Genomic DNA, 57,048 nt, shown 5'->3' on the forward strand with positions numbered 1-57,048 from the left:
ACAGCCGTTACCGCTCAGTGGTGCTCACGGCCATCATCATGGGCAACATTCCGCTGGCGCTGGTCGGCAGCGTGATCGCCCTGTGGATTTCCGGTCAGCCACTGTCGGTGGCGGCGCTGGTGGGCTTTATCACGCTGACCGGCATTGCCACGCGCAACGGCATTCTCAAAATCAGCCACTACATCAATCTGTGTGCCTTCGAGGGGGAGAAATTTGGCCGCAAGATGATCGTGCGCGGCTCGCTGGAACGCCTGACGCCGGTGCTGATGACCGCCCTGGTGGCGGCCTTTGCCTTGGTGCCCTTGCTGGTATCGGCGGACGCGCCCGGCAAGGAAGTGCTGCACCCGGTGGCGGTGGTGATTTTTGGCGGCTTGATCAGCTCCACGTTGCTCGACAGCCTGCTCACGCCCCTGATGTTCTGGTTGTGGGGCGAGAAGCCGCTGGCGCAATTGCTGGAAGCACACGATACCGAGAACTATTGATTCAGATCAATCCGTCCCATTGGGGCAATGACATAAAAGGAAACTACCATGACATCTATGACACGAATCTCCGCCATCCTGGCGACCGCTCTGATTTTGGCAACTGGCGCCACGACCGCTTTGGCGCACAGCGACGCGCCCCATCCCGACACACTAAAGGCCGCGCACGGTGGTCAGTTGGGTGTGGCCGGATCCTATAGCTACGAGCTGGTGGTGGTGAAGGACGCCAAAGACGTGAAAGAAAGCCAGGTCGTGGTGTATGTGACCGACCATGCTGGCCAGAAAATCCCCACGGCCGGGGCTAGTGGCACGGCAACGATCCTGGCCGGAAAACTGAAGGCCAGCGCCGCGCTCCAGCCCGATGGTGACAACCGCATGAAGGGCATCGCCAAATACACCGCGACGCCGGACATGAAAGTGGTGGTCTCCGTCACGCTGCCGGGCAAACCGCCCGAGCAGACGCGCTTCACACCGATGGCGGTTGCGAAGGATGGGCATACCGACCACACCCATTGAAGGTCACGGATAAATCCTGTTTCGAGAATGGCCCATCCATTTCGTTGCCCCGGGGCCGGCAACACGCTGATTGAAGGAATACCACAATGAAGAACCTAGTCATCACAGCCCTTGCCAGCGCTGTATTGGCCGGTATTGAGTTGATGCACATGATCCGCAAAGGTCAGCACGCGCCTCGTAAATTCGTTCCTAATTTGGCTCGCCGCAGCTAAGGCGATAGAACTAATATTAGTAGTTGATTTACATCAATACCTGCGTCTTCGGGGCACCTAGAATTTGTCCTATGCTTAAGGAATAGCTTGCGCCTTTGTCTCCAAATAATCATGAAGTCATTTTTTAACTCTCGACACACACGGTATACCGCTATCGTGATGCTGTTCGTTTGGTTAATGACTTTGGGAAGTGGTGTGGCGAATGCCTGCTTGCTCACTCAAGATCATGGGCGATATGGTCTTTCAGTCCCGGCTTCTTTAGAGGTCTATCAAAACGCAGATGAGCACGCGCTGTCGCCAGACACCGTCGCATGTCTGAGCTTTTGCGCAGCAGAGCAGACCACCTTGGTCAAGGTCCAGCCTCAGTTTGACGGCTCCGCAGGTTTGTATTTTGTTCCCGTGCTTTTCTTCACGGGCTTGCTGGTTCCGGCGATTGACCGGGTTTCCCCGCTGGAGGCATTGGGTAGTCCGACTTGGTCGGAACCGCCCGTCTCCATCCGCTTCTCGCGGCTCACTATTTGACCTTTTCTTGTCAGGACTGTTGCCAAGCGCACTGACGGCTTGGGAATAGTCTTGTGTCTTTCTTCAGACACCCCGTTGGGGACATCTGGAGCGCGCCCCTTTTCATCTTTTATTTTCTTGCATGGCGTTCACTGTGGCACACCTTCGTCGCATCGTATTGCCCCTTGCCATCGCAGCCGCTTTCTTTGGAGCATGGGTGGCGAGGACAAAGACGACATGAAAGGCGTGAAGGGAAAGGTGACGATGGACATGGCGAGCATAGACATAGTCGAAAAATTGCATTCTAAAAAGGGAATTTTCATGTTGAAAAGAAGAAAGTTGTTTGAGTTTATGGGTGCGGCAGCCTTGATGTATTCTGGCGCGGGTCATTCCAAGGAGCTCAGCACCAAGCCATTTCGCCACTATCCTTTCGATCCCGTTACGGCGGAAAACTTTCAGCAAAAATTGTTCATCCCGGGTACCAGCGGACCGTTCGGGGTGCTGGATGTCACAGGGCCACTGAAAATCCGTGCCACTGCGGCGAGTTTCTCAATTCTGCCCGGCCGCGAATCCCCGTTCTTGTTGTATCAGACCGAGCAAGCTGGCAAGTCTTACCAGAATCCCATATTGCGCATTGAGAGTGGCGCACGTTTTACGGCCAGCCTCGACAACGAGCTGCTTGAGCCGACTATCATTCACTGGCATGGCCTGCATACGCCGGCAGCCATGGATGGTCACCCTGCCAGTACCATTGCCCCTGGAGCTCGTTTCGATTACGACTTCAAAGTCCGCAATCGCGGTGGGACCTACTGGTACCACACCCACGCGCACGGATTGACTGCCCGGCAAGCTTACCAAGGTCTGGCGAGCTTCTTCCTGGTGGACGACGAAGACCAGTGCAGCCTCGCCAAAGCAATGGATCTGCGGCTCGGTGAAACCGATCTGCCTCTGGTCATACAAGACAAGCAGTTCGACGCGCAAGGAAAGCTGCTGTACCAGCCTAACGCTCAAGAGTCCATGATGGGCTGGCTGGGTGACATCGTTCTCGCCAATCTGACCCCCAACGCCGTTCAGACCGTCACCCAACGCACTTATCGCTTGCGCATTCTCAACGGATCCAACTCCCGCATTTACCGGCTCGCCTTCGTCAAGGGAAACACACCGTTGAGTTTCACGGTTATTGGCACCGATGGTGGCCTGATTGAGCGGCCTGAAAAGGTGGTCGGGGCTTTTGTCGCCCCAGGAGAACGCCTCGATGTGCTGTTTGACGCTGGGCAGGGACAGCCGGGCACGGACATACTCCTCAAGAGCCTAGCGTTCGATGCCATGGAAAACGAAGGGCCCGCCAGCAGCATGCCAGGCATGCCTGACATGGGCCAGAGCACGTCGCGGCTGGCAATGGGCGCGGAATTCAACATTCTGAAACTCTCGGTCATAGCCGGAGTACGCCTCGTCGCCAAGTTGCCGACAAGGCTGTCCCAAGTTAAACCAATCCGACTCGAAGGCGCCACGCCGCGCAATATCAAACTGTCCCTGAAGAACATGAACTTCCTCATCAACGGGCGCACTTTCAGCATGGACGAAATTGCGTTCGATGTGAAGCAGGGCGCAGTCGAAATTTGGAGCATCAGCAACCCGAAGGTGGGTATGCCACACCCGATGCACCTGCACGGATTTTCGTTCCAAGTGATTGAGCGCCTCAACAGCCCGCCCCAAGTGTCAGCCTTGGCGCGTTTCGGAAAGGGTCGAACAGTGAGCGATCTTGGCTGGAAGGACACCGTGCTGGTGTGGCCTGGCGAAACGGTGCGGATTGCGATTGACTTTGCTCACGACTTCCCCGGCAGCCAGACCTACCTCTTCCATTGCCATAACCTTGAACACGAGGACGCCGGAATGATGATCAATTTTCGGGTGCAAGCGTGAGAACCAGCCAATACGTCAGTTGTAAACACCTCAACCTCTGGCAATTCAAATGAACCATATCCACGATCCCGACCACCCCACCGGACAGACAACTGAAGCCCCGTTCTGGCGCTCCAGATATGGAATCGGTCTGTTGGTTTTCGGCGCTGTCGCCGCGTACTTTCTGCTGACCGAGCACCGTGCCCACTTTTTTGGTGCATTGCCGTTTTTACTGCTGCTGGCCTGCCCGCTGATGCATGTCTTCATGCATCACGGTCACGGTGGACATGGCCATCACCATGGCGATAGCGAGTCCAAAGCGGGGCCCGAAAAGTCAGACCAACCCAGGCCAGGAGGTCCATCATGAACCACGATACACCGGCCTACGGGCTATGGCTGCTGGTTCTTTTCAACTCGGCGATTTTCATCATGTTCGCCTACAGCTTTTTCAAGCCGGCAACGGCGCGAGATTGGCGAACCTTTGGCGCATTCGCTGCCTTCATCGTCGCGCTGTTTGTCGAGATGTACGGATTCCCGTTAACCATCTACGTGCTGTCGGGATGGTTGCAGACCAAGTATCCGGGTTTGGACATTTTGTCCCATGACTCCGGACACCTGTGGTCAACCTTGCTGGGCGAGAAAGGGGATCCGCATTTTGGTGCCTTGCATATTGCCAGCTACATCTTCCTGGCCGTCGGCTTCTATCTGCTGTCCAACGCGTGGCGTGTGCTGTACCACGCGCAACGGCAGCACACGCTGGCCACCACCGGGCCTTATGCCGTGATTCGGCATCCACAGTACGTGGCCTTTGTGCTGATCTTGCTGGGTTTCTTGTTGCAGTGGCCGACGCTGCTGACCCTGATCATGTTCCCGATTCTGCTGCTCATGTATGCGCGGCTCGCGATCACGGAAGAGGCCGAGATGCGCAAGCGATTCGGCGCCGAGTTCGAAACATACGCCGCGCGTACGCCGCGCTTCCTGCCGTCATGGCGAAAGCAAACGACAGCCAAGAGTCCTGTGGACGACAAGGTCCAGCCGTGAGCAAGAAGAACTCCAAGGAAAAACACAAGAAGGGGAGCCACATCGCAGTTTCCGGTGGCGCCTCGCCGGATGCGTCTGCCGTCACCGAAGAGCCCGCGCAGGCATCAATCTCGCGCGAGGACTACGATGCACAGCTTCACATTCTTCAGGTCGAGCTGGTCAAGCTGCAGCGGCATTTCATAGGTTGTGGCGACAGGATCCTCGTTCTCCTCGAAGGCCGCGACGCGGCTGGCAAGGACGGCAGCATCAAGCGCATCGTCGAGTACCTGAGTCCCCGCGAAACTCGCGTAGTTGCGCTCGGCAAACCCTCCGACCGGGAACGCAGTGGGTGGTATTTTCAGCGCTACGTCGCCCACTTGCCCCTTGCTGAGGAATTCGTTTTGTTCAATCGCAGTTGGTACAACCGCGCGGGCGTCGAGCATGTGATGGGCTTCTGCTCCAAGGATGAACACGAGGAGTTCATGCAGTCGGTGCCAAAGTTCGAGGAGATGCTGGTCAACTCGGGCATCAAGCTGCTGAAATATTATCTGGATATCGGCAAGTCTGAACAGACACGGCGCCTGGCCGAACGGGCGCGCGATCCACTCAAGCAGTGGAAGATCAGCCCGATAGACGCAGTTGCCGTAAAGCACTGGAAGGCATACTCCACCGCGCGTGATGAGATGCTGCTGCGATCGCATACCGCCATCGCACCGTGGCACATCGTGCGCGCCGACGACAAGCGCCTCGCGCGCCTGAATTTGATGCGCGACATCTTGTCGCGGCTGCACTACGCCGGCAAGAAGATGAGGCTCGTCCAGCCCGACCCGGATATCGCGTTTGAGTTCACCCCGGACTGCGTCGACGCCAGGTTGTTGGCACGCTGAATCCCCTCCATCAAGGAAGCACATGAAATCAAGCACCATCGAGGTCGGCGAGCTGGTCTCCACACTGAGCGCGGCGGGGGTCGAGAAGCAACTCTTGACGCTCCCGGGCGTGCATCACGTCGACGTGAACTACGTCGCCGGAAGCGCGACCGTGCACTATGATGAATCGCGAATCGACCTTGAAACTATTCGGCAACGCGTGATCGACTGCGGTTACCACTGCAGCGGTGAACTGGTACCTGCGAATGTCTGCGATTCCGGGCATGCCCACGCGGGCCACGCCGGTCATGCAATGGATGGCGGCGCAGGTGGCCAAAGCACCGGGGTCGATTCGGGGGCAAAGGCGCGAGCTCCCGTGAAAGATGCTCTGGCAGGTCATGGCGACCACGTCTCGCACCGTGGACACGGCGATTCGTCGGCCGACGGGAAGGCCGACATGATGCACGACATGGGACATGCACCCGGCATGTCGATGGAAGACATGGCCACCGACATGCGCAACCGTTTTTTCATGGCCCTGCTGTTCGCAATTCCCGTATTCCTGTACTCACCAATGGGTCAAATGTTTGGTGATTTCGCGACCCCGTTCGGCATTGAGCGCAAGCTGTTCCTGTTCATCGTGGCGACCGGTGCCATCGCCTATCCGGGCTGGCCCTTCTTCATCGCTGCCTGGCGCGCTGCGCGCAACAAGGTCGCCAACATGGCGACTTTGGTCGTGCTCTCGGTCGGTACGGGCTACGTCTTCAGCGTTGGGGCCACTTTCCTTTATGAGGGCGAGGTGTTTTATGAAGCTGCGGCGGTGCTGCTGGTCTTCATCTTGCTCGGGCATTGGCTGGAGATGCGGGCGCGCGCCGGTGCCTCGGACGCGATCCGCTCCTTGATGGACCTGGCCCCGCCCATGGCTACGGTGCTACGCGGCGGCGTCGAAACCAAGGTGCCGACCGCCGAGGTCTTGGCTGGTGAGACGGTCGTTATCAAGCCGGGTGACAAGATTCCGGTTGACGGCGAGATTCTTGAGGGCGGCTCGCAGGTCGATGAGTCCATGCTGACCGGCGAATCCATGCCGGTCAAGAAGGTCGTTGGCGATGCCGTCATCGGTGCCACGATCAACAAGAGCGGCAGCTTCCGCTACAAGGCCACCAAGGTCGGTGCCGATACGGCGCTGGCGCAGATCGTCAAACTGGTTCAGGAAGCGCAGAACTCCAAGGCACCGGGCCAGTTGCTGGCCGACCAAGCCTCGCAGTGGCTGGTGCTGGCCGCCATTGCCATTGGCCTGCTCACTTTCGGCGTGTGGTTCTGGCTCATGGGCCAGCCGCTGCTGTTTGCGCTGACGCTGACGATCACGGTGTTTGTGATCGCCTGCCCCGACGCGCTCGGCCTGGCCACGCCGATGGCCATCATGGTCGGCACCGGACTCGGGGCGATGAACGGCATCCTGTTCAAGAACGCCGCAGCACTGGAGAACGCCACCAAGCTGACCGTCATCGTCTTTGACAAGACGGGGACGCTCACGCTCGGGCAGCCCGACGTCGTGGAGATGGTCACCGCGCCCGGTGTCAGCGAAGCGCAGTTGCTGGCCACGGCAGCGGCGGTGGAGAAGTTCTCCGAGCATCCGCTGGCGCTGGCGGTGCTCAAGCGGGCGGGCACCACGCCGACCGAGGTCGCGACGGGGTTTACCAACATTGATGGCCAGGGTGCTCGAGCAGCGATCAACGGCGAAATGGTGCTGCTTGGTAACCGCAAGCTGATGGAGTCCGAGGATGTCGCCTGGGAGGCGCTGGCCTCCGAAGCCACCCGGCTCCAGGGCGGCGGCCGCACCGTCGTGTATGTCGCCCGCGCGGGCAAGCTCATCGGCCTGATCGCCATCGCCGACGCGGTGCGCCCCACGTCGAAGGCGACGATCGCCAAACTGCAAGAACGCGGCGTCAAGGTGGCGATGATTACCGGAGATAACCAGGCCACGGCGGAGCGCATCGGCAAGGAACTCGGCATCGACATCGTGCTGGCCGATGTGCTGCCTGGCCAGAAGGCCTCCAAGATCAAGGAGTTGCAGGCCCAGGGCCATAAGGTCGGCATGGTCGGCGACGGCATCAACGATGCCCCGGCCCTGACCCAGGCCGACGTGGGATTTGCCATCGGTGCGGGCACCGACGTGGCGATGGAAAGCGCCCAGGTCGTGCTGATGAAGAGCGACCCGTACGACGTGGTCGGAGCCATCGAGCTGTCGCGCGCCACGCTGCGCAAGATGCACCAGAACCTGTGGTGGGCGGTGGGCTACAACGTCATCGCCTTCCCGCTGGCGGCAGGCGTGTTCTATCCGTTCACGTTGTCTCCGGAGATCGCGGCGCTGTCGATGTCGGGCAGTTCGGCCGTCGTGGCGATTAACGCGCTGATGCTCAAGCGCACCAAGCTCGCCGGCATCAAGAGTGCGCGCTTACACAGTGCACCGGCAACTGATGCGCCGGTTTCATCGGGAGTATGGCGTGAACGATAGGATGCACACTGCAGCAGCGGTATCGGCGAGCGCGTCGGCGCCGTCGTTGATCGAGCAGGCATATCGTTACCAGACAGATCGCTGGCAGCGCAGCGTGCTGTTCCTCGATATGCTGCGTGAACGGGCCAACAACATGCTGGCGCACGAGGAAGCAGGCATGCCTGCGCCGCTCGACTTCGAATATGAAACGATTCTCGACGCGAGGCACTTCGAGCGCCCGGCCAATTACGCGCTGCTGCGTATCACGCGCTGTCATGAAGACCACGTCGAAGATTGCGTCGATGACAGAAAGCCCCCCGTCATCATTGTCGATCCGCGTGCCGGACATGGCCCGGGACTCGGCGGATTCAAGCGCGACTCCGAAGTGGGCATGGCGCTGCACGAAGGGCATGCGACCTACTTCGTCATTTTCTTTCCATTGCCAAGTCCGAACCAGACGCTGGCCGATGTGTTGCACGCACTGCGCCGCTTTGTCGAGGAAGTGAGCCGTCGGCACAATGGACAGGCGCCGGTACTCTATGGCAACTGCCAGGCGGGCTGGGCCGTGACCCTGCTGGCGGCCGGTTGCGAAGGCTTGAGCGGAGCGACGGTGCTCAACGGTTCCCCGCTCTCGTATTGGGCGGGCGCGTCGGATGTCAATCCGATGCGGCTTGCCGGTGGTTTGATGGGTGGCAGCTGGCTTGTGCACGGGCTGGCGGACCTCGGTAACGGCCGGCTCGACGGCGCCTGGCTGGTGCAAAACTTTGAAAACCTGAATCCGGCCAACACGTTGTGGGACAAAAACTATGATGTTTTCGCGCACATCGATACCGGGCGCGAGCGCTTCCTGGAATTCGAGCGCTGGTGGACTGGCTATCACTTCCTGAGTCGCGAAGAGATTCTGTCGATCGTCGAAAACCTGTTCATCGGCAACAAGCTGGAGCGCGGGACGATGAAGATTTGCGACTGCTGCTACGTCGACCTGAAGCGCATTCGCAACCCGCTGGTGATCTTTGCGTCCAGCGGCGACAACATTACGCCGCCGCAGCAGGCGCTCAACTGGATTCCGACGGTCTACCCGAGCACCGACGATCTAAAGAAGGCGGGGCAACGCATTGTTTATCTCCTCAACACGCATGTCGGTCACCTGGGCATATTTGTGTCGGCCAGTGTGGCGAAGCTTGAGCACCGCGCGATTCTGGAAAGCCTCGGCGAACTCGACGCGCTCAAACCCGGTTTGTACGAGATGAAAATCAGCAACCCGACCGGCGATCCCGATTGCCGCAAGCCGCAGTACACCGTGCGTTTCGAAGAACGCCAGGTCGAACAGATTCACTCTGCGTACCCGGAGCAATCGTTTGAAAAAGTGCAGGTCGTGTCGGAATGGAACGAACTGCTCTACAAAAATACGATCAGCCCATGGATTACCGCGTTCGCCAATCCCTTGAGTGCGGAAATGCTGAAATGGCTGCACCCGATGCGCATCAGCCAGACGATGTTCTCCGAAAAGCTCAATCCCTGGATGCTGCCGCTGAAAATGCTGGCCCCTTTCGTCGCGAAGACGCGCATGCCGGCTGATGAAGCCAACCCGTTTGTTGCCATGGAAGGTGAAGTCAGCGTCTCGATTTCAAAAACGCTCGACAGCTACCGGAACATTCGGGACAGCGCCAGCGAGCAGCTTTTTTCCATGCTGTACGGCACGGCGCGAACAGGGACTGTATAGCTTTCTTTATGAAGTCAAACTGCGAGGAACCTACGATGTTATGGCTCTTTAAAAACCGGCTCTGGCCTGTTTTCGGAATCGCGATGCAGGCTGTTAAACAAATCTCATGCAGGAGGTGAATATGGACTGGTTGGTGCAAAACTGGGTGTGGATACTGGTACTCGGGGCATTCATCGGGATGCATCTGTTTGGACATGGTGGTCATGGTGGCCATGGTGGCCATGGTGGCCATGGTGGTCGCCACGGTGATGAAAACAAGTCCCCGACAGACGCAGAACAAGCTGGCAAGAATCGGCCGCAAGGTCATCAACCCTGAGAAGGGGGCGGTCATGCTGAATATCAAAGTTGTTTCCTGGTCGTTGGGCTTGTGGAGCGCGCTCACGTTTGTCGTATGCGTGTTCTACGGTCTGGCCACGCCACAGGCACTGCACATGCATGCGCTTCTTGAGCAGTTGCTGCCGGCGTTCAAGTGGCTCACCTGGTGGGGATTCCTGCTGGGGCTGGTCGAAAGCTTCCTGTATGGCGCGTATGCCGGGCTGGTGTATGTGCCGATTTACAACTTTCTCCAGCGGCGCTGGGATAACGGCCAGCCATAGCCGCCAAAGCAGAACATGGCGGACGGGTGTACTACTTCTGCTTGGATATCTGCCATAAATCGTTTGTCGCTGAACCGCAAAAGTACACGAGCGGTGCTGCGCCAGCCGACCACTCGTGCTGCGACGGGCATATGTAACTGATGGACAGTGATAGACGGGGAGGGGAACAGAAAATGAGTGACGAATGCTGACTGATCTCATCCAGATCGGGGGCGCGGGTCCTGCGGGACTCGCGGCCGCCATCACCCTGGCCAGGGCAGGCCGCCGCGTGCTGGTTCACGAGTTGCAGGGCGAAGTCGGCCACCGTTTCGGTGGCGACTTCCAGGGTCTGGAAAACTGGAGCACGCAGCACGACGTGCTTGATCAGTTGCGCGAGGCGGGCATTGGCACGGCGTTCACCGCCAAAGCCTGCAGTCGTGCTGAGGTCTTCGATGCCTGGGGTAATCGCTACGAAATCGAGAGCAACAAAACGTTTTTTTATCTGGTGGAGCGCGGGCCGGGACCCGGAACGCTGGACACCGCCTTGCTGGAGCAGGCGCGTGGGCTGGGGGTCGAGGTGCGTTTCAACAGCCGGCTTGATCGTCTGGAGGGCGCCGGGATTCTTGCGGCCGGCCCCAAGGCGGCGGACGCCATCGCCGTGGGCTACCACTTCGAGACCCCCATGGACGACGGCGTCTGGGTGATTCTTGATGATGAACTTGCGCCTCAAGGGTATGCTTATTTGCTGATCATGAACGGGCGGGGCACCGTTAAAAGCTGCATGTTCTCCGGCTTCAAACAGGAGCACCTGTATGTCCAGCGCACTGTGGCTGCTTTCCAGCGGTTGGTGGGGTTGGAAATGTTGAATCCACGTCTCCATGGCGGTGTGGGCAACTTTCATATGCCGGCGCGCGCGGTCACAGGCGGGCATCCGGTCGTGGGGGAGGCAGCCGGTTTCCAGGATTTTCTATGGGGTTTCGGCATGCGCTATGCCATCCACTCCGGGGTGCTGGCGGCGCGCAGCCTGCTGGAAGGCAAATACTACGACATGTTTTGGCGGCTGGAGCTGGAGCCGCCAATGTGGAATTCAATGGTCAATCGGGCGCTCTTCGGCTTATTGGGCAACCGCGGCTACCGCTGGATTTTGCGGAGAAACCAGGCGCAACGCTGGGATGCGCATCGTGTCCTCCAAAGACTCTATCAACCATGGCCGATCAAGCGCCTGCTCCTGCCATGGGCGCGCACCCGCTACAGCTCCCGGCGCCAGGATGAGAGCTGCGACCACATCAATTGCACCTGCGTCTGGTGTCGTCACGGTAACCATCACCTTGCCGACGCTCAGAAGGGTTGTGGTGGCTGACCTGATGTATTGTGAAAAAGGGAAAAATATGAGCGGATCTGTTCCTGTCGTTCGGGCATTTACCAAATGCTCGCGTCCAAGCGCCAGACGGAAGCGCGATTTGTCCCACTGCCACGGGGCGACCTCGACGTCGGCCAAAACGTCCACGTGGAAGGAATAAACTGAATGTGCTTCTCCGCCACAGTCAGCTTCTCGGCAGGTGCCTTCTTGCTCGGGCTCGGCACGTTGACGCTAAAGTCGTCGCGTCGGCCGCGCGAACTGCCGTTCGCCGCGATCCCGCTGCTGTTCGCAATCCAGCAACTAAGCGAAGGCGTGATCTGGCTGACCTTTAGCTATGAAGCGCCACTGCTCAATGCGGTGATGACGCATGTGTACTCCTTCTTCTCCCATGTGCTGTGGCCGGTCTATGTGCCCGTGGCGGTGCTGCTGATCGAGCCGCCAGCGCGGCGTCGCCCAGCGTTGCTCGTGTTCGTCGCGACGGGTCTCGCAGTGGGCGTGTACCTGCTGTACTTTCTGGTGGCCTTCCCGGTCGTCTCGCGGCCAATCGGCCAGCACATCGAATACGTCTCGCCGCACTTCTTTGCCGCGACCACGATGACGCTGTATCTGATGTCGACCACCGTCAGCCCGATTCTGTCGACGCACCGAATGGTGAAGGTTTTTGGTGTGCTGGCGCTGTTGTCCTTTGCCGCGGCTTACTTCTTCTATGCGACCTGGTTCATTTCGGTGTGGTGTTTCTTCGCCGCGCTGTTGAGCGCAGTCGTCTACCTTCACATTGCGTCGCGCCCGGCCGAACGCAGCGGGCCGCGCCACAGACTTGGAATCAGCATGTTGGAACGGTCAACCAAGAGCAGTTTGCCTGATCATCATTCATAGGAGGAATCAACAATGGACACACGAGACACGGCAAGGTCATTCATCTTCGGCGCGCGCATCGCATCGCTGTCAGCGGTCGTCTTGATTGCCGCAGGGTCAGCCTTTGCCGCCGCGGGGAAGGTCTACGTCGCCGATGAAGAGGCGAGCACCATCAGCGTCATCGACGCGACGACCTTCAAGAAGATCGGCAGCATCCCGGTTGGTCAGGGCCCGCACAACGTCCAGGTCGCGCCGGATGGCAAGTTGGTATGGGTCACCAACAACGGCGATCCTGCCCAGGCGGCCGAGAAGACGCCGCACGAGGGTATGCCGAAGTCCGCGCACGGAGCGATGGCTGGCGCCGGGGCAGCGTGGGCCATCGATACCGCCTCCGACGCCGTGGTCGCCAAAGTGCCGGTCGGCATGCATCCCGCCCACGTCGTCGTGGCGCCGGACGGCCGCTACGCCTACGTCACCAACGGCGGCGAGAACACCGTCAGCGTGGTGGACACCTCGGCGCTACGGGTCGTCGAAACGATCCCGGTCGGTGCCTCCCCCCACGGCATACGGATCAGTCCGGACGGAAAGCAGGCGTGGGTCGCCAACCTCAAAGGGGGTACGGTCTCGGTGATCGACACCCAGACAAGAAAGCAGATCGCCAAGATCGCAGTCGGCAAGGGTCCGGCGCAGGTCGGCTTCACGCCCGATGGTCGGCTGGGCTTCGTGTCGCTGTCAGACGAGAACCAGGTCGCGGTGATCGATGCGGCGAGCCGCAAGGTGATGCGCAAGGTGTCCGTCGGCACGGTGCCGATCCAGCTGTACGCCACGCCCGACAGCCGGTTGCTTCTGGTCGCCAACCAGGGGACGCGGAAGAAGCCCGGCAACACCGTCAGCATCATTGACCTCGGGACCTTCAAGGCGGTGGCGACGATCGAGACCGGGCGAGGGGCTCACGGTGTGGTGATCGATCGTGAAGGACGCCATGCCTTCGTGACCAATACCTACGCGAATACTGTCTCCGTTCTCGATGTGGTCGAGCGCAAGGTCATCGCCACGGTGCCGGTCGGCCGCGGACCCAATGGCGTCAGCGTAACGCCATGATGCTTTACAACTTGCGGCGGATGGGCGCCCCCGCGCATGGCGTCACGCTTCATGAACACAATGACTGCCCACACATCCTCCGTCACGCTGCCGGCTGAGCCTGCCAGACTGCGGCCTGTGCAATTGGCTTGGCTGGCGGGGGCCATCTTTGTTGTCTCTGCCGGTTATGGCGCACTGCTGCCTCTGCTGCCCGCCTGGTTGACCTCGATGATGCCCGGCGCAACGGCCTCCGAAGTCGCTCGTCACATCGGCTTCCTCAGCGGCGTGTATTCTGCCGGTGTGCTGGTAGGGGCGCCCTTGTGGGGCGTCGTCGCGGATCGTACCGGACCTGGACGAGTCCTGATCATCGGGTTGGTCGGCTACGTCGCCAGCCTGCTGCTTATGCTCGTTCCGGCATTGGCCGGTTTGTGGGGAATCTATGCGCTACGCGGGACGACCGGCTTCTTCGTGGCGGCAGTCGTCCCTGTGGTTTCAGCGCTGGTCGCCGATTACACCCCCGACGAGCAGCGCGCGCGGCGCTTCGCCTGGCTGAGCGCCATGTCGCTGCTCGGATTCCTGTTCGGCCCTGGGCTGGGCGCTGTGGCAGATTGGGTCGGGCTATGGGCCGGCGAAGGCACCGCTTCCTCCGCGCGCTCGGCACAGCTTGTGATTGTTCTGTCTGCGCTGCTCGGCGCGGTGATGATGCTGGGACTGGCAGCGACACTGCCAGCGTCACGCGTCCCTGAGGCAGCCGCCCAGAACCATCCGGTGACCTCCACCGAAGGTCGCACCACTGCGCTGTGGTGCCTCAGCGGCGCCGTAATGTTTGTCCTGGCGGGCTTCGAGTTGGGCATCGTGCTGCAGGGGCAGCAACACGCCAGCCTGTCCTCGCGCGAGATCGCACTCATGTTCGCCGAGTGCAGCCTCGTGATGCTGGGCGTCAACGCGCTTCTCTTTTTCACGTCGCTGCTGGAAAAGACTTCAACGCGCAAGCTCCTGGGCGCAGGGCTGATTCTGGCGATGGTCGGGCTGGCTGTGCTGGTCCAGCATCGCTCCGATGCCTGGATGTACCTGGGCGTCAGTCTTACTTCTGCCGGCACGGGCCTGGTGCTGCCGGTCATTGCCTACCTGGCCGCCGGCGCCACGCGCCAGACGCTCGGCGTCACGATGGGTGGGCTGGCCGCAGCAGCCGGCCTCGGCCAGACGCTCGGATCGTCCGTCGGCGGGTGGCTTTTCGGTGCCCTTGCACAGCGCAGCTTTGGCTGGCTGACACTTCCTCTGGTGGCGATGTTGATTCTGTTGCTGGCCCGACCGGGCTGGTGGCCGGTCATCCCCGCTGAATCCATCCGCCGACCAGCCGGAGGTTCACGCTTTTAGCACGGAAGTGCGTGAATTGCGATAGCGAAATAGGGTCAACAACATAACGGTCGAACTTAACTTTTTTGGAGAAATGAAATTGCGCAAATTATTGACAGTCCTGACAGCGGCGTTGGTGTTAAGCCTCAGCGGCTGCGGCTACAACACATTCCAAACCACGGACGAGCAAATCAAGGCGAGTTGGTCGGAGGTCGTCAACCAGTACCAGCGGCGTGCTGACCTGGTCCCCAATCTCGTCAATACGGTCAAGGGCGAGGCTAAGTTCGAGCAGGACACGCTCACCAAGGTGATCGAAGCGCGCTCAAAGGCCACCTCCATCCAGGCCACACCGGAATTGATCAACGACCCTGCGGCATTTCAAAGATTCCAGCAAGCGCAGGGCGAATTGACCGGGGCGTTGTCGAGGCTGATGGCTGTTTCAGAGAACTATCCGAACCTTCGTGCCAACCAGGGTTTTCGGGACCTGCAGGCGCAACTGGAGGGGACGGAGAACCGCATTACGGTTGCGCGCAACCGCTACATCAAGTCGGTGCAGGACTACAACGTGACGGTGCGGTCCTTTCCTTCCAATTTGACGGCGATGGCTCTCGGCTACCAGCAAAAGCCCAACTTCGCAGTCGAGAACGAAAAGGAAATCTCCAGGCCACCGAGTGTCAGTTTTGACACCGCACCGGTCCAGTCCAAAGGCGCTGCTTCAGGAGCGGCCAAGTGATCACCCTGAGTACCGCAAGAGGGGCGACCAGAGCGTTACTGCTGGCAGTCACGCTTTGCTGGACTCTCGTTGCCGCAGCGCAGGTTCCGGTGCCGCCCGTGACGGGGCACGTCACCGACCAGACCAACACCCTCACCACAGAGCAGAAGGCATCCCTGGAGCAAACCTTGACAGCCTTTGAAGCCAGGAAAGGCAGTCAGCTGGCTGTCCTGGTGCTGGCTTCGACAGCCCCGGAAGCAATAGAGCAATACGCCTTGCGTGTTGCCGAGCAATGGAAGCTCGGACGAAAGAAGGTTGATGACGGGGCCATCCTGGTCGTCGCCAAGGATGACCGTACGATGCGAATTGAAGTGGGTTATGGCCTCGAAGGGGCGCTCAACGATCTCACCAGCAAACGCATCATCAGCGAGATCATCCTGCCGCGATTCAAGAGCCAAGACTTCTATGGTGGTATCACGGCCGGGGTTGGGCAAATCATTCGCGTCATTGATGGTGAACCCTTGCCGGAGCCTAGCAAGCAGCCTGCGGGAAGTCTCGGGGACATTCAGCAATACGCGCCCATTGTCTTCATTCTTGCCCTCGTGGTGGGAGGTGTTCTGCGTGCCGCCTTAGGCCGAGTGCCTGGCGCGCTGGTTACGGGCGGAGGCGTCGCGGTGCTTGCCTGGTTTGTGGCTGGCGCCGTATCTGTGGCCTTGCTTGCTGGCGTGATGGCGTTATTTGTCACCTTGCTGGGTGGCGGAATGGGCAGGCATGGACTCGGCGGTCACTACGGCGGAGGTGGCCGAGGGGGTTCTGGCGGGGGTGGATTCAGGGGTGGCGGTGGCGGCTTCGGTGGCGGCGGTGCGTCGGGAAGGTGGTAAATATGAATATCAAACGCATAGTGACGCATTTGCTGGCGACCCGCAGACAAGTTAGACGGGCCTTTCCCCGCAGCACATTGATCACGATCGAGAAAGCAATCAAAGCCAGCGAGACCGCCCATGTCGGGGAAATCCGTTTCGCGGTAGAGGGCGCCTTGGACGGCGTGCCGCTGTTCGAGGGGCAGTCGGCCAGAGAACGCGCAATCGAAGTCTTTTCGAAACTGCGCGTATGGGACACCCAATACAACAATGGTTTGCTGATTTACGTGCTGCTCGCTGATCGGGCAGTGGAGATCGTTGCCGATCGCGGGATTGATGCCAAGGTGAGCTCTCAGGAATGGAACAAGATTTGCCAACAAATGGAAACGGCCTTCAGGCAATCAAACTATGAAGGCGGCGTGCTCAGCGGGGTGCAGGCTGTGACGCAACATCTGGTTGCGCATTTCCCCGCTTATGGCCACAACGGGAATGAACTGCCCGACAAGCCGGTGCTGCTCTGAGGCAAGCAACGATGAAACAACTGTACGCAACTGCTCAAGAAAGCACTCGGCGACCTCTGGGTCGGGCTCGCTGCAGCCGATCGGTATTACGTGTGACGCCGCACAGACATCGGCAGAAGAGTTGTCTAGATTGGTTTCATTTTTTACTGGAGAAAATTTATGAAAAACTTGCTTGCTGTGGCTGTGGGTACGACCTCCCTTTTGACCACCGGCGTCTCATTCGCGCAGAACGGAAACATGATGAATGATGGCCTGTGGGGCTCAGGTTGGATGGGTGGCTATGGCGGAATATGGATGCCAATCTTGCTTGTCGTCGTGCTTGTTGTCCTCGTGGCCTGGATCGTCAAGCGGGGCGGTAAATGATCAAAATCAAAAAATTTGACACGCCAGGCGCGTCCGCCCTTAAGCGTGCTTGCCTGTGCAAGCGCGACACCCAACAAGCGCCGCTTGTACATCGAGTCCCCCTCGCTGTTTTCAATGTTACTTAAACCACCAAGGAGTTTCTCATGACCTATTTTCGATTCATTCCACTTGCCGCTGCTCTCACCGCCGCCAGCGCCCTGGTCGCCTGCAACACTGCCCCGGCGATGCCCATGGGCTCTGCAGCTGCGAACAGCATGGCCACACCCGACTCCATGGGCAGGATGGACGCGCAAATGAAGACCATGCGCGACATGCACGAAAAAATGATGAGCGCCAAGACCCCGGAAGAGCGCAGCAAGCTAATGGCCGAACACATGAAAACCATGCAGGACGGCATGGCAATGATGGGCGGAATGTCCAGCGGTGGCATGGGCGACATGAAAGGCATGCAGGGTATGCAAGGCATGACTGGTGACATGGGCGCGCGCCAGCAGATGATGGAAAAACGCATGGAGATGATGCAGATGATGATGAAAATGATGATGGACCAAATGCCGGCTGCCCCAGCCAAATGACGCGTCGCCCGGCCTGACGCTGAGACCGACCATGTGAGCTGCCCTGCGCGAGGCAGCTCGGACACTTAACAATTCTGGAAGGAAATGACCATGACCCCTAGCGACCAAACATCAACGCCGCCTGAAAGCGGCGTAACGCCGGCATCCCGGCGATACGGATTTCACGCCCATCTCGGCAAGACCGACTTCGCCGCCGCTGTCGAGCGCGCGAGTACCGCACTGAAGGCGGAGGGTTTCGGCATCTTGACCGAGATCGATGTGCAGGCAACGATGAAGAACAAGTTGGGCATCGACGTTCCAGCGCACCGCATTCTAGGCGCCTGCAACCCCCCGCTGGCGCACCGCGCGCTGACCGCCGAGCCCGACATTGGCCTGCTGCTGCCCTGCAATGTTGCGGTACGCCAGGACGCCGACGGGCAGGTGACGGTTGGTTTCATCGACCCGATGGCGATGCTGCAAATGACCGATAACCCCGAGGTGGCGCAGGTGGCGCGGGAGGCGCGCGAGCGGCTGCAGCGTGTGTGCGCCGTTGTGGCCGCGGACTGATTCGCAGCAGAAGTTCCTATTTCACAGGAGAGCACCATGGTTTACAGAAGAGGCTGCATGATGGGTAAGCGCTGGTTGTTCGCGGGCTGGGTTGCTGTCGCCGGGCTCGTGCGGGCGACAGCGTCATTGGTGGCAATGGTCCAGTCCTGAAGCGACCACCACGCCTGTGAGAGCTACGTCCAGCGCATGCCCAGGTTCTTCCCCCGCATGGGTCACGGTGCAACCGCAGGCTGAGCCTGTGGCAATACAAAGGAGCCTCTATGTTCTACGGTGACATGATGGGCATGCACGCCCTGTGGTGGATATTCTGGATTGTCCTGGTGATCGCGTTGGTCTCCTTTCGGGGGTGGGGGACCTATCGAGGACGCCGGGGCCAACCGCGCGAGACGCCCCACCAGGTGCTGCGCCGTCGCCTGGCCAACGGCGAAATCAGCACGGAAGAGTACGCGCAACGCAAGGCAGTGCTGGACCGAGATACCCCATGACGGAGGATCGAGTTTATGAACCTCACATTCCTCGGTGCTGCCGGCACCGTCACTGGCTTAAAGACTCTCGCTACGAACGAGGGCAAGCAAATGCTCGTCGATTGCGGGTTGTTTCAGGGCTACAAGAACCTGCGGCTGATGAACTGGGCGCCTTTTCCCTTAGATCCCAAGCGGCTCGACGCCGTCGTGCTGACGCACGGCCACCTCGATCACTCGGGCGCCTTGCCGCTATACACCGAGGACGACGCCAAGCGCGCGCTGCGGCAACGCATCGAGCGCGAGCGCGGCTGGATCGCAACCGTCCCCCGCCTGGGTCAAACCGAGGAGATCCGGCCATGAATACGCACGGACTGCGCCTGCGGCCGCTGGGCATCGACACACAGCAGGAGTATGTGATTTATATGCGTCGCGACTGCCACGTCTGCCGCGCCGAAGGTTTCGAGGCCCGGACACGCGTGGAGGTGGGTCTGCGTGAACAGCGCATCATCGCGACGCTCAACGTGGTGCACTCCGAATTGCTGGCATCCGGCGAGGCCAGTCTGTCGACCAGCGCGTGGCGGGCCCTGGACGCTGTGTCAGGCGACACCATCAGCGTGGCGCACGCGCCGACGCTCGACTCGCTGAGCGCGATGCGCTCCAAGATTTATGGCCATCGGCTCGATGCGCCGGCGTTCGACTCCATCGTCGGCGACGTGGCTGCGGGCCGCTACTCTGACCTGCACATCGCGGCCTTCCTGAGCGCCTGCGCCGGCGGCCGCATAGACCTGCAGGAGACGATCGATCTAACGCGGGCGATGGTCGACGTGGGCGAGCGCATCGACTGGGGACGCACGCCGATCGCAGACAAGCATTGCGTCGGCGGCTTGCCGGGCAACCGCACGAGCCCAATCGTGGTCGCGATCGCGGCGGCGGCTGGACTGACGATGCCCAAGACCTCGTCGCGCGCCATCACCTCGCCCGCGGGAACGGCCGACGTGATGGAGACGCTGACCCGCGTTGATCTCGACCTGCCGGCGATGCGGCGCGTCGTCGAGCGCGAGGGCGGCTGCCTGGTCTGGGGCGGAGCGCTGGCTTTGAGTCCGGCCGACGACGTGCTGATCCGCGTCGAGCGCCCGCTCAACCTCGACAGCGATGCCCAGCTCGTCGCCTCCGTGCTGTCGAAGAAGATCGCCGCCGGAGCAACCCATGCCTTGATCGATATGCCGGTCGGTCCGACCGCCAAGGTGCGCAGCGAGGAAGCCGCCCAGCGCCTGCAGGCCTTGCTGGAACAGGTGGCGGCTGCGCATGGGCTGCAATTGCGGGTGCTGCGCACGCACGGCTCCCAGCCGGTGGGACGCGGCGTCGGCCCGGCGCTGGAAGCGCACGACGTGCTGGCGGTATTGCGCGGCGCGGCGGCGGCGCCGGTGGATCTGCGCATGCGTGCGCTGGTGCTGGCCGGCGAACTGCTGGAATTCTGTAGTCACAGCATTCCTGGCACTGGCAGGTCGGAGGCCTGGCGACTGCTCGACAGCGGTGCGGCATGGGTCAAGTTTCAGGCCATCTGCGAGGCGCAGGGGGGACTGCGCGAGCCCGGCGTCGCCCCTTTGCGTGAACCAGTGACAGCCGAGCGCGCTGGCTACGTCTGTGGCATCGACAGCCGCCGGCTCGCGCAGCTTGCCAAACTCGCCGGGGCGCCTGTTGCTCTGACGGCTGGCCTCGAACTGCACGTGCAGCTGGGTGATGACGTCCAGCGTGGCATGCCCTTGTTCACGTTGCACGCCGAGGCGCCCGGGGAACTCGCCTATGCAAAGCACTACCTCGCCACACACCCGGTCATCACGTTGGCCGACAAGGTGACGCCATGAAACCGGACCCAACATTGAGGACGCCGCTGGTTGGCCCAGCTGGCCGGCTGAAGTCGCTCGTGCGGTTGATATATGTCAACCAGAACCAGAAAGCAGTTCGGACAATTTTCCGCATGGGGTGTATGGTCGTTTTTCGGACATATCCGGTGCGCAGGCGGGGCACGCTAACAGGTTGTTCTCCGCACTCGCAGCTGTCCCGAGCGCGTGCGCTGCGGGCTGAGTCGTGGCAGAAGTTTTTTCACAGGAGAAGACCATGGTTTACAGAAAAAAATACATGATGAGTAGGCGCTGGTTGTTCGCAGGCTGGGTTGCTTTCGCCGGGCTCGTGCTGGCGACAGCGCCATTGGTGGCGATGGCCCAGGCCAGCCCTGAAGCGACCGCCACCCAGTCGTCGAGTGATCAGGGGGTGACTATCAAGGTGACACCGAAGGCGATCGGGGCACCCGACAGTCGGTGGGAATTCGCCGTCGTGCTTGACACGCACAGTGCCGACCTGAGCGACGACCTGACTCAAAGCGCTACCTTGACGACCGACGACGCTCGCACGCTAAAACCGGTGAGCTGGGTCGGCGCGGCCCCCGGTGGACACCATCGTGAAGGTGTGCTGGCATTCGATGTCCCGGCGCCGCGGCCAAGTGCGATCGAACTCAGGATCGAACGGCCGGGCGAATCCGCTCCCCGGACTTTTCGCTGGCAACTCTGATTCACACGAGGAGAAACACGTGGAATGGCTGCAACAAAACTGGATTAACCTGCTCGTACTCGTGGGCGTCATCCTGTTCCTGCGCTTCAGCGGCATGGGCTGTGGTTTCGGTTCCCGACGCATTCGTCCGCAGCATAGCCTTGACCGTCAACCAGACTCGGACACGGCCGTCGAGTCCGCGTCGACTACTGATCCGGTCAGCCGACGCCCGGTCGATCCGACTTCTGCGGTGGCGACGGTTTACCAGGGCCGCGCCTACTATTTCGAATCGCGTGAGAACCGTGACCGGTTCGAGGCCGCGCCGGACCAATACGCTACTGTGCCGAAAGACGAAGACCAAGCCGCACGGCATCGGCATCACGGCGGGTGCTGTTGAGGCACTGCACCGGCAGCCGTGCCACCAACTCGACCAACCCCAGAACTGAAAAGTACAAGACCATGAACACTGTGAGCAACACCAGCACCAGCTTTGCTACCCCCACGTCGGCGGTCGATCCGGTTTGCGGGATGACCGTCCAGGCCGATAAAGCAGCGGCCCGCATGGAGTACGACGGCAAGCTGTACCTGTTTTGTTCCACCCATTGCCAACACCAGTTCGAGACCGATCCCAAGAAGTACATTGGCGCGGCGGGTGCGCAGCCCCCGGCCCCGGCGGCGCCGGATCACGGCATGCCGATGCAGACCGCGCTACGCCGCGGCGAGCAGGGCCAGGCCAAAGACCCGATCTGCGGCATGGTGGTCGACAAGGCGACCGCCCTGCGCGCCGACCGCGGTGGGCGCAGCTTCTACTTCTGCAGCGTCGGCTGCCAGCGCACCTTCGAATCGCCGGAGCAGGAACTGAAGTCGATGCGCATGCGTGTCACCATTGCGCTGACCGGAGTGCTGGCGCTGGCGATCATGCGCGCCGGTGCGTTCATTGCGCTGGCCACGGGTGCCACCATCATCACCTGGGTGCCGATCCCGGCCCTGCCATGGTTCACCTGGGGCATGTGGCTGTTTCTGCTGGTCACGCCGGTGCAGTTCATCGGCGGCTGGAGCTTCTATGTCGGAAGCTGGAACGCTATTCGCAACCGCGCGATCAACATGGACTTGCTGATTGCCCTGGGCACCACCGTGGCCTATTTGTACAGCGTCGCGGTGCTGTTCTTTCCGTCGGTGCTGCCGGTGAAGATCGACGAGCGCGACGTGTACTTTGAGGTCTCGGCGGTCATCATTGCCTTCGTGCTGCTGGGCAAGTACATGGAGGAGATCATCAAGAAGCATTCCTCGGCGGCGGTGCGCAAACTGCTTGACTTGAAGCCCGCCACCGCCCAGGTGGTGCGCGACGGAATCGAGATGGAGGTCCCCGCCGAGAGCGTGATGGTCGGCGAGACGGTCGTGGTGCGCCCCGGCCAGCGTATCGCCACCGACGGCATGGTGCTGGAGGGAGCCTCGGCAGTCGATGAATCGATGCTCACCGGCGAGTCGATGCCCGTGGAAAAGCAAGTGGGCGCCAAGGTTATCGGTGGCACCTTGAACCGCACCGGCGCGTTTCGCTTCCAGGCCACGCGCGTGGGCGCTGACACCGCGCTGGCGCAGATCATCAAGATGGTGGAGGATGCCCAGGCCAGCAGTGCGCCGATCCAGCGCATCGCCGACGAGGTGACGCGCTACTTCGTCCCGGCCATCATCGGCACGGCCATCCTCGCGTTTGCCGGCTGGTGGTTGACCGGAAATTTCCCGCAAGGGTTGCTGGCCTTCATCGCAGTGCTGATCATCGCCTGCCCCTGTGCACTCGGCATCGCAACGCCCGCTGCGCTCATGGTCGGCGTCGGGCGTGGTGCGCAGGCGGGCATCCTGATCCGGGGTGGCGACATCCTGGAGAAGGCGCAGAAGCTCGACACTGTGGTGTTCGACAAGACCGGCACGCTCACGCGCGGTGAGCCCAACATCACCGATGTGCTGGTGCAGGAGGGGTGGACGAAGCAGCAGGCCTTGCGACTGGCCGCGAGTTTGGAGACCGGATCGGAACACCCCTTGGCCGAAGCCATCGTGCGCGGTGCGCGCGAGGAGGGTGTGGCGATCACCCCGGTCGAGGGTTTTGATTCGGTGCCGGGTCATGGGGTGCAAGGCCGCGTCGATGGCGAGCCGGTGCTGCTGGGCAACCGCCGATTGATGCAGCGCGAAGGAGTGGACATCGCTCAAGTGCAGCCCGAAATGGAACGCCTGGAGGCCGATGGCAAGACCGCCATGCTGCTGGCCAGCGGTGCGCGTTTGGTGGCCGTGATCGCCGTCGCCGACACGGTCAAGCCGGAGGCGAAAGAGGCCGTTGCAGCGCTGCGGGCCGAGAAGATACAGGTGGTGATGCTGACCGGCGACAACCAGCGCACCGCCGCCGCCATTGGCCGCCTGCTGGGCATCGACCGCGTCATTGCCGATGTGCTGCCTTCCGACAAGGCCAAAACCATCAAAGACCTGCAGGCGCAAGGCCGGGTTGTGGCGATGGTTGGCGATGGTGTCAACGACGCGCCGGCCCTGGCTACCGCCGACATCGGTATCGCCATCGGCTCCGGTTCCGACGTGGCCAAGGAAACCGGGGGCATCATCCTGGTGCGCAGTGATGTGCGCGACGTCGTGGCCGGCATCCGGCTATCGCGTGCCACCATGCGCACCATCAAGCAAAACCTGTTCTGGGCTTTCATTTACAACGGCGTCGGCGTGCCGATTGCCGCGCTGGGGTTTCTCAACCCGATCATTGCCGCAGCGGCGATGGCACTGTCGTCCTTGTCGGTCATCGTTAACTCGGCCCTGCTCAAGCGCGTCAAGCTCGATCAGAGGTAACACTGCAGGGCAGCACCATGCACGGCTTTCTCAAAACACGTTTCGTCGATCGCTGGCTCTGGTTGTGTCCGATCCTGAGCATCCTGCTGGCGGCGGTCGTGCTGATGATTTTCGGCTTCACCTTCTGGGGCGGGCTGCTGGCAGGGCTTCTGCTGGTTTGCCCTGCCACGCTCGTTTGGGGAGCCATTGAACTTTGGCTCGACGAACGCAGCAATCGCGCGGCCAGGAAAAAAAATACAAACAATTGATTACAAAATGGACAAGAAGCAGATTTTTTCGCTGTGGTACGTGGTGCTGGTCGTCATCGTGCTGGTGAGCCTGCAGGAGTTCATCGGCGTCAGCCACACGCAGAACCTGAGCTACAGCGAGTTCAAGCAGGCGCTGGCGGCGGGCCAGATCGACGACGTTGTCCTCAAGGAAGGTGTGGCCACCGGGCGGCTGAAGGCGGATGGGCTGGAGGCAATCCTCCCGGTGGCAGTCGTCGAAAGTCTCAAAAAACAAGGCGGTGAGCACCGCTTTGTGACCGTTCTGCTCAACGACCCGGGTCTGATTGCCCAGCTGGATGCGTCCAAGGTCCGCTACGCCGGTGTCCTCGAAAGCAAGTGGCTGGGACTGCTCATCTCTTGGGTCGCCCCGACCCTGATCTTCGTCGGCATCTGGTTCTTCGTGATGAAGCGCATGGGCGGTGGCATGCAGGGCGGCATGCTCGAAATCGGCAAGAGCAAGGCGCGTGTCTTCATGCAGCAGGAAACTGGCGTGACCTTCAAGGATGTGGCCGGCATTGACGAGGCCAAGGAAGAGTTGATGGAGGTGGTGGAGTTCCTCCAGCATCCGGAGCGCTACAAGCGTCTGGGCGGCAAGATTCCGAAAGGTGTGCTGATCGTCGGCGCCCCCGGCACCGGCAAGACCCTGCTCGCCAAGGCGGTGGCCGGCGAAGCCGGTGTGCCCTTCCTGTCCCTCAGCGGGTCCGAGTTCGTCGAGATGTTCGTCGGGGTCGGTGCGGCCCGCGTGCGCGACCTGTTCGAGCAGGCGGCGGCGAAGGCACCTTGCATCGTCTTCATCGACGAGCTCGATGCCCTGGGCAAGGCGCGCGGCATCAGCGCGCTGGGTGGTGGCAACGACGAGCGCGAGCAGACGCTCAACCAGCTACTGGTTCAGATGGACGGCTTTGACACCAACCGGGGCGTCATCATCATGGCGGCCACCAACCGGCCGGAAATCCTCGATCCGGCCCTGCTGCGGGCCGGACGCTTCGACCGCCACGTCACCATCGACAAGCCCGACCTCAAGGGCCGCCGGCAGATCCTCGACGTGCACGCCAAGAACGTCACGCTGGCGCCCGAAGTGGACCTGAATTCGGTTGCGGCGCGAACCCCCGGCTTCGCCGGCGCAGACCTGGCGAACCTGGTGAACGAAGCCACACTGCGCGCCGCCAAGCGCGGCAAGAACGCGGTGGACATGCAGGACTTCGAGGAAGCGCTCGACCGCATCGTTGCCGGCCTGGAGAAGAAGAACCGGGTGATGAATCCGATGGAGCGTCGCTTTGTCGCCTTCCACGAGGCCGGGCACGCGTTGGTGGCCGAATTTCGCGAGCACGCCGACAAGGTGTCGAAGATCTCGATCATCCCGCGTGGCATTGCCGCGCTCGGCTATACCCAGCAACTGCCCACCGAGGACCGCTATCTGCTGCGCAAGAGCGAGTTGCTCGATCGCCTGGACGTGTTGCTCGCCGGCCGCGTGGCCGAGCAACTGGTGTTCGATGATGTGTCGACCGGCGCCGAAAACGATTTGCAGCGCGCCACCGATATGGCGCGCCACATGGTCACGCACTACGGCATGAGTGAGACGCTCGGACTGGCGACCTACGACACCCAGCGCACCCCGTTGTATCTGGACGGCCCGGCCCTGCCCGAGCAGCGCAATTGCAGCGAACGTACTGCCGAGGTGATCGACACCGAAGTTCGCCGCCTGCTCGATGAATCGCGCGCCCGCGTCAGCGCAACCCTGACGGCGCGTCGCGCGACGCTGGATGTGCTGGCCGGCGTGCTGCTGGAGAATGAGGTGGTGGATCGCCGCATGCTGGACGAACTGCTGCGTGCCGCTGCCCCAGGTCCGGCCACCGACGCAAGCGCCCCGACGGTGGCCGCATGAAGCGCCGCACGATGCTGACGATCTGCGGCCGATCGCTGGCTCGGGCCGGCATCGCGGCCGGGCTCCTGGAGGGCGCATCGGCGGCCCGTGCGCAGGAACCCGGCGGCCGCGAGATTCTTGAGCGGGTGGAGCGCCTGCTCTGGGGCAGCACCGTCCAGGGCGAGTACGAGATGAGCATCACCACGCCACGCTGGCAACGCACGCTGGCGCTGCGGGTCTGGATGGAGCGGCCCCGGCGTTCCTTCGTGCGCATCCTGTCGCCGGCCAAGGAAGCCGGCATCGGATCGCTGCGCATCGGCAGCGAGATGTGGAATTACCTGCCCAGCGTGGAGCGCGTGATCAAGATCCCGCCCTCGATGATGCTGCAGCCGTGGATGGGTTCGGACTTCACCAATGACGACCTGGTCAAGGAGAGCAGCATCCTGGACGACTACACGCACAAGGTCGTCGGCGCGACGGCGGTCGACGGCCAGGACACGTACCAGGTCGAAGCCGCGCCGAAGCCGGACGCCGCCGTCGTCTGGGGCCGCGTGCTTTACCTCGTGCGCAAGCACGATTTCATGCCGATCAAGCAGGAGTACTTCAGTGAGCGGGGCGAACTGGTGCGGGTGATGAGTTTCTTCGACGTGCGCAGCCTCGGCGGACGCGTGCTGCCCACACGCTGGGAGATGCTGCCGGTGGCCAAGCCGGGCAATGTAACGACGATCGTGCTCAAGGACGCCATTTTCGACCGCCCGGTCGATGAGGCGATCTTCACCCAGCGGAATCTGCAGAAGCCATGAGCCCCGCCCGGCCGCCCGTAAGGGCTCGCACCGCAGTGCGAAGCACGGAAGTTACCCAGTGAGCGACGCCGCTGAGATTGTCGTCAGGCTTGAGCAGGTCACCCGCGTGTACCAGCAGGACAGTCAGGCCGTGCGCGCGCTGGACGGCATCGATCTCGAGATTCACCGCGGCGACTTCGCCGTCCTCGTCGGCCCGTCGGGCTCCGGCAAGACGACGCTGCTGAACCTGATCGGCGGCCTCGATTCACCGACCACGGGCCGCATCTGGATTGCCGGCACCGAGACCGGCCGGATGAGCAAGGGCGAGTTGTCCGAGATGCGCCTACGCAAGATCGGCTTCGTGTTCCAGGAGTTCAACCTGATCCCGGTGCTGTCGGCGCTGGAAAACGTCGAGTTCGTGATGCTGCTGCAAGGCAAGCCGGAGGCCGAGCGGCACGCACGCTCGATGGATCTGCTGAAGGAACTGGGCCTGCAGGGCCTGGAGCACCGACGCCCGGCCGAGCTGTCGGGCGGCCAGCAGCAACGCGTCGCGGTGGCGCGCGCGATCGCGGCCGAGCCGGTCATCGTGCTGCCGGACGAACCGACCGCGAACCTGGACTCGAAGGCCGGCGCGGCGCTGATGGACCTGATGCGGCGGCTGAACGAGGACAAGGGCGTGACCTTCGTCTTCTCGACCCACGACCCGATGGTGGTCGAACGCGCCCGCCGCGTCATTCGCCTTCGCGACGGGCGCATCGAGTCGGACGAACGGAAGCCCGCGTGATGCTTGCCAAGCTTGCCTGGCGTAACGTGCTGCGCAACCGCAGGCGCTCGGCCATCACGGTCCTGTCGATCGCCGTTGGCCTGGCCGCCCTGACCTTCATCTGGGCCTTCATCGACGGCCAGAACCGCCAGATGATCCAAAACAGCACGCGCTTCCTGGCCGGCGACGTGCAGGTGCACCTGAAGGGTTACCACGACGACCCGACGCTCGACCTGACGATGGCCGAAGTCCAGCCCGTGCTCACTGCGGCGCGCGCCGATCAGAACGTCGAAGCCGCAGCGGTGCGTCTGGAGGGCAAGGCCCTGGCCAGCCGCGACGACAAGTCGCGCGGCATCATGCTGGTGGGTGTTGACCCGGGCAACGAGGCTCGCGTGAGTGCGCTGTTCAGCGCGGTGGTCAGCGGCCAGGCCTTGATCGACAGCAAGCCCGGCGCCCTGATCGGCGAGCAGCTTGCGCAGGCCCTGGGCTTGGCGGTGGGCGATGAGCTGCTGCTGGTGGGCCAGGCCTACGACGGCTCCATCGCCAGTGGGCGATTTCCCGTGCTCGGCATCTTCCGCACCCGCATTGATGAGCTCGATGGCCGCATCGCGGTGCTGCCGCTGGCCGTTGTGCGCGAATTCTTCGTCGCCCCCGAGGGCGCGAGCGCGGTCGCGCTGCGCTTACGAGACCGCGACCAGCTCAATGCGACGCAAGTCCGCCTGTCGCAAGGCCTCGGGCCACGCTACGAAGCACTCGGCTGGCCGAGACTGCTGCCGCTGGTCGCCGTGAGCACCCGGTTTCACGAGGTGATGGCCTGGGTCGTGCTCGCGGTGTTCTTCGGCATCGTGACCGCGGCGGTCGCCAACCCCATCCTGATGGCGGTGATCGAACGCACCCGCGAGTTCGGCATCATGCTGGCGCTGGGCACGGGCCGCGCGCGGCTGCTCGGCCTGGTGCTGATCGAAGCGATGATGCTCGGCGGGCTCGGCCTCGTGGCCGGCAACCTGCTCGGACTGGCCATCGCAGGATTCTTCGCGCAGCGCGGCATCGATCTCAGCATGTTCGGCGCCGCCGTTCGAACGATGCCCGGGCTCGAGGACGTGGTCTACCCTGTGATCCGGTTCGAGCGCAGCGCGATGGTCTCGTTGCTCGTCTTCGCCATCGCGTGCGTGACGGGGCTCTATCCCGCCGCCAAGGCGGCGCTGCTCGAGCCGGTGGTCGCCATCCGCGGCCTGGCCGACTCACCACGGGCGCGCAGCCATGGCACGCGTTCGGGTGGGCGGCGCTGGCCGGTGTTCATGCTGATCGCTGGGCGCAACATCCTGCGCAACCGGCGCCGTACGGCCATCACCGCCGGAGGAACGGCGTTCGGGATCATTGCCTTCGTTTTCCTGTTCGGCTACTTCGACGGTTTCAGCGAAGACCTGATCGAAAACTCGACGCGCTACGTCACCGGCCATGTGCAACTGGAGCGGGCCGGGTTCCGGCAGGATTACGCCCCCGAGCTGGCCTTCGAGAGCACCGAGGCCCAGTTGCTGCAGTTGCGCTCGGTCCCCGAAGTCGCGGCCGCCGCGCCGCGCGTGCAGGTGCAGGCGCTGGCCAGCAGCGCGGCGAAATCCGAAGGCATCCTGTTAATCGGCATCGTTCCCGAGGCCGAGCGCGAGGTCACCTTCATCCATCGCACCCTCGTCGAAGGCAAGCCGCTGGCCGGCGGGGCCGATCGCGACATCCTGATCGGCCGCAAACTGGCCGAGCGCCTGGGCGTGCGCCTGGGCGAGAAGGTGGTCGTCATGGCACAGGCCGCCAACGGCGAACTCGGCACCGCGGCCTACCGCATCGGCGGCATCTTCGCCACCGAGAGCGGCTCCTTCGACGGCAGTATGGCCTTCGTCACGCTGCCGGCCGCGCAGTCGCTCCTCGCCCTCGGTTCGCGCATCTCGACGATCAACCTGCGCCTGCGCGACCGCGCCACGCTGGCCGATGGCCTTCCCGAACTGCGCCGCCGCGTTGCGCTGTCGGGCTTGTCCTTCGAGCCCTGGCAAACGCTGCTGCCGCAGGTCGAGGATATGGTCCGGCTGGTCCGTGTCTTCAGCAACATCATGCTGGTCGTCGCCTTCATCGTCATCGCGATGGCGATCATGAACACCGTGTTCATGGCGGTGACCGAGCGCACGCGCGAGTTCGGCGTGATGATGGCGCTGGGCACCCCGCCGGCCGCGATCCAGCGCATGGTGGTATACGAGACGCTGGTGCTGATGCTGCTCGCATCGTTCATCGGTTACGGCGTCGGCGTCGCGCTGGTCGCGTACTTCGGGCGTCAGGGCATCGACCTGTCGGGATTCTTCCGCGGCTATTCCGCCATTCCCGGCCTCACCGGGATCGTGCACCCGAAAGTGGTCGTCGGTCACATCGGCGTGCCGGCGCTGGTGCTGTTCGTCGCCAGTGTCCTGGTCTCGCTGTATCCCGCCACACGTGCGGCTCGCCTCGACCCGGTGCGCGCGATCCGCCATGTCTAGGCTGCCACGTCTTACGGACGTTTTCATCCTGGCGCTGGCGGGATGTGCTGCTTCGGCCTTGGCGCAGGACGATCCGGCCCTGCGTGTGTCGGGCTACTACAAGAACCTGTTGCTGCGCTCCGAGACCTGGACCGGCGAGCGCTACGAGCTCGATCTCAACCGCTTGCGCCTGGAGCTGAAGGGCAAACTCAGCCCCGCCATGAGCTTCAATGTCCAGTATGACAATGAGGCACTGATTGGCAGTTACCTGCGAACCGCGCAGTTCCAGCAGCAAAAGGACTTGCCGTCCTCTCAGTACTGGTCCGCTCAGGGCAGCTATGTTGATCGACCCGCGCTGTATGGTGTGCACCGCCTGTACCGTGCCCAGTTTCAGCTTGCATTCGGCGATACCGATCTGCGCCTGGGCCGACAGCGCATTGCCTGGGGTACGGGCCGCTTCTGGAGTCCGCTCGACTTGCTCAATCCTGTGAGTCCAACGACGTTGGAGCGCGAGGAGCGGCCCGGCGTGGACGCCGTCCTGCTTGAGCACAGATTCGGGCCGGTCGCGCGCGTGGCGGCCGTATACGCTCCGAGCCGACTGGCGGGTGAGGATAGCCATGCGTTGCAGTGGCATGACCACGCCCGCGGCATCGATTTTTCCGTGACAGCCGGCCGATTTCATGGTGACCGGGTCATTGGGCTCGACCTCGCCGGGCAAATCGGTCTTGCGGGCGTGCGCGCCGAAATGACCCGGGTTCGGCCACGTAACGGCGAAGCATTCAACCGCACCTTGTTTGGCATCGACTATGCCTTTGCCAACACGTTGACCCTGAGCGCTGAGTTCTACCGAGATGGCAGCGGTGCGGGCAGTCCTGTCGCCTATAACTTCTCCGCCTTGGCAAGCGGCAGCCGGCAAACGCTGGCGCAGCGCTATCTCGGCGTCCGCGCGGGCTATGCGCTCACGCCATTGGTCAAGCTGAGCACCGATGTCGTTCTCAACCTGGCCGACCACAGCCGTTACGTTGCCCCAGGCATTAGCTACTCGATCCAGACCAATCTGGACCTCTCGTTTGGACTGCAATGGTTCAGCGGCGCGACCGGCAGCGAGTATGCGCGCCTGCCGAGCGTGGCCTATGTGACTCTGCAGCAATTTTTTTGACGTCGCGGGTGCTCCTGCGCGACACGGCACAAGGTCGGCAAGCTGAAAATGACAAAAATGTAATTTGCAGGTCAGTTATTCGTCGGGAGCAGGCGTGCAAACTGCGGTCATTCCATCCGGTTTGCCGTCTTGCGCGTCCAGATGAACGATAGCCCTTTTCTTTTTGCCCGACACTAAACCTCAGGAAAGAATCCATGAAAATATTCCAGAGCCCCTGGGGCCGCTTGTTCGCGGCCATTGCCAGCATATGGTGCTTCATGGCGCAAGCCCAGGAAACACTACCGGGCGCGGATGTGCAAACGTTGCTGGCTATCGCCAAGGAGAGAAATCCCGAATACGCCAGCATGCGCTACGAGGCGCAGGCTGCGGCCGAGCGTGTGACGCCAGCCGGCGCTTTGCCCGATCCAAAATTCCGCACCGAATTGCGCGACATCACCAAAACGGGGGCGCAGGACCCGACCCTTTCGCCCAGCGAGGTCGGCAGCACCCGCTATTTGCTGATGCAGGACATTCCCTGGTTCGGCAAGCGCGACTTGAGGCGGGACATCGCGGCGTTCGAAGCCGAAGGCACCCAAGGCAAGGCCATGGGAACCTGGTCTGAACTGGCCGCGAAGATCAAGACCGCCCACGCCCAACGCTATTACCTCCACCGCAATGAAAAATTGACGCAGGAAATTCTCGATCTGGTCATTCGCCTGGAGAAAGTCGCACAGGGGCGCTACGCTGGCGGTCTGGCCGCCCAGCAGGACGTCATCCGGGCGCAGATTGAACAGACCAACATGAATAACGAGCTGTTGGTTTTGGCAAGCGAAAGTCGGCAGGTCAATGCGCGTCTGAATGCCTTGTTGGCGCGACCCGCGTCTGCGCCACTGGCGGAACCGGAAAGACTGCGCACCGTGCCGGCGCCAGCCCAACTCGACTACGCGACGCTGGAAGAACGGGTGCGGTCGCGCAACCCTGTGCTCTTTGCGGAAGAATCCCGCATCAAGGCCGCCGAGAAAAGCCGGGACCTGACCTACAAGAATCGTTATCCTGATTTCACCGTCGGCCTATCTCCCATTCAGTACCAAAGCGCTGTCAAGGAATGGGAGCTAATGGTCGAACTCAATATCCCCTTGCAGCAATCCTCACGACGCGCGCAGGAACGTGAAGCTGAGGCCATGCTGTCGGCCGCCCGGTCGCGCAAGGAGGCCGCTGCCAACCAGGTCCTCGCCGAACTGTCGGAGAATCTGGCCGGTATCGAGGCGGCCAGAGGGACCGGGATACTGGCAACGAGCAGCCTGCTGCCTCAGGGCGAACTGACGTTCAGTTCCGCCCTGGCCGGTTATGAGGCCGGCAAGGTGGATTTCGCCACCCTGCTCGACGCCCAGCGGCAAATCCGCCAGGCGAAACAAAATCAGATCAAGGCCCAGTTTGAGGCGCAAATTCGCCTCGCCGAAATCGAAAAGCTATTGGGAGAAGATTTATGAAACAGGCAACTGGAATTGCCATTGGCGTCATCGCGCTGGCGGTGCTCGCCGCTGGGGGTGGCTACTGGGTAGGCAACAGGGGCGCCGCATCGCAGCCTCAAGGCGCTGCAGCGCTTGTGGCCGGTGCCACCGAAAAAAAGGAGAGAAAACTTCTTTATTACCGCAACCCGATGGGCCTGCCCGACACCTCGCCTGTTCCGAAAAAAGACCCGATGGGCATGGACTATATTGCGGTCTACACCGGGGAGGAGGATAACGATCCCACCGCTGCCAACCAGATCAGGATCAGCACCGACAAGGTTCAGAAACTCGGGGTCCGCACCGAGTCCGCCCAGTTGCGCACGCTGGACCGAACAGTGCGCGCTGCCGGTCGGATCGAGCCCGATGAGCGCCGTCTTTTCTCCATCACCCCCAAGTTCGAGGGTTATGTCGAACGCCTGCATGTGAATGTCACCGGCCAGCCCGTCGGCCGGGGCCAGCCCCTGTTCGAGGTCTACAGCCCGGAACTGTTGTCCGCCCAGCGCGAATACGCGATTGCGGCGCAAGGCGTCGAAGCGCTCCAGGAGGCGGGTGGTCAGGCCCAGGCGGGCATGAAGCAGTTGGCCGAGTCCAGCCTGCAACGCCTCAAGAACTGGGATGTTTCAGAAGAACAGGTCAAGGCGCTGGTGAAATCCGGTGAGGCAAAGCGGACCCTGACCTTTCGCTCCCCGGTGGCCGGCATTGTGATTGAGAAAAAGGCCGTGCAGGGCATGCGTTTCATGCCCGGCGAGGCGCTCTACCAAATCGCGGATTTGTCCGCCGTGTGGGTCGTGGCCGAGGTCTTCGAGCAGGACATTGGCCTGGTCAAATCCGGTGCCAAGGCCAAGGTCAAAATCAACGCCTACCCGGACAAGGTGTTCGAGGGCCCGGTGACCTACATCTATCCGACCCTCAAAGCCGAGACGCGAACCGTTGCGGTGCGCGTGGAGCTCGCCAACCCCGGCCTGCTACTTAAACCGGCCATGTTCGCTCAGGTAGAACTGTCGACGTCCACCAAGGGCAAAGTGGTCACCGTGCCGGTGTCCGCGGTCATCGATAGCGGCACGCGCCAGATTGTCCTGATCCAACAAGGGGAAGGCCGTTTTGAGCCGCGCGAAGTCAAGATCGGGGCCAGGAGCGACGACTATGTGGAGGTCCTTGAAGGGGTGAAGGATGGCGAGCAGGTGGTGGTAGCCGCCAACTTCCTGATCGATGCCGAAAGCAATCTCAAGGCGGCGGTCGGCAGTTTCGGCCACTCGGCCCACGGTGCGGCACCCAAAGCGGGGGACAAGGCAGAGCAGAGCCCGCCAGCCGTCAAAGGATCAGGTCATCAGGCCGAAGGAACGGTGGGCAGCATTGACGTGCAAGCCGGCACCCTCCGTCTCAATCACGGCCCGGTCGCCAGCCTCAAGTGGCCGGCCATGACCATGGAGTTCAAGGCCGCCAATGAGTCGCTGCTGAAGGACTTGAAGCCGGGCGCCAAAGTTGCCATCGAGTTCGTCGAACGTCAGCCGGACGAGTGGGTCATCACCCGTGTCAAACCGCTGGCGGCAAGCCCTCACGCCACCGGTCACTGACCGGCAGAACCGATGCTGTCCAAAATAATTGAATGGTCGGGAAGAAACCGCTTCCTCGTCCTGCTCGCTACCCTGTTCATCGTTGTCTGGGGCGTCTTCGCCGTTCTGCGCACGCCAATCGATGCCTTGCCCGACCTCTCGGATGTGCAGGTCATCGTCTACACCGAGTACCCCGGCCAGGCGCCACAGGTGGTGGAGGATCAGGTCACCTACCCGCTGACAACTGCCATGCTGTCAGTGCCGAAATCCAAGGTGGTGCGCGGGTTCTCATTCTTCGGCGCGTCCTTCGTCTACATCATCTTTGAGGATGGCACCGACATCTACTGGGCCCGTTCGCGGGTGCTGGAGTACCTCAACTTTGCGTCAGGGCGCATGCCCAAGGGCGTGACGCCGCAGATCGGCCCGGACGCAACCGGTGTCGGCTGGGTCTACCAGTACGCGCTGCTGGCCAAGGACAAAACGCTGGCCGAACTACGTTCCATTCAGGACTGGTATGTGCGCTATCAACTGACCAAGGCGCATGGTGTGGCCGAAGTGGCCTCCATCGGCGGCTTCGTGCAGACCTACCAGGTGACAGTCGATCCGGTCAAGTTGCGCGCCTACAGCATTCCGCTGATGAAGGTGGCCCAGGTGATTCGCGATTCCAACCGCGATGTCGGGGGCCGCGTCGTCGAGATGGCTGAGACCGAGTACATGGTGCGCGGCAAGGGCTACCTGCGCGGCAAGAGCGACATCGAAATGCTGGTCGTCAAGAGCGACAAGGGCACCCCGGTGCTGATCCGCGACATCGCGCGGGTGGAGCTCACGCCAGATGAACGCCGCGGCCTGACCGAACTCAATGGCGAAGGCGAAGTAGTGTCGGGCATCGCCATGGCCCGCTATGGTCAGAACGCCCTGGAAGTGATCCATAACGTGAAGGCCAAGATCGCTGAAATCGGCCCCGGCCTGCCCGAGGGGGTGACGGTGCAAACGGTCTACGACCGGTCCGAGTTGATTCACCGCGCCATTGACACCCTCAAGCGCACCTTGCTGGAGGAAGCGATCATCGTCGCGCTGGTCTGCATCGTCTTCCTGATGCACGTACGTAGCGCGCTGGTCGCTATCCTGATGCTGCCGGTGGGTGTACTCATCTCCTTTATCGCTATGCGAACGCTGGGCATGAACTCCAATCTGATGAGCCTGGGCGGTATTGCCATCGCCATCGGCGCCATGATCGATGCGGCTATCGTCATGATCGAAAACGCGCACAAGCATCTGGAGCGTTTGCCCGAGGGGCATTCGAACAGTGATCGCTTTGATGCCATGCTGGCCGCGTGCAAGGAAGTCGGACCGGCGCTGTTCTTCTCGCTGCTCATCATCACGGTTTCTTTCCTGCCGGTCTTTAGCCTGGAAGGCCAGGAAGGGCGGCTGTTCTCGCCACTGGCCTACACCAAGACCTTCTCCATGGCCGGCGCTGCGCTGCTGTCGATCACCTTGGTGCCGGTGCTGATGATGCTGTTTATCCGCGGCAAGATCATGCCGGAGGCCAAAAATCCGGTGAACCGCTTCCTGATCTGGGTCTACCGACCGATCATCACCGGGGTGATGCGCTGGAAAAAGATGACCATACTTCTCGCCTTGGTGGCCTTGGGTGTCTCGGTCTACCCGGCCTCCCAGCTCGGCTCCGAGTTCATGCCGACGCTCAACGAGGGCTCACTGCTCTACATGCCAGCTTCCCTGCCTGGTATGTCGATCACCAAGGCGGCTGAGTTGCTGCAGACGCAGGACAAGATCATCAAGAGCTTTCCTGAAGTGGCCTCGGTCTACGGCAAGGCCGGGCGCGCCAACACCGCGACCGATCCGGCGCCAACCGAGATGTTCGAGACCGTGATCAACCTCAAACCCGAGTCCGAATGGCGCGCCGGCCTGACCATCGACAAGCTGATTGCTGAACTGGACAAGGCGCTGCAATTCCCCGGCGTCGCCAACGCCTGGACGATGCCGATCAAGGCCCGCATCGACATGCTGTCCACCGGTATTCGCACGCCGATCGGCATCAAGGTCTTCGGCAAGGACCTGGGCGAGATGGAAAAGTTGGCCAAACAAATCGAGGCCGTGGTCAAAGCCGTTCCCGGCACCACCAGCGCTTTCGCCGAGCGCATTACCGGCGGCTTCTACCTCAACATCGAACCGGACCGCGAGCAGCTGGCACGCTACGGGCTCAATGTAGGCGACCTGTTGGATGTGATCGGTACGGCGCTGGGCGGCGAAATGGTCACCACCACCGTCGAGGGCCGGGAGCGTTATGGTGTCACCGTGCGCTACCCGCGCGAGCTGCGAAGCGACCCGCAGCAGATTGCCCGCGAGGTGCTGATCCCCACCATGGACGGGGCAATGATCCCGTTGGGGCAACTGGCCAAGGTCGTGGTTGCCAAGGGCGCCCCCGGCATCCGCACCGAGAATGCGCTGCTCTCGGCCTACATCTACGTCGACATCCGCGACCGCGACATAGGTGGCTATGTCGCTGATGCAAAAAAGGCGGTAGCCCAGCAAGTCAAGTTCCCGCCCGGCTATTACGTGACCTGGAGCGGCCAGTTCGAGTACATGGAACGGGCCATTGAAAAAATGAAGGTGGTCATCCCGGTGACCCTGCTGTCCATCTTCCTGCTGCTGTATCTCAATTTCCGGCGCATCACGGAAACGCTGATCGTCATGCTATCGGTGCCGTTCGCGCTGGTCGGCGGCGTCTGGCTGATGTGGCTGCTCGACTACAACCTGTCGGTGGCGGTGGCCGTCGGGTTTATTGCCCTGGCCGGGGTGGCGGCCGAGACCGGCGTCATCATGCTGATCTACCTCGATTCAGCCTGGGAAGCGGTCAAGGTCAAATGCCGGGCGGGAGGTCAAGAGCCCAATGTGGGTGACCTCTATGAGGCCGTGATGGAAGGCGCGGTTGAGCGCGTGCGACCCAAGATGATGACCGTGGTGGCGATCATGGCCGGCCTGTTGCCCATCATGTGGGGGACAGGAACCGGCTCGGAAGTGATGAGCCGCATTGCCGCGCCGATGGTGGGCGGCATGATTTCTTCGACCGTGCTGACGCTCGCCGTCATCCCGGCGATCTACACGTTAGTCAAGAAGTGGAGGATCGATCGTGGCCTCGAACGGTGAAATAACAAAGGGAGGCGACGTGGCCTCTATCACCATGTGCGTCTGCGCCGAACAACGCGGGGTCAATATTCAGCAGTTCAACGAGTTGTTCCACCGTGGTAGTTAGGGCGCTCTCGAGCACGGCATCCATAGTGATTTCAGGCAGCTAGATGCACAGAAGTGCCCACAACGGGTTGCCTCAGAAAATCGAAAAAATCATACGCTAGGACGTAAGAGTCGGTCAGAGGAATGAGGAGCAAGCCAGCGAAAACAATCGAGGCCCCGCAAGCATATGTGTTTTGCAAAAAAACTGAATATAGAATTTAGAATTGTAACTTTGTCTTGTTTATCAAAATACAAGAAAGCCCTTGGCAATTGGGAAGCGTCCAAATAAGCGGTTCACGCACGGACTTTCGCTCCTCTTTGATCAAACCGCGTCCTGCAAAGACGCAATCAGTGGGCGGCTGACCTTGCCCCGGTCGGCGGTGAAACGTTCGGCCAGATCGGCCAATGCAGTCTCCATACGCTGCAGATCTGCAAACCGATGGTGAAACTTTTTGATGGTAATGCCATGTCACTAGACTCCGTATGTACAGAAGTACGCTTACCTTTTGCCACAAATTCCCTCGAACAAAACGTTTACACCCATCCCACAGAATGGTCGTCGCACATGGCTCACAGGTGGCGTTGCGGCTAACCTGCTGCCCGGGGCCGCTGGTGCTGATCACGCTCGACTTTTCTGGCGCATGGATCGGCAACTTGATGGTGCTCGAACCCTATCGAACACCCCGATCTGCCGGAGTCGCTGCGCGAGGCGGCCGGCGAGATGGTTGGAGCCTTGCGGCAGCGAGCACAAGCCGCGGCGCAGGAGGCGCTGGTGCAACTTCGCGAGGAAGCCCACGCGCAAGTGCTGGCCACCGAAGCCATTGACCAGGCGGCAATTGCACGGGTGCAAGAGACGGAGCAGGCATTGGACGGGGTACGGCAGGAACTGCAAGCGATTGAGCAGCGTTTGGCCGAAACCCAGGCTGATCTCGCCCGGGCCCAGGGTGGGGTTACCGCCTTGCAGCGCCAGGTGGAGGCCAGTGTGGCGCAGCGCCGTGAGCTTCAGGAGGGATTCAATGCTGCGCAGCAGCGCCTCACCCATGAGCTGGAACAACAGCGCGTGGCGGGTACAGCGGCCGAGGAACGTCATGCCGCTAAAACGAAGCGCGTGTTGCTCGATGTGGACCGGGAGCGGGTAAATTCGACCAAACTCCAAAAGGAGCTGGAGCAGGCACGCCGGATACCCGCCGACCAGACGGAGCTGCATCGCCAACAGATGACCGAAAAGCAGCGGCAAGCCGAGACGCTTCGGCAGCGCAATGGCGAACTCGGGGGCAGTGTGGCAGAGTTGCGGGGGCAACGCGACCAGCTACAGCGCGACGTGGATGGCTTGAGGCTGCGCCTGGAGAGTTTGTCCGCACCCAAAGCGGCGTCGGCACGCCAAGTAAAGGCCGCCTCTCCAGGCACTGCCAAGGCAAGCCGGTCGAAGCGAACATACTAAGATACCTCCACTTGATAGTGGAAGATGTGAGCAGTTATTTTGCAAGGAGAATTCGATGCAACTCAGAACCATTGAGACCGTGAGCATGGTGCATCAGATCAGGTGTGACCGGTGCGGCAAAGAAGCCGAGCGTGGCGAGGTCGGCTTTCAGGAGATGACGTCGATCGGCTTCGACGCGGGCTATGACTCGATTTTTGGTGACGGGAATCGGGTCGAGGTCGATTTGTGCGAACCCTGTCTGCGCGACACCTTGGGCGCCTGGCTGCGAGTGAAGACGCCTGCCGACACGCCTTTGGCGACCATGCTGGCGGCGTTCAAGCCCGAGGTACATGGAGGGGAGTTTCCCGCGCCCAAATCAACAGGGCCCGTATGAAGCCTTGGATTCAACCAGTCATTCCACTTCTGGACTATTTGCGTATCTTCCGTGTCATCAAATCGGTGCTGGACAGCGTCGATGCGCACACCACCCATGCGTGTATGTTCTTCAGCATCGCGGGCGCGGCGATTCTTCGGGAATACTACAAGAAGGACGCCATGCAGCTCGCGGGGGCGGCTTTCTACCTGGTGGACGGCAAACAGCGAAACGCCATGTCCTTTGCGACAGTCTCAGAGGGACAAGCACAAAGCTCGGATACGGCGTTTCATTCCTGGGTTCAATGTGATGGCTAGTGATCGATTTCATGACACCGATATTTCCCGACATCTGCGTATCCTCCGGGCACCCATTTACGGCGCCGGGGCGCATGTTCCAAAAGCGCTTGAGCAGCATGGCCCTGAGTCATGGGCACCTTCATGAGGAAGGCGACTTCTTCCTGGTGCCCCACCCTGAGCTGACCGTCGATCTCCGGAGGTCATTCCTCGAAAAGCCCGCCAGTGCGGATCTAGTCAATATCTGCCTGCATTGGTACAGAAAGCCACCAAAACCGATCCTCCCGGCGCTGCACATGCAAAATGATCTTGGGGAAGTCACCAAGATCAAACTTAGCAGTGTTGGTGTCTCCGGTGCATGGTGAGTGCCCCAGATAAAGTTGATGGGCGATCGATCGGAATTTGCCGGCCTTTGTGATCGGTGCGTTGTCCCGGAAAATTGGGCGCATTGGCAGTCTTAGCTCCCCCATTTCGTGAGGTGGATTAGCTACTGAAGACATCTTCGACAAGCCTTCACCCCGGTAACATAACGAGACGTCTATGCTGCAGTATTCAATCGATCTGGTCGGGCTCCTTGGACAATGGGGTTACCTGGTTATCTTCCTTGGAGCGACGCTCGAATCAGCCGCTTTTCTGGGACTGATCATTCCTGGAGAAAGCCTCGTACTGGTTGCGGGCTTCTTTGCTGCACAGGGATTGCTCGACCTAGATTTGCTAATTCTTACCGTTGCGATTGGGGCGGCCCTAGGGGACAGCATCGGCTATGAAATGGGGCGTCGGATGGGACGTCCGGCATTGGTCCACTATGGCAGTCGCTTCGGACTGAATGACGTGCGCGTTGACAAGGCCGATGTCTTTTTTGCGCGGCACGGTAGTAGAGCGGTATTTCTGGGGCGATTTGTCGGATTTGCCCGCGCCCTGGTGCCATTCCTGGCCGGCTCTTCCCGAATGCCATATCGGAAGTTCTTTCCCTACAACGCGCTCGGTGCCGTACTTTGGGCGGTTACCTTCACGTTACTCGGGTATTTTTTAGGTGCCAGCTGGCAAACGGCGGAGCGATGGATTGGGCGCGCTAGCGCCATACTTGGCGGCATCTTGGTCTTCGTGCTGTTGCTGGTGTGGCTATGGCGCTGGGCAGTACGGCACGAGAGCTCTATCAAGCAAACCTGGGACCACTTTCTACGGCGCCCGCGCGTGAATGCTCTACGTCTGCGCTTCGCTCCGCAGCTGGCTTTTATTCAGGCCAGACTGTCACCGCACAATTATCTTGGCTTGCAGTTGACAATCGGTGCGTTGATTCTGATGGGTGCGAGCTGGTTGTTCGGCGGGATCGCTGAAGACGTCGTGACCGGCGATCCCCTGACCATCGTCGATTTGCATGTTGCGCAATGGTTCAACGCGCATTCCACGCCGCTCTTGACTCAGGCGATGTTGGCAATTACGCACGTGCATGATCCCGTTCCCGTCACCACAGCCGTGATCCTGATAGCCGTCTATTTGGCGTGGAAGAAGGACTGGTATTGGTTGCTTTGCTTGGGCGTCACGGTCCCGCTCGGGATGTTGCTGAACGTCTTCATGAAGTATGCATTCCACCGTGCCCGTCCGAGCTTCGACAATCCACTCCTCTTATTGACGACATATAGCTTCCCGAGCGGTCACGTGGCGGGAGCGACATTATTTTATGGGGTGGTTGCTGCAATGCTGGTATCAAGAGTCAGCGCTTGGCGCTGGCGCGTCATGCTCGTGCTTTCAGCGATCACGATGGTAGCGCTGGTTGCACTGACACGCATCTACCTGGGTGTGCATTACCTGAGCGACGTGCTGGCCGCGTCCGCAGAGGGCGTCGCATGGTTGACGCTATGCCTCACCGGGCTACATACCTATTGGGCGCATCGGTTTTCGACACAAGGCAAGATTTACACATTTAAATCATGAGGTTAGCTTCATTTTTGCGAGATTTTCAGGAATCACGGCCGACCCTCCTATCGTCCCGTCTTCATCGGCGTGGCGCCGGTTGCGTTGCTCTTTACGTGGCGGCGTGTCTGGCGCTCCGCCATTGACTGCAGTCCGGGTGAGGTTTGCGATTTGCCACAAGTCAAACGCGCCTACGAACTGCTGTTCGGCATCGTGGCCGCACTGGCATTTCCCCATCTTGCATCGCTCTTTTAATGAAAGGACAATGCCATGAACAAGTTGATCGTTTTTATGCTGGGAACCCTGTTGACGATCCAGGCATGGGCCGCATCTCAGACCGGTACGCTGTCCGCGCCGACTATGAATTGTGCTTTGTGTCCTATCACGGTGAAGAAAGCGCTCACCAAGGTTTCGGGCGTTCGTCAGACCGAAGTGAACTTCGACAAGCACCTGCCGACGGTCACGTTTGACGATTCAAGAACCAGCGTCGATGCCTTGACGCAAGCCACCGAGGATGCGGGCTATCCTTCGACGCTGAAGGAGGACGTGTAATGAGTTCAGTGATTCTCGATTCGACGCTGACTTGTCCGCTCTGCGGAAACGTCAAAACGGAACGCATGCCCACCGATGCCTGTCAATGGTTTTATTTGTGTGAGCATTGCCACGCGATGCTGCAACCGAAACCTGGTGACTGCTGCGTCTTCTGCTCGTATGGGACGGTGCCGTGCCCGCCAATTCAGGAACACGGCAAGCAAGGCGGTGGCTGCTGAGCAGGCCGAAACGGTTTGTTGCGAGTTGGCCGTCTGGTTTGGGGACAGCCGAGAAGTGTTTCAAGCTGATCGAAACGGGTCTTTAAGCAATTTTTGGCGGGGAGCCATCCTTATTCATAAAGCCGTGCGGCGCGACTTGTTAAAGTGCTCTCGGATCGGAAATAGCCCAACACGGTTGCCACGCTGTGATGCCCGGTCATGCCCATGGTTTCGGCCAAGGGCACGTTCTGACGGCCGGCCTCGGTCACAAATCCCGATCGCAGGGAGTGGGCCGAGAAATCACCTTCAATCCCCGCCAGGGCACAGCGCTCCTTGACGATCGTGCGCACGGCAGCCGGGGAGAGTGCTTCGCCGATATGCCCGCCCTTGCGAATCCGCCTAAAAATCGCACCCGTGGTGATTTGACTGACCTGCAGCCAATCATGAAGTGCCATGCCAGCAGCCCCCAGTACCGGCTTGCCATTTTCCGGCTGCTCCACCCCGGACTGATTGGTCTTGGAGTAGGCGAGGGTGTAGATGAAGTCGCTCGGGCCGACGCGTTTCAGAAACTGCATCTCCGCGCCCGCCACTTCCGAGCGCCGGCGCCCGCCGCTGGCCCAGGCAAAGAGCAGCAGGGCGCGATCGCGCTTGCCGCGCAAGGAGTCGTCGCAGGTGGCGAGAATCGCCTGCAGCGGATCTTTGGTCAGGGCATCCTTTTTTTGCGGCAGGGCGCCGCGCTTGGCATAGGCCTTACGCGTACGCGATAGCAATTCCCTGACCTTGGGGTCGCGGCACGGATTCTTGAGTTCCCGTAACTGATGCGCCTTCGACAACACCGCGATCCGGTGCACCAGCGTGTTGTGCGCCATGGCGCCGAGCTTGCCTTTGTAGCCGGCCTGGACCAGGACTTGATCAATCTCCACTGGCAGCTCGGACACCAGGCCTTTGACAGTGGTGCGCTGTGCATGGTCGACGATGAACTGAAGCACACACGGGGTGGCCACCGGCAACTGGATCTGACTGCCATAGCGGATGCCATACCAGGCCGCCCAGTAGCGCAAAGCGCTGCGATAGCTGAGCAAGGTGTTTTCTGATTCACCTTCGCGCAGCAAATCCTCGACGGCGCGCTGTGTCACATCGCTGAGCTCGGTGGCCTGCAGGGCAGGGACTTTATGGAGGGCAGGTAGGCGAATGTTCATGGCACGGTCGAATTTTTCAAATTTCATACATGTTATGTATGATGTATAACACGAAATAGTAATAAGTAACGATAACAATCTCTTATCGTAGGTAAATATAACCGGTGGAGCAGGGCGATGCAATTGAAAAGTACGAGGGGTGTTCAGCAGGACGATGTGTGGGGCGCAGCGGATGCGCTGATCGCGGAAGGCCTTCGGCCGACCATCGAGAGGGTCCGCCAAAAGATCGGCCGGGGTTCACCCAATACTGTCAGTCCCATGCTGGAGAGCTGGTTTGCCACACTCGCACCACGGCTCGGGATTGCGGCGTCCGGCTCCCAGCCAGCAGATAGTGGCGCACCCACGGCCTTGCGCCAAAGTCTGGATGCCGTTTGGGCGGCCGCGGTGGCGGCAGCGCGCGCCAAAGCGGATAGCGCACTTTCCTCCGAGCGCGACAGGCTTGCTCAGCAGGGCCAGGAACTGGAGTCTGCGCGGCAGAACCTGTTGCAAAGGGAGGCGGCGCTGGCCGAACGGGGCGTCGCCCTGGAACAGGCGCTGGAACTGGCCAAGTCCCAACTTCGGGACCAGGCTGCCCAGCTTGATAAGGTGGGCCGCGAGTTGGAGCAGGCTCGCCGCAGCCTTGCCACCCTAGTTCAGGAGCGTGACGCGAACAGGCGCGAATTCGACGTGCAACTTCGCACCCTCGCTGAGGAGCGGCAGCGCACCGAGCAGCGGACATCAGCCAACGAACGCCGCCTCCTGGAAGAGGTGGATCGTGCTCGCCAGGAGGCGAAGCATTCGGCGCGGACGCGTGAGGAAGCTGACCAGAAGCACGTCTCCGAGAAGCAAGAGCTAGAACAGACGAATGCCGCGCTGACCGAACGCGCGCATGAAGGGCAAGTCGAGCTTGCCACGCTGAGGGAACGGCTGCAGGGCGCTGAAGCGCGGGCGAAAGGGCTAGACAGTGCGCTTGCCGCCGCCATGCTGAAATCGCGGCACACACCGAAACGCGGAGCCGCCAAACCCTCCAAAAGCGGTCGACGTTCTCCTGGCGCGGCCGCAGCGAAGCGAACCCCGTAGCCATGGCGAATCCGTTCGACCCAGCATGGGCCTTGTGCCCAAAGCGGAAATTGACGGAAGCCAAAGGCTACCTTCGCTTTGCAGCGGTAACGACCCTATTTTTAAGTATTACGCCGTTAGCGCTTAGTGTCGGCACGCGCAACTGCGGCTTCCAAAAAACCGAACGGCGGGAATGCCGTTGTCATCCATTGCTATTTGAATACCCATTGTCATTTTTATGACAATGAATAGCAATGAACCAGTAAACGGCCCTCTCGCGACTCGCCAGTGACAGATAGGCTGCCCACGCTCTTTACCGAAAGGCAAGCCGACTCTCGCCGCGAAGCTGCCTTGTTGTTGGCTTTTGAAGTCTGGAGGCACTGGTCGACATCTCGGCGTGGGCCGGCGACGCAAAGGGGGCTGAAACAGGAGTGGATTCGATTCCTTATGGCGGCTGGCGTGTCGGATGGACTCATTCCGGTTCCGGCAAGAGTCCCCGCGCAACTCCAGCTCTGTTAACGACCAGCAGCCTAAACCAGGCAAGTCCAAAGTCACGGCAGTCGGGCACGAAATACAGCCAAAATCACTGAAATCGGACAAGTTGGCCAGGATTCGGACCAAGGTATGTGGCGTTAGCCATCATTTGATGGCGCCAGTCACGGTGGCCATATGTCCAACGTGAAGAAGTGGCGATGACCATTTCTTAGCCACAGGCCGATTTTCTTCTCTAGATGGTCATCGGTACATACCTGGGCATGGCCAAAGTCACTGCAGTCGGACACTCTGGCGCTAAAGGACTGGGGGACGTCTTGGCCCATTGATCGTCAGGTGTACTTAGCATTGGCTTTACCCGGGCATCTTGCTTAACATAATATACATCGTATAAAGTGCAACAAAAGAGGATTTCAAGCTCACCAGGTTCCTTTGGGTTGACGCCCACGAACAAAGGCAGCAATGATCTCGGCCGAATCTGCCCGATTGGCGCTATGGGCGAAATCGAGGGCCGACAAGCCTTGCGTGTTCTTGAGCATGGGGTCTGCGCCAGCCTCCAGCAGCAGCTTCACCGCGGACGGCGTACCATAGTGCGCCGCCATCATGAGTGGCGTCGTGCCGTTGGGCGACGCTGCGTCGATGTAGGCATGGTTGTCCAGCAACAATGTCATCACCGCTAGGTGTCCATGCGTGGCGGCGTAATGCAGCGGTGCCCAGCCCGGTTTGTTGACATCCGCGTCCTTGGCGATCAATTGCTCGCAAATCTCAGTCAGTCCATTCAGCGAAGCCAGCATGAGCGGGCTTTCGTCTTGTTGGGTGCGTGCTTCGACATTGACCTTGGGCCAGTTGATCAGGACGGCTGCGACTTTGAGCGATGGCTCCCGAATCGCCAGGATCAGGCCGTGTTCACCGGTCGTGCTGATCGTATTGACGTCAAAACCTCGGGTCAGCAATGAGGAAACGGTGTCGGCATCATCGCGTTTGACAGCGCTGAAAAAGTCTTCATACGAGCCTGCATGGCAAACTGAAAAACCATACAAAACAATAAGATATAAAAACTTCTTAAAGTAAGTTCGCATGATAGAAATATCGTCAAACTTCACCGAAGAACGCCTTTGAACAGCGCCTCAAAGTTGCGGCTCGTCATCTCGGCAATGTATTCCACCGGGCACTGCTTGATGGCAGCCAACTGGGCCGCAACATAAGGCACATACGACGGATTATTGGTTTTTCCACGATAAGGCATGGGCGCCAGATAAGGGCTGTCGGTTTCAATCAGCAAACGGTCAAATGGCACAAATGCCGCCACATCACGCAGATCCTGTGCATTCTTGAATGTCAAAATGCCGGAAAACGAAATGTAGAAACCCAGGTCGAGTGCCGCACGCGCCACCTGGGCCGTCTCGGTAAAACAATGAAACACGCCGCCAGCACAAGCGGCTGTGCCAAATTCACCCTCCTCCCGAAGAATGGCCAAGGTATCGTCCGAGGCGCTGCGCGTGTGGATCACGAGCGGCAAGTTGAGCTGTCGCGCGGCGCGGATGTGGGTACGGAAGCGGTCGCGTTGCCACTCCATGTCGGCCACGCTGCGCTCGCCCAGGCGGTAGTAGTCGAGCCCGGTTTCCCCGATCCCGACCACGCGCGGCATTTGGCCCCGCGTCAGCAGATCCTGCAGGCTGGGCTCGGTGATCCCTTCGTTATCGGGATGTACGCCAACCGTCGCCCAGAAGTTGTCGTACTGGCTGGCCAGCCCCTGAACCTCGGGAAACTCTTCCAGGGTCGTGCAGATACACAAGGCGCGGTCCACCTGCGCGTCGGCCATGGCCTGCCGGATAGCTGGCAGCTGTGCCGTGAGTTCAGGGAAAGTCAAATGACAGTGCGAGTCGGTAAACATAGGTAGTCAATTGAAATCAAACCGGCCGGCCGAGGAAGTACCCCGGGCTTAAATGGTTTGTGTGGCCCGGTCAGATGCCAGGTGGGCACCCAAGATCTCTTCAATCTTGAGCTTGAGAGCACGTGACTTTTCATCCTTGGGAAACTGGATGCCAATGCCCTGCGTGCGATTGTTGGACGCCTTGGCGGGTGTCACCCACGCCACCTTACCCGCCACGGGGTAACGCTGGGGGTCCTCCGGCAGAGACAGCAAAACATAAACATCATCGCCCAGCTTGTATTCGCGCGATATTGGAATAAAGATGCCCCCTTCAGCAAACAGGGGGATATAAGCCGCATAGAGAGCGGCCTTTTCCTTGATCGCCAACTGAATGACGCTGGGGCGTGGGGTGGCGGGAACGGAGTTACTCATGAGCGGGTTTTTGGTATTTTGAGTTTAGGGCGGTTTGGGCCTGACTCACAAGCGCTTCCAGCATCAAGCCGGCATTGAAGGGGTGCTCGACGGTGCGCGTGGTGCTTGCCAGCGCACGGCTCCAGGCTGTCAAAGCGGCGACTGAACCGCCTGCAGGCAGATCTGCCGCCTCAAAAAACCGGGGGCTGGCGCCGGTCTGGACCGCCAGTACGTCGTGACACAGCTTGTGCAAGGCGTCGACCGTTTGCGCCGGCGACCAGTCCTTCAAGACGCTCAGATCACCTCGCGCCATCGCTTTGGGCAGCTTGACCCAAGACTGGGCGTCGCGGCCGGATTGGGAAAACAGCAGGGCGTCCGCAGGGCGCCCACCGGCGGCGCGCAGTACCACGGCGGCTTGCGCCGGCGGAACGCCCTGCTCTTCAATCCACTTCAGCGAACTTGCGACGTCCGGCCAGGCCATGGTGTGGCCCAGACAACGGCTGCGAATGGTCGGCAGCAGTTGGTGCGCGGCGTCGCTGGCCAGCACAAATTTCACATCGCCGGGCGGCTCTTCCAGCGTCTTGAGCAGCGCATTGGCGGTGATGTTGTTCATGCGCTCGGCCGGAAACACCAGCACCGCCTTGCCGCGGCCCCGGGCACTGGTGCGCTGTGAAAACTCGACGGCGTCACGCATGGCATCCACCCGAATTTCCTTGCTGGCCTTGCGTTTCTTGTCGTCGATATCGGACTGGGCCTTTTCGCTCAAGGGCCAGCCCAGCTCCAGCATGACGGTTTCGGGCATCAAGACGCATAAATCGGCATGGGTGCGCACGTCAATGGCGTGGCAACTGCCGCAGCTGCCACAGGCACCGTGCTCTGAGGCATGCTCACACAACCAGGCGCGCACCAGTTCCAGCGCCAGGCTGTACTGACCGAGTCCGGAAGGACCTGCCAGCAGCCAGGCGTGGCCCCTTTGGGCCAACAGCTGCGTGGCTTGCGCGGCAATCCAGGGGGCGACGGCGGCGGCACTCATGGCAACCAGCCTCGGCCCTGGACCGCCGTCAAGACGTCCAGCCAGACGGCATCGCGCGTGTTGTCGGCCTGAATCCGGACAAAACGACTGGGAGACGCCAGCATGCGCTTCAGGTAACCGTCTGACACACTCTTGAAAAATTCAACCGGCTGGGCCTCGAATTTGTCCGGGGTTCGTGCGCCCGCCAAACGCTGCGCTGCGATTTCGGCGGGCAGGTCAAACCACACGGTTAAATCGGGTTCTCGAATGAAATCGGCCTCTAGCCCTCGTACTGTCTGCACCCATTGCTCTAATATTGATAGTATACTGAGATCAAACCCGCGCCCGCCGCCCTGGTAGGCGAAGGTCGCATCGGTAAAGCGGTCACACAACACGACATCGCCTCGGGCCAGAGCGGGTTCAATGAGTTGCTGCAGATGATCCCGTCGGGCGGCAAACACGAGCAGGGCCTCGGTCATGGCGTCCATCGTGTCATTCAACACCACGGAGCGCAATTTTTCAGCCAGCGGTGTACCGCCTGGCTCGCGGGTCAGAGTCACTGCCCTGCCCTGCGCCCTGAACGCCTGGGCCAGACCTTCAATATGGGTGGATTTTCCAGCGCCATCGATACCTTCAAAACTGATAAAAAGTCCACCCGTTGTCGTCATATGCGGTTATTGCCCACGCTGGTATTTGTTAACCGCACGATTGTGCTCTTCCAGGCTGGCGCTGAATTCGCTGGTGCCGTCCCCGCGTGACACAAAATACAGGGCACTGGTCGGCGCAGGCTGTACTGCGGCGAGCAAGGCCATTTTGCCGGGCATGGCAATCGGGGTCGGCGGCAAGCCAGTGCGGGTGTAGGTGTTCCAGGGCGTGTCTGTCTGCAGGTGGCGCCGACGCAGGTTGCCGTCAAAGGTCGCGCCCAAACCATAGATGACCGTGGGATCGGTCTGCAGCATCATGCCAATACGCAGCCGGTTGACAAACACACCGGCGATCATGGCGCGGTCACTGGCGCGCCCGGTCTCTTTCTCGACAATGCTGGCCAGAATCAAAGCCTGCTCAGGCGTTTTAAGGGGCGTATCAGGCAGCCGTTGGCTCCAGGCGGCCTCCAGCTTTTTGTCCATGGCCCGCATCGCGCGTTTGAGCACCGCCAGATCGCTGCTGCCTTTGGCATAGGTATAGGAGTCGGGGAAAAAGCGGCCTTCCGGATGGACGCCCGGTCTCCCCAATGAACTCATGATTGAACCAGCCGATAGCCCTTCTGTGTCGGGCTTTAGATGCTCTGCTTTTAAGAGCGCTGCGCGGAACTGGATGAAATTCCAGCCTTCCACCAGCGTCACGGCGCGCAGTGCCTCGTCGCCACGCACGAGTTTTCGTAACAGGCTGCGCGGGGTGATTCCGCGTTCGAGCTCATAACTTCCCGCCTTGATCTGGCGGGCCTCCCCCGACAGCCGAAACCACCAATACAGCAGGGATGGATCAACTTGCACCCCCGCGTCGCTCACCGCCTGGGCGATGCCGGGCACGGACGTACCGGGCTCGACCGACAGGTCAACCATCTCGGCCTTCATGGGCAGGGGTTGGTGTACCCACCAGGCTGCGCCACCACCCAGCAGGACAGCCAACAAAACAAATAACTTAAAGAGACGAAGCACAGCCCTACAGCCTTACACAAGATGGAGTGGGGATGATAATTCACCCATGAAAAACAAACTCAATGGCGTTGCCCCGCTGCTTTATTTGGGCGTTATCCGCGTCGAAGGTGAAGATGCGGCCAAATTTCTTCACGGCCAGTTGACGCAGGATTTTTCGCTGCTAGGCCAGTCAGAAGCCCGGCTGGCGGCCTTTTGCTCGTCCAAAGGCCGGATGCAGGCCAGCTTCTATGGCTTCAAACGCAGCCCGACCGAAATACTGCTGGTGTGCAACCGCGATATTTTGGCGGCCACGCTCAAGCGCCTGTCCATGTTCGTCCTGCGTGCCAAGGCGAAGCTGACTGATGCCAGCAGCGACTACGCGATCTATGGTTTGGCCGGAAGTGCTATTGAATCAATAGCTGCTAGCGCACAGTCTGCTTGGGCCAAGGTCGATATTGGCAATGCAAGCGTGGTTTGCTTATATCCCGCAGAGGGCGTGCGCCGGGCCTTGTGGCTGGCCCCGGTGGCCGAGGCGGCCCCGGCGGGCGAAGCCCTGAGCGAACAAGACTGGGCTTGGAGCGAGGTGCGCAGCGGTGTGGCCATGATCACGACCCCGATCATGGAAGCCTTTGTGCCGCAAATGCTGAACTACGAATCGGTGGGTGGCGTGAACTTCAAAAAAGGCTGCTATCCCGGTCAGGAAGTGGTGGCGCGCAGCCAGTTTCGCGGCACCCTGAAGCGCCGCGCCTACCTGGTCCATTCAGACGTCGCCATGAAGGCGGGCGACGAGGTTTTTCTGGCCAGTGATACGACCCAACCTTGTGGCACGGTGGCGCAGGCTGCCGCCGTGCCCTTGGATTCCATCTCAGCGGGGTTTGACGCCATCGTTGTTTTGCAGGTCTCGGCGTTTGAAGCCGGCGGCTTGCACCTGGGTAGTTCCAGCGGCCCGGCGCTTGTCGTTGCACCGCCGCCTTATCCCCTGTTGGCCGATATTTAAGGCCTGTTGCGACAGGCTGGGTCGGCCCCTACAGGCCCGGCTTCAAGGGGTGAGCCATCTCGATGTGCACAATCCCCGCCTCTTCAAACGGCTCACCCCGTGGTAAGAAACCCAGCCGGGCATAAAAACCTTCGGCTGAGCGCTGGGCGTGCAAGCGCACTTCATGGTCGCCACGCTGGGTTGCGGCCAGCATCAAAGCCTGCAGCACATCGCGACCCACATGGGCGCTGCGCAACAGGCGGTTAACGGCCATGCGGCCAATTTGACTCACACCGGGCGCGTGCTGCAGCAGGCGCCCAGTGGCCACGGGCAGGCCCAGGCGGTTGCGGGCCAGCGCGTGAACAGCACTCTCGTCGGCTTCGTCCCACTCCATGTCGACCGGAATGCGCTGCTCTTCCAGAAACACCTCGGTACGGACCTGGCTCGCGGCGGGCCCAAGGGCTTGCCATGTCCCCAACTCAACCCGCACCATGGGCTCCCAGGCCTCGTAGCCCACCATGATGTCGCGCAAACCGATCGGGACCGGTCTGGAGGTTTGCGTCGCGGGGTCCGCAAACACGTAAATCAGTTCGCAGCTAATCAGGTGTTCATTGCCCCGGAAGATGGCGCCGTCAAAGGCCAGGGACGAGGTACCGATGCGGCGGCATTTAAGCGCCACCTCCAGTTGATCGTCCGCCCGCGCCGAGGCATGGAATTCGACGGTGGCTTTTTTGACATACAACTCGCCCCCCAACGTTTGCATGGTGGTGTCGTAGGGCAAGGCCAAGGCACGCCAATAGTCGGTCATGGCGGTATCGAAGTACATCAGGTAGTGGGCGTTAAAGACGATGCGCTGCATGTCCACTTCCGCCCAGCGCACGCGCAGACGGTGGAAAAAACGAAAATCCTGGCGGGTTGTGTCAGTCATGGTGGGCTTGCGATTGAAAAGCTGTTTTAAGGGCGCGGGCCGCATCGGCATGGGCGCGGTGGGCTTCGGGGACGGCGCGCCCCATTTTGATGAATTCGTGCACCACGCCGCGGTAAATCTCCAGGTCCACGGGCACACCGGCGGCACGCAGTTTATCGGCATACAAAACCCCTTCGTCCACCAAGGGGTCGCATTCGGCCAGGCCGAACCATGCGGGGGCGACGCCCTCCACATCCGGCGCATTCAAGGGGGCAAAGCGCCAGTCGTCGCGGTCGGCGGCCGTGCGGAGGTAGTGGTTGAAGAAATAAGTGATATGCGGCTCTTCCAGCAAGAAACCACGGGCAAATGTCTTGTGTGACGGTGTGTCTTCGTGTGCCGCGCAACCGGGGTAAAACAGCAGTTGCAAGGCCAATGGCAAGGCCGCGTCGCGGGCGTGCACGGCGCAGGCTGCGGCCAAGGTGCCTCCCGCGCTGTCGCCGCCCACTGCGATACGACTGACGTCCAGGCCGACGTCGGCACCGTGTTGGGCGACCCACTGCACGGCATCCCAGGCGTCGTCATGCGCCACCGGAAACTTGTGTTTGGGCGCCAGGCGGTAGTCCACCGACAGCACGGCGCAAGCGGCCAGATGACTCAAAGTGCGGCACAGCACGTCGTGGGTCGCAATGCTGCCAATGGTGAAGCCACCGCCATGGAAATAGACCAGAACTGGCAACTTCTCGCCCGATGGGGCATAGAGGCGCACGGGCAAGTCATGGTCATCACGGGTGGGAAACGTAAAGCTTTCAATCCGATGGAGTTTGGGCGAAGGGATTTCCAGCACCCCCGCGCCCACCTCATAAGCAGCGCGGGCCTGCACGGGCGTGAGCGCATGCAGCGGCACGGGTGCGGCGCGTGCCATGCGCTCCAGCACACTGTGCATGGCGGGTGTGAGCAGTGCTCGGGGGTTGCGGTGGTGACTCATGCAGGCGGGCTCGTGAAAATGAGGGATACAGCAAGTTCTTTTAACTGAAATTGCACGACAAAATTCGTTGACAAAGAACAAATCACAGAGCGTGGAACTCCTATATTTTCAGCGTCATGTGAGCATTTTTTTGAGATTGCTGGGGAGGGATCGATGACAAATGTAACCTTGGGTGCGTCGGTCTTGCTGTTGTCTCTTGCAGCATTCGCCGCCAACACGTCCCCACCTGATCGTTCTCATTTGAGTTCTTTGACGGAGACGGAACTCAAGACGATCTACCTTCACTGTGAGCAACTGGCATCGACCACGCTCCTGGATTTCAACTCGGCCGCACACTGCTCAACGGTGTCAGAAGAGCTTCTTGAGCGCAGCTTTGGCGGCAACTTCAAACAGTTGCTGCAGTGGTGGCACAGCACCCGGAGCGGTTGCAGGCAGAACGCGGACTGCGCGAACGAACGAGATCACCAAACGACACCGAACGGGCCATGATAGTTGGCTTGATGAGGCGTCTTTTGATGAAGTAGTGGTAGACGCGGCAAGCACTTGCTGGCACCCGGGCGCAGACAGCTGTAACGGCATGCAGGGTTCTTGTTAAAGTGCAACTCTTCCCCCAACATCGCACACCGCCATGGCACTTATTTACTACGTGACTCAAATCCAGTTCGAGTTTGGCGCCATCAAGCTGCTCAAACAAGAGTGTGAGCGTGTCGGTATCACCCGTCCGCTGATCGTGACCGACCCCGGCGTTAAAGCGGCTGGCCTGTTGCAAAAAGCGCTGGATGCCCTGCCCGGCGTGACGGTGACTGTGTTTGACCAGACGCCCTCCAACCCCACCGAGGCGGCCGTGCGCGCCGCCGCAGCGCTTTACAAGAATCAAAAGTGTGATGGGCTGATCGCCGTCGGTGGCGGCTCGGCCATTGATTGCGCCAAAGGCGTGGCCATTGCGGCCACGCACGAAGGCCCGCTCACCCACTACGCCACGATCGAAGGGGGGGCACCCCGTATCACGGACCGAGTCGCCCCCTTGATTGCGGTGCCAACCACCAGCGGCACCGGTAGCGAAGTGGCGCGCGGTGCCATCATCATCGTGGACGACCACCGCAAGCTGGGGTTTCATTCCTGGCATTTGGTACCCAAGGCTGCCATTTGCGACCCCGAACTCACCCTGGGTTTGCCGCCGAAACTCACCGCCGCCACCGGCATGGACGCCATCGCGCATTGCATGGAAACCTTCATGGCGCCGGCCTTCAACCCGCCGGCCGATGGCATTGCGCTGGACGGGCTGACGCGTGGCTGGGCGCATATTGAACGCGCCACACGCGACGGTGCTGACCGTGAAGCGCGCCTGAACATGATGAGCGCTTCCATGCAGGGCGCCATGGCGTTCCAGAAAGGCCTGGGTTGCGTGCATTCGCTCAGCCACAGCCTGGGCGGGGTGGATCCCCGCCTTCACCATGGCACGTTGAACGCCATGTTTTTGCCTGTCGTCATACGCTTCAACGCGTCCGCCGAATCGATCCAGAAAGAGCAGCGCCTGCAACGCATGGCGCATGCCATGGGACTTGCCTCGGCCAGCGACATTCCGGAGGCCATCAAGGACATGAACGCCCGGCTGGACCTGCCCACCGGGCTGGCCGCCATGGGCGTGCAAAGCGACTGGTTTGACAAAATCATCGCCGGCGCCATGCTTGACCATTGCCACAAGACCAACCCGCGCATCGCGAGCGTGGATGAGTACCGCGATATGCTGACGCAGTCCATGTAGCCTCTGCAAAAAATAGCTTGTCCTGAAATTCAAACGCATCGCCCGCCATCGACTGGCACCAACATTGCTAGTATGTGTCCACAGTGAGGCTTTGCCTTGCCCAATCAACGAGACGAACTATGTCCATTCACGCTGCACTGAACCACGTTACCCACTACAAATACGACCGTCTGGTCAATCTGGGTCCCCAGGTCATCCGCTTGCGGCCAGCGCCGCATTGCCGCAGCAAGATCATCTCGTACTCGCTCAAGGTCGAGCCGGCTGACCATTACATCAACTGGCAACAAGACCCGTTCGCGAACTACCAGGGCCGGCTGGTCTTTGAGAAGAAAACACGTGAATTCAAGGTCACGGTCGATCTGGTGGTGGAGATGGCGGTGTACAACCCCTTCGACTTCTTCCTGGAGCCGGCGGCCGAAAACTTCCCTTTCAGCTACGAAGAGCTGCTGAAACAGGAACTAGCGCCCTACCTGGCGGCTGATGAACTGACCGAACCGATGAAGGCCTGTCTGGCCCGCATCGACCGCAAGGAGCGCCGCACCATCGATTTTCTGGTCGACTTGAACCAGATGGTGCACAAGGCCATCAGTTACACGATTCGCATGGAGCCCGGTGTGCAGACACCGGAAGAAACACTCACGCTGGGGTCCGGCTCGTGCCGCGATTCGGCTTGGCTGATGGTGCAGCTGTTGCGCAATTGCGGGCTGGCGGCACGCTTTGTGTCCGGCTATTTGATTCAGTTGAAACCGGATGTGAAATCCCTCGACGGCCCCAGCGGCACCGAAGTCGATTTCACCGACCTGCACGCCTGGTGCGAGGTGTACCTGCCCGGCGCGGGCTGGGTTGGGCTGGACGCCACCTCCGGCTTGCTGGCCGGCGAAGGCCACATTCCGTTGGCCTGCACGCCGCAACCGTCGGGCGCAGCGCCCATCGAAGGCGGCATGGACAAGTGCGAGGTCGAATTCGCCCATCACATGGCCGTGACACGTATTTACGAGTCACCGCGCGTCACCAAGCCTTATACCGAAGAGCAGTGGTCCGACGTCATGACACTTGGTAACGCGGTGGACAAGGAGCTCATGGCCAGCGATGTGCGCCTGACCATGGGGGGTGAGCCCACTTTCGTAGCGGTAGATGACCGCGATGCACCAGAATGGAACACGGACGCGCTGGGGCCAACGAAACGGGGCTTTGCCACCGAGTTGGTGCAAAAACTGCGTACCGAATACGGTGAAGGCGGCTTTCTGCACTTCGGTCAAGGCAAGTGGTACCCCGGAGAACAGTTGCCGCGCTGGGCCCTCAACATTTACTGGCGCGCGGATCGCCAGCCCGTGTGGGCCAACCCGGCGCTGTTCACCGACGAACGTGCGCCGACGCACTACACCAGCGAAGACGCCCGGCGCTTTACGCAAACCTTGGCGGCCAAGCTCGGCATCACCGACCAACACATGTTGGGCGCCTACGAAGACGTGTGGTACTACCTGTGGCGCGAGCGCCGCCTGCCCGTTAACGTGGACCCGTTCAACTCCAAACTGGACGATGAGATGGAGCGCGCACGCTTGCGCCGCGTGTTCGAGCAAAAGCTGGATTCGGTGGTGGGCTACGTGCTGCCGCTCAAGGTTGCTGAAAAACCCGCCCCTGAAGGGCCGCTGTGGACCACGGGTTCCTGGTTCCTGCGCGATGAACGCATGTACCTGATGCCGGGCGACTCGCCCATGGGGCTGCGCCTGCCGCTGGACTCGCTGCCCTGGGTCAGCGAGGCGGATTACCCCTACCTGCTTGAGCAAGATCCGTCCGCTCCGCGTTCGGGTCTGGCCGCACACGGTGAGATTGCGGCACGTTATGGTCAGAGTTCATCGCCTTACCTGACCGGCTCCGGGCCACAACCCGAAGCCGTGTGGAAATTTCAGGATGCAAGCCGCGTGGCTGTGAGCCCGGTGACGAGCAGCGCGCAAACCGCTCTGCAAACTGAACCGGACGACTTTGCGCGGATTCCCCTGCACAAG

Annotated in this window: 57 protein-coding genes and 2 pseudogenes (1 of these 59 only partly in view); 50 read left to right on the forward strand and 9 right to left on the reverse strand. The window is 60.9% G+C overall.

Translation table 11 applies throughout. The features are described 5' to 3' along the window. The 45 genes and pseudogenes from C5P05_RS15250 to C5P05_RS34520 form a co-directional block, all read left to right on the forward strand. The coding region (locus C5P05_RS15250; RefSeq protein ID WP_198674733.1) for an efflux RND transporter permease subunit at positions 1-482 on the forward strand (482 nt) is incomplete at its 5' end. Between the two features lie 48 nt (positions 483-530). Next, a complete protein-coding gene (locus C5P05_RS15255; RefSeq protein WP_198674734.1) occupies positions 531-998 on the forward strand; it encodes a hypothetical protein in 468 nt (155 codons plus the stop codon). Between the two features lie 86 nt (positions 999-1,084). Further along, positions 1,085-1,210 (forward strand): transposase, encoded by a 126-nt coding sequence (locus C5P05_RS34505; protein ID WP_232834506.1) that lies wholly within the window; start codon positions 1,085-1,087, stop codon positions 1,208-1,210. Between the two features lie 111 nt (positions 1,211-1,321). Further along, a complete protein-coding gene (locus C5P05_RS15260; RefSeq protein WP_114970707.1) occupies positions 1,322-1,732 on the forward strand; it encodes a hypothetical protein in 411 nt (136 codons plus the stop codon). A 216-nt stretch (positions 1,733-1,948) separates the two neighbouring features. Further along, the gene (locus tag C5P05_RS15265) at positions 1,949-3,634 is read left to right on the forward strand and encodes a multicopper oxidase family protein (RefSeq protein WP_232834507.1); all 1,686 of its coding nucleotides are present in this window, start codon (positions 1,949-1,951) and stop codon (positions 3,632-3,634) included. Between the two features lie 49 nt (positions 3,635-3,683). Beyond that, positions 3,684-3,980 carry a DUF2933 domain-containing protein gene (locus C5P05_RS15270; RefSeq protein ID WP_114970708.1) on the forward strand — a complete coding sequence of 99 codons (297 nt, stop codon included), beginning with the start codon at positions 3,684-3,686 and terminating at the stop codon, positions 3,978-3,980. Further along, positions 3,977-4,654: a methyltransferase family protein gene (locus tag C5P05_RS15275; protein WP_114970709.1), complete on the forward strand. Its 678-nt coding sequence runs from the start codon at positions 3,977-3,979 to the stop codon at positions 4,652-4,654. Before C5P05_RS15270 ends, C5P05_RS15275 begins: the two co-directional genes overlap by 4 nt. After that, complete coding sequence (gene ppk2 / locus C5P05_RS15280) at positions 4,651-5,520, forward strand: polyphosphate kinase 2 (protein WP_420130756.1); 870 nt, start codon at positions 4,651-4,653, stop codon at positions 5,518-5,520. Before C5P05_RS15275 ends, ppk2 begins: the two co-directional genes overlap by 4 nt. Before the next feature lie 22 nt (positions 5,521-5,542). Next, positions 5,543-8,014 (forward strand): heavy metal translocating P-type ATPase, encoded by a 2,472-nt coding sequence (locus C5P05_RS15285; protein WP_114970711.1) that lies wholly within the window; start codon positions 5,543-5,545, stop codon positions 8,012-8,014. Position 8,015: 1 nt separating this feature from the next. Next, a complete protein-coding gene (locus tag C5P05_RS15290; protein WP_232834508.1) occupies positions 8,016-9,716 on the forward strand; it encodes a DUF3141 domain-containing protein in 1,701 nt (566 codons plus the stop codon). Between the two features lie 194 nt (positions 9,717-9,910). After that, on the forward strand, positions 9,911-10,312 hold the full coding sequence (locus C5P05_RS15300; RefSeq protein WP_232834518.1) for a DUF5676 family membrane protein: 402 nt from the start codon (positions 9,911-9,913) through the stop codon (positions 10,310-10,312). Positions 10,313-10,496: 184 nt separating this feature from the next. Further along, positions 10,497-11,651 (forward strand): NAD(P)/FAD-dependent oxidoreductase, encoded by a 1,155-nt coding sequence (locus tag C5P05_RS15310; protein ID WP_114970715.1) that lies wholly within the window; start codon positions 10,497-10,499, stop codon positions 11,649-11,651. A gap of 165 nt (positions 11,652-11,816) precedes the next feature. Next, on the forward strand, positions 11,817-12,527 hold the full coding sequence (locus tag C5P05_RS15315; protein ID WP_232834509.1) for a DUF6629 family protein: 711 nt from the start codon (positions 11,817-11,819) through the stop codon (positions 12,525-12,527). 12 nt (positions 12,528-12,539) lie between these two features. Continuing rightward, positions 12,540-13,607 (forward strand): cytochrome D1 domain-containing protein, encoded by a 1,068-nt coding sequence (locus tag C5P05_RS15320; protein ID WP_114970716.1) that lies wholly within the window; start codon positions 12,540-12,542, stop codon positions 13,605-13,607. A 60-nt stretch (positions 13,608-13,667) separates the two neighbouring features. Continuing rightward, positions 13,668-14,963, forward strand: a complete 1,296-nt coding sequence (locus tag C5P05_RS15325) for an MFS transporter (RefSeq protein ID WP_198674739.1) — start codon at positions 13,668-13,670, stop codon at positions 14,961-14,963. Between the two features lie 73 nt (positions 14,964-15,036). After that, entirely contained in the window at positions 15,037-15,675 is a 639-nt protein-coding gene (locus C5P05_RS15330; protein WP_198674735.1) for a LemA family protein, read from the forward strand. A 5-nt stretch (positions 15,676-15,680) separates the two neighbouring features. Beyond that, positions 15,681-16,535 (forward strand): TPM domain-containing protein, encoded by an 855-nt coding sequence (locus C5P05_RS15335; protein ID WP_114970773.1) that lies wholly within the window; start codon positions 15,681-15,683, stop codon positions 16,533-16,535. 2 nt (positions 16,536-16,537) lie between these two features. Further along, positions 16,538-17,035, forward strand: coding sequence for a TPM domain-containing protein (locus C5P05_RS15340; protein WP_114970718.1), 498 nt, complete (start codon positions 16,538-16,540; stop codon positions 17,033-17,035). Positions 17,036-17,194: 159 nt separating this feature from the next. Then, entirely contained in the window at positions 17,195-17,398 is a 204-nt protein-coding gene (locus tag C5P05_RS15345) for a hypothetical protein (protein WP_114970719.1), read from the forward strand. A 143-nt stretch (positions 17,399-17,541) separates the two neighbouring features. Then, positions 17,542-17,973: a hypothetical protein gene (locus C5P05_RS15350; protein WP_114970720.1), complete on the forward strand. Its 432-nt coding sequence runs from the start codon at positions 17,542-17,544 to the stop codon at positions 17,971-17,973. Between the two features lie 90 nt (positions 17,974-18,063). Next, positions 18,064-18,519 carry a DUF302 domain-containing protein gene (locus C5P05_RS15355; RefSeq protein ID WP_114970721.1) on the forward strand — a complete coding sequence of 152 codons (456 nt, stop codon included), beginning with the start codon at positions 18,064-18,066 and terminating at the stop codon, positions 18,517-18,519. A gap of 260 nt (positions 18,520-18,779) precedes the next feature. Beyond that, the gene (locus tag C5P05_RS15360; protein ID WP_232834510.1) at positions 18,780-19,004 is read left to right on the forward strand and encodes an SHOCT domain-containing protein; all 225 of its coding nucleotides are present in this window, start codon (positions 18,780-18,782) and stop codon (positions 19,002-19,004) included. Between the two features lie 15 nt (positions 19,005-19,019). Next, positions 19,020-19,247, forward strand: a pseudogene (locus C5P05_RS15365) (MBL fold metallo-hydrolase); the annotation flags it as partial. A gap of 92 nt (positions 19,248-19,339) precedes the next feature. Continuing rightward, entirely contained in the window at positions 19,340-20,848 is a 1,509-nt protein-coding gene (locus C5P05_RS15370; RefSeq protein WP_114970723.1) for a thymidine phosphorylase family protein, read from the forward strand. Between the two features lie 253 nt (positions 20,849-21,101). Continuing rightward, positions 21,102-21,551, forward strand: coding sequence for a hypothetical protein (locus C5P05_RS15375; RefSeq protein ID WP_232834511.1), 450 nt, complete (start codon positions 21,102-21,104; stop codon positions 21,549-21,551). A 19-nt stretch (positions 21,552-21,570) separates the two neighbouring features. Continuing rightward, the gene (locus C5P05_RS15380) at positions 21,571-21,927 is read left to right on the forward strand and encodes a YHS domain-containing protein (protein WP_157979346.1); all 357 of its coding nucleotides are present in this window, start codon (positions 21,571-21,573) and stop codon (positions 21,925-21,927) included. Positions 21,928-21,989: 62 nt separating this feature from the next. Then, the gene (locus tag C5P05_RS15385; protein WP_114970725.1) at positions 21,990-24,371 is read left to right on the forward strand and encodes a heavy metal translocating P-type ATPase; all 2,382 of its coding nucleotides are present in this window, start codon (positions 21,990-21,992) and stop codon (positions 24,369-24,371) included. Between the two features lie 17 nt (positions 24,372-24,388). Beyond that, a complete protein-coding gene (locus tag C5P05_RS15390) occupies positions 24,389-24,619 on the forward strand; it encodes a hypothetical protein (protein WP_114970726.1) in 231 nt (76 codons plus the stop codon). Positions 24,620-24,626: 7 nt separating this feature from the next. After that, positions 24,627-26,522 carry an ATP-dependent zinc metalloprotease FtsH gene (ftsH, locus tag C5P05_RS15395; protein WP_114970727.1) on the forward strand — a complete coding sequence of 632 codons (1,896 nt, stop codon included), beginning with the start codon at positions 24,627-24,629 and terminating at the stop codon, positions 26,520-26,522. Next, positions 26,519-27,304, forward strand: coding sequence for an outer membrane lipoprotein-sorting protein (locus C5P05_RS15400; protein ID WP_232834512.1), 786 nt, complete (start codon positions 26,519-26,521; stop codon positions 27,302-27,304). Before ftsH ends, C5P05_RS15400 begins: the two co-directional genes overlap by 4 nt. A gap of 58 nt (positions 27,305-27,362) precedes the next feature. Continuing rightward, positions 27,363-28,067 (forward strand): ABC transporter ATP-binding protein, encoded by a 705-nt coding sequence (locus C5P05_RS15405; protein ID WP_114970729.1) that lies wholly within the window; start codon positions 27,363-27,365, stop codon positions 28,065-28,067. Next, positions 28,067-30,562, forward strand: coding sequence for an ABC transporter permease (locus tag C5P05_RS15410; RefSeq protein ID WP_232834513.1), 2,496 nt, complete (start codon positions 28,067-28,069; stop codon positions 30,560-30,562). Before C5P05_RS15405 ends, C5P05_RS15410 begins: the two co-directional genes overlap by 1 nt. Continuing rightward, positions 30,555-31,700 (forward strand): hypothetical protein, encoded by a 1,146-nt coding sequence (locus tag C5P05_RS15415; RefSeq protein WP_157979347.1) that lies wholly within the window; start codon positions 30,555-30,557, stop codon positions 31,698-31,700. Before C5P05_RS15410 ends, C5P05_RS15415 begins: the two co-directional genes overlap by 8 nt. Before the next feature lie 257 nt (positions 31,701-31,957). Further along, the gene (locus tag C5P05_RS15420) at positions 31,958-33,169 is read left to right on the forward strand and encodes a TolC family protein (RefSeq protein WP_232834519.1); all 1,212 of its coding nucleotides are present in this window, start codon (positions 31,958-31,960) and stop codon (positions 33,167-33,169) included. Then, entirely contained in the window at positions 33,166-34,764 is a 1,599-nt protein-coding gene (locus C5P05_RS15425) for an efflux RND transporter periplasmic adaptor subunit (RefSeq protein ID WP_114970733.1), read from the forward strand. Before C5P05_RS15420 ends, C5P05_RS15425 begins: the two co-directional genes overlap by 4 nt. Before the next feature lie 12 nt (positions 34,765-34,776). Next, complete coding sequence (locus C5P05_RS15430) at positions 34,777-37,911, forward strand: efflux RND transporter permease subunit (RefSeq protein WP_114970734.1); 3,135 nt, start codon at positions 34,777-34,779, stop codon at positions 37,909-37,911. 626 nt (positions 37,912-38,537) lie between these two features. Next, positions 38,538-38,673 (forward strand): annotated as a pseudogene (locus tag C5P05_RS34510) (mercuric transporter MerT family protein); the annotation flags it as partial. A 43-nt stretch (positions 38,674-38,716) separates the two neighbouring features. Further along, complete coding sequence (locus tag C5P05_RS15440) at positions 38,717-39,436, forward strand: hypothetical protein (protein WP_198674740.1); 720 nt, start codon at positions 38,717-38,719, stop codon at positions 39,434-39,436. Between the two features lie 55 nt (positions 39,437-39,491). Continuing rightward, complete coding sequence (locus C5P05_RS15445; RefSeq protein ID WP_198674737.1) at positions 39,492-39,809, forward strand: hypothetical protein; 318 nt, start codon at positions 39,492-39,494, stop codon at positions 39,807-39,809. Next, positions 39,806-40,105: a DUF2026 family protein gene (locus tag C5P05_RS34975; RefSeq protein ID WP_114970737.1), complete on the forward strand. Its 300-nt coding sequence runs from the start codon at positions 39,806-39,808 to the stop codon at positions 40,103-40,105. The genes C5P05_RS15445 and C5P05_RS34975 overlap by 4 nt, the downstream gene beginning before the upstream one ends. Continuing rightward, the gene (locus C5P05_RS34980) at positions 40,105-40,449 is read left to right on the forward strand and encodes a DUF2026 family protein (protein ID WP_114970738.1); all 345 of its coding nucleotides are present in this window, start codon (positions 40,105-40,107) and stop codon (positions 40,447-40,449) included. The genes C5P05_RS34975 and C5P05_RS34980 overlap by 1 nt, the downstream gene beginning before the upstream one ends. A 175-nt stretch (positions 40,450-40,624) precedes the next feature. Further along, a complete protein-coding gene (locus C5P05_RS15460; RefSeq protein ID WP_114970739.1) occupies positions 40,625-42,019 on the forward strand; it encodes a bifunctional DedA family/phosphatase PAP2 family protein in 1,395 nt (464 codons plus the stop codon). A gap of 21 nt (positions 42,020-42,040) precedes the next feature. Next, complete coding sequence (locus tag C5P05_RS15465) at positions 42,041-42,253, forward strand: mercuric transporter MerT family protein (RefSeq protein ID WP_114970740.1); 213 nt, start codon at positions 42,041-42,043, stop codon at positions 42,251-42,253. A gap of 15 nt (positions 42,254-42,268) precedes the next feature. Then, entirely contained in the window at positions 42,269-42,550 is a 282-nt protein-coding gene (merP, locus tag C5P05_RS15470) for a mercury resistance system periplasmic binding protein MerP (RefSeq protein ID WP_114970741.1), read from the forward strand. Next, entirely contained in the window at positions 42,550-42,768 is a 219-nt protein-coding gene (locus C5P05_RS34520) for a GDCCVxC domain-containing (seleno)protein (protein WP_114970742.1), read from the forward strand. Before merP ends, C5P05_RS34520 begins: the two co-directional genes overlap by 1 nt. Before the next feature lie 110 nt (positions 42,769-42,878). Here C5P05_RS34520 and C5P05_RS15480 read toward each other — a convergent pair whose 3' ends face one another. Beyond that, a complete protein-coding gene (locus tag C5P05_RS15480) occupies positions 42,879-43,973 on the reverse strand; it encodes a tyrosine-type recombinase/integrase (RefSeq protein WP_232834515.1) in 1,095 nt (364 codons plus the stop codon). A gap of 90 nt (positions 43,974-44,063) precedes the next feature. On the opposite strand from C5P05_RS15480, the gene C5P05_RS15485 reads away from it, so the two are divergent. Then, on the forward strand, positions 44,064-45,005 hold the full coding sequence (locus tag C5P05_RS15485) for a DNA-binding protein (RefSeq protein ID WP_114970743.1): 942 nt from the start codon (positions 44,064-44,066) through the stop codon (positions 45,003-45,005). A gap of 890 nt (positions 45,006-45,895) precedes the next feature. Here C5P05_RS15485 and C5P05_RS15490 read toward each other — a convergent pair. From C5P05_RS15490 to mltG, 6 genes are read right to left on the reverse strand one after another with little or no spacing between them, the layout of a single operon-like run. Then, a complete protein-coding gene (locus tag C5P05_RS15490; RefSeq protein ID WP_114970777.1) occupies positions 45,896-46,555 on the reverse strand; it encodes an ankyrin repeat domain-containing protein in 660 nt (219 codons plus the stop codon). A 20-nt stretch (positions 46,556-46,575) separates the two neighbouring features. After that, positions 46,576-47,370, reverse strand: a complete 795-nt coding sequence (locus C5P05_RS15495) for a TatD family hydrolase (protein WP_114970744.1) — start codon at positions 47,368-47,370, stop codon at positions 46,576-46,578. Between the two features lie 48 nt (positions 47,371-47,418). After that, on the reverse strand, positions 47,419-47,781 hold the full coding sequence (locus C5P05_RS15500; protein WP_114970745.1) for a PilZ domain-containing protein: 363 nt from the start codon (positions 47,779-47,781) through the stop codon (positions 47,419-47,421). After that, the gene (locus tag C5P05_RS15505) at positions 47,774-48,793 is read right to left on the reverse strand and encodes a DNA polymerase III subunit delta' (RefSeq protein WP_114970746.1); all 1,020 of its coding nucleotides are present in this window, start codon (positions 48,791-48,793) and stop codon (positions 47,774-47,776) included. Before C5P05_RS15505 ends, C5P05_RS15500 begins: the two co-directional genes overlap by 8 nt. Further along, entirely contained in the window at positions 48,790-49,440 is a 651-nt protein-coding gene (gene tmk, locus C5P05_RS15510) for a dTMP kinase (protein WP_114970747.1), read from the reverse strand. The genes C5P05_RS15505 and tmk overlap by 4 nt, the downstream gene beginning before the upstream one ends. A gap of 6 nt (positions 49,441-49,446) precedes the next feature. Beyond that, positions 49,447-50,430, reverse strand: a complete 984-nt coding sequence (gene mltG / locus C5P05_RS15515; RefSeq protein WP_114970748.1) for an endolytic transglycosylase MltG — start codon at positions 50,428-50,430, stop codon at positions 49,447-49,449. A 46-nt stretch (positions 50,431-50,476) separates the two neighbouring features. Here mltG and C5P05_RS15520 point away from each other — a divergent pair, with 46 nt between their 5' ends. Next, positions 50,477-51,406 (forward strand): YgfZ/GcvT domain-containing protein, encoded by a 930-nt coding sequence (locus tag C5P05_RS15520; protein ID WP_114970749.1) that lies wholly within the window; start codon positions 50,477-50,479, stop codon positions 51,404-51,406. A 28-nt stretch (positions 51,407-51,434) separates the two neighbouring features. Here the strand turns inward: C5P05_RS15520 and C5P05_RS15525 are convergent, their stop codons facing one another. Both C5P05_RS15525 and C5P05_RS15530 read right to left on the reverse strand, forming a co-directional pair. Beyond that, a complete protein-coding gene (locus C5P05_RS15525) occupies positions 51,435-52,313 on the reverse strand; it encodes a YbgC/FadM family acyl-CoA thioesterase (RefSeq protein ID WP_114970750.1) in 879 nt (292 codons plus the stop codon). Further along, positions 52,306-53,277 (reverse strand): alpha/beta hydrolase, encoded by a 972-nt coding sequence (locus C5P05_RS15530; RefSeq protein WP_114970751.1) that lies wholly within the window; start codon positions 53,275-53,277, stop codon positions 52,306-52,308. Before C5P05_RS15530 ends, C5P05_RS15525 begins: the two co-directional genes overlap by 8 nt. A 153-nt stretch (positions 53,278-53,430) precedes the next feature. On the opposite strand from C5P05_RS15530, the gene C5P05_RS15535 reads away from it, so the two are divergent. The 3 genes from C5P05_RS15535 to C5P05_RS15545 all read left to right on the forward strand — a co-directional run. Beyond that, complete coding sequence (locus tag C5P05_RS15535; RefSeq protein WP_114970752.1) at positions 53,431-53,766, forward strand: hypothetical protein; 336 nt, start codon at positions 53,431-53,433, stop codon at positions 53,764-53,766. A 139-nt stretch (positions 53,767-53,905) separates the two neighbouring features. Further along, positions 53,906-55,042: an iron-containing alcohol dehydrogenase gene (locus tag C5P05_RS15540; protein ID WP_114970753.1), complete on the forward strand. Its 1,137-nt coding sequence runs from the start codon at positions 53,906-53,908 to the stop codon at positions 55,040-55,042. Between the two features lie 119 nt (positions 55,043-55,161). After that, positions 55,162-57,048: the 5' portion of a DUF2126 domain-containing protein gene (locus C5P05_RS15545; protein WP_114970754.1), read on the forward strand. It continues 1,593 nt past the right edge of the window; only the first 1,887 of its 3,480 coding nucleotides appear in the window; the start codon lies at positions 55,162-55,164; the stop codon falls past the right edge of the window.

It is taken from the genome of Rhodoferax ferrireducens (genome assembly GCF_003347515.1).
In the GTDB taxonomy this organism is placed as follows: domain Bacteria; phylum Pseudomonadota; class Gammaproteobacteria; order Burkholderiales; family Burkholderiaceae_C; genus Rhodoferax.

Excerpts from the sequence above, each read along its gene's own strand:
- C5P05_RS15425 (WP_114970733.1), top strand. The coding sequence starts at position 33,166 with ATGAAACAGGCAACTGGAATTGCCATTGGCGTCATCGCGCTGGCGGTG.
- C5P05_RS15355 (WP_114970721.1), top strand. The coding sequence starts at position 18,064 with ATGACCCCTAGCGACCAAACATCAACGCCGCCTGAAAGCGGCGTAACG.
- C5P05_RS15310 (WP_114970715.1), top strand. The coding sequence starts at position 10,497 with ATGCTGACTGATCTCATCCAGATCGGGGGCGCGGGTCCTGCGGGACTC.
- C5P05_RS15485 (WP_114970743.1), top strand. The coding sequence starts at position 44,064 with ATGCAATTGAAAAGTACGAGGGGTGTTCAGCAGGACGATGTGTGGGGC.
- C5P05_RS15400 (WP_232834512.1), top strand. The coding sequence starts at position 26,519 with ATGAAGCGCCGCACGATGCTGACGATCTGCGGCCGATCGCTGGCTCGG.
- C5P05_RS15260 (WP_114970707.1), top strand. The coding sequence starts at position 1,322 with ATGAAGTCATTTTTTAACTCTCGACACACACGGTATACCGCTATCGTG.
- merP (WP_114970741.1), top strand. The coding sequence starts at position 42,269 with ATGAACAAGTTGATCGTTTTTATGCTGGGAACCCTGTTGACGATCCAG.
- C5P05_RS15390 (WP_114970726.1), top strand. The coding sequence starts at position 24,389 with ATGCACGGCTTTCTCAAAACACGTTTCGTCGATCGCTGGCTCTGGTTG.
- C5P05_RS15410 (WP_232834513.1), top strand. The coding sequence starts at position 28,067 with ATGCTTGCCAAGCTTGCCTGGCGTAACGTGCTGCGCAACCGCAGGCGC.
- C5P05_RS15530 (WP_114970751.1), bottom strand. The coding sequence starts at position 53,277 with ATGAGTCACCACCGCAACCCCCGAGCACTGCTCACACCCGCCATGCAC.
- C5P05_RS15495 (WP_114970744.1), bottom strand. The coding sequence starts at position 47,370 with ATGTTTACCGACTCGCACTGTCATTTGACTTTCCCTGAACTCACGGCA.
- C5P05_RS15320 (WP_114970716.1), top strand. The coding sequence starts at position 12,540 with ATGGACACACGAGACACGGCAAGGTCATTCATCTTCGGCGCGCGCATC.
- C5P05_RS34520 (WP_114970742.1), top strand. The coding sequence starts at position 42,550 with ATGAGTTCAGTGATTCTCGATTCGACGCTGACTTGTCCGCTCTGCGGA.
- C5P05_RS15315 (WP_232834509.1), top strand. The coding sequence starts at position 11,817 with ATGTGCTTCTCCGCCACAGTCAGCTTCTCGGCAGGTGCCTTCTTGCTC.
- tmk (WP_114970747.1), bottom strand. The coding sequence starts at position 49,440 with ATGACGACAACGGGTGGACTTTTTATCAGTTTTGAAGGTATCGATGGC.
- ftsH (WP_114970727.1), top strand. The coding sequence starts at position 24,627 with ATGGACAAGAAGCAGATTTTTTCGCTGTGGTACGTGGTGCTGGTCGTC.
- C5P05_RS15430 (WP_114970734.1), top strand. The coding sequence starts at position 34,777 with ATGCTGTCCAAAATAATTGAATGGTCGGGAAGAAACCGCTTCCTCGTC.
- C5P05_RS15340 (WP_114970718.1), top strand. The coding sequence starts at position 16,538 with ATGAATATCAAACGCATAGTGACGCATTTGCTGGCGACCCGCAGACAA.
- C5P05_RS15300 (WP_232834518.1), top strand. The coding sequence starts at position 9,911 with ATGGTGGTCATGGTGGCCATGGTGGCCATGGTGGCCATGGTGGTCGCC.
- C5P05_RS15460 (WP_114970739.1), top strand. The coding sequence starts at position 40,625 with ATGCTGCAGTATTCAATCGATCTGGTCGGGCTCCTTGGACAATGGGGT.
- C5P05_RS15330 (WP_198674735.1), top strand. The coding sequence starts at position 15,037 with ATGAAATTGCGCAAATTATTGACAGTCCTGACAGCGGCGTTGGTGTTA.
- C5P05_RS15385 (WP_114970725.1), top strand. The coding sequence starts at position 21,990 with ATGAACACTGTGAGCAACACCAGCACCAGCTTTGCTACCCCCACGTCG.
- C5P05_RS15415 (WP_157979347.1), top strand. The coding sequence starts at position 30,555 with ATGTCTAGGCTGCCACGTCTTACGGACGTTTTCATCCTGGCGCTGGCG.
- C5P05_RS15370 (WP_114970723.1), top strand. The coding sequence starts at position 19,340 with ATGAATACGCACGGACTGCGCCTGCGGCCGCTGGGCATCGACACACAG.
- C5P05_RS15325 (WP_198674739.1), top strand. The coding sequence starts at position 13,668 with ATGACTGCCCACACATCCTCCGTCACGCTGCCGGCTGAGCCTGCCAGA.
- C5P05_RS15265 (WP_232834507.1), top strand. The coding sequence starts at position 1,949 with ATGAAAGGCGTGAAGGGAAAGGTGACGATGGACATGGCGAGCATAGAC.
- C5P05_RS15540 (WP_114970753.1), top strand. The coding sequence starts at position 53,906 with ATGGCACTTATTTACTACGTGACTCAAATCCAGTTCGAGTTTGGCGCC.
- C5P05_RS15500 (WP_114970745.1), bottom strand. The coding sequence starts at position 47,781 with ATGAGTAACTCCGTTCCCGCCACCCCACGCCCCAGCGTCATTCAGTTG.
- C5P05_RS15255 (WP_198674734.1), top strand. The coding sequence starts at position 531 with ATGACATCTATGACACGAATCTCCGCCATCCTGGCGACCGCTCTGATT.
- C5P05_RS15270 (WP_114970708.1), top strand. The coding sequence starts at position 3,684 with ATGAACCATATCCACGATCCCGACCACCCCACCGGACAGACAACTGAA.
- C5P05_RS15525 (WP_114970750.1), bottom strand. The coding sequence starts at position 52,313 with ATGACTGACACAACCCGCCAGGATTTTCGTTTTTTCCACCGTCTGCGC.
- C5P05_RS15275 (WP_114970709.1), top strand. The coding sequence starts at position 3,977 with ATGAACCACGATACACCGGCCTACGGGCTATGGCTGCTGGTTCTTTTC.
- C5P05_RS15290 (WP_232834508.1), top strand. The coding sequence starts at position 8,016 with ATGCACACTGCAGCAGCGGTATCGGCGAGCGCGTCGGCGCCGTCGTTG.
- C5P05_RS15445 (WP_198674737.1), top strand. The coding sequence starts at position 39,492 with ATGCAACTCAGAACCATTGAGACCGTGAGCATGGTGCATCAGATCAGG.
- C5P05_RS15490 (WP_114970777.1), bottom strand. The coding sequence starts at position 46,555 with ATGCGAACTTACTTTAAGAAGTTTTTATATCTTATTGTTTTGTATGGT.
- C5P05_RS15345 (WP_114970719.1), top strand. The coding sequence starts at position 17,195 with ATGAAAAACTTGCTTGCTGTGGCTGTGGGTACGACCTCCCTTTTGACC.
- C5P05_RS15285 (WP_114970711.1), top strand. The coding sequence starts at position 5,543 with ATGAAATCAAGCACCATCGAGGTCGGCGAGCTGGTCTCCACACTGAGC.
- C5P05_RS15350 (WP_114970720.1), top strand. The coding sequence starts at position 17,542 with ATGACCTATTTTCGATTCATTCCACTTGCCGCTGCTCTCACCGCCGCC.
- C5P05_RS15535 (WP_114970752.1), top strand. The coding sequence starts at position 53,431 with ATGACAAATGTAACCTTGGGTGCGTCGGTCTTGCTGTTGTCTCTTGCA.
- C5P05_RS34975 (WP_114970737.1), top strand. The coding sequence starts at position 39,806 with ATGAAGCCTTGGATTCAACCAGTCATTCCACTTCTGGACTATTTGCGT.
- C5P05_RS15420 (WP_232834519.1), top strand. The coding sequence starts at position 31,958 with ATGGCGCAAGCCCAGGAAACACTACCGGGCGCGGATGTGCAAACGTTG.
- C5P05_RS15440 (WP_198674740.1), top strand. The coding sequence starts at position 38,717 with ATGGTTGGAGCCTTGCGGCAGCGAGCACAAGCCGCGGCGCAGGAGGCG.
- C5P05_RS15375 (WP_232834511.1), top strand. The coding sequence starts at position 21,102 with ATGGTTTACAGAAAAAAATACATGATGAGTAGGCGCTGGTTGTTCGCA.
- C5P05_RS15360 (WP_232834510.1), top strand. The coding sequence starts at position 18,780 with ATGTTCTACGGTGACATGATGGGCATGCACGCCCTGTGGTGGATATTC.
- C5P05_RS15505 (WP_114970746.1), bottom strand. The coding sequence starts at position 48,793 with ATGAGTGCCGCCGCCGTCGCCCCCTGGATTGCCGCGCAAGCCACGCAG.
- C5P05_RS15480 (WP_232834515.1), bottom strand. The coding sequence starts at position 43,973 with ATGAAATTTGAAAAATTCGACCGTGCCATGAACATTCGCCTACCTGCC.
- C5P05_RS34505 (WP_232834506.1), top strand. The coding sequence starts at position 1,085 with ATGAAGAACCTAGTCATCACAGCCCTTGCCAGCGCTGTATTGGCCGGT.
- C5P05_RS15520 (WP_114970749.1), top strand. The coding sequence starts at position 50,477 with ATGAAAAACAAACTCAATGGCGTTGCCCCGCTGCTTTATTTGGGCGTT.